Genomic DNA, 57,416 nt, shown 5'->3' on the forward strand with positions numbered 1-57,416 from the left:
AACACCCGATACTTGTTATGACTTATACGTTCAGGCCGTTTGTGGGCCAGGCGACTTAAGTAACTGGGTTGGTCCAAGAACAATAACAACACAAATTGCACCTCCGCAATGTGGTGGAATTTTTACTGACCCAGGTGGAGCTACAGCAAACTATGCCAATGGAACGGATTATACGATTACCATTTGCCCCACTATTACTGGGGAACAAGTAACGGTAACTTTTACTCAATTTAATACTGAAGCTAACTGGGATGGATTGTATGTTTTTGATGGGAACTCAATTACAGCTCAGCAATTAGCAAGCACCAATGGAGGAGGTAATGTGCCTGGAGGATTACCCGGCTCTTACTGGGGTAACTTAACAGGGGCTAATTTACCAGGTCCGTTTACCGCTTCAAGCGCCAATGGATGTTTAACGTTCCGTTTCCGAAGTGATGGTTCTGTAAATGCGCCAGGATGGATTGCGAATGTAACCTGTGCTCCTCCACCAACATGTCCAAAACCTTCTAATGTAATTGTAAGCAACGCTACCACTACAACAGCGCAAATTTCTTGGACTGAGATTGGAACAGCGACGCAATGGGAAGTATTGATTTTACCCGCGGGTTCACCGGTTCCTACCGCTGCATCTACAGGAATTGTTACAAGTTCCAACCCTTACAATGCTACAGGATTAAATCCTGCTACCCAATATGTAGTTTATGTTCGATCGTTATGTTCGCCTACAGATATAAGTTTGTGGTCTAATGTAAGAGCTTTCAATACGGTTATCGCTAATGATGAATGTATTAATGCAACCGTTACACCTGTAAATACTACCAATACATGTACTGTATTTTCAAGTGGAAGTTTGATTGGAGCTACTGCATCTGCACAGCCCAACACCTGTGGTGGTACTGATGACGATGATGTTTGGTTCAGCTTTACAGCGACTAGTACAACCCACACCATTAACTTAAATAACATTACTGGTGGAACTAATGATTTGTACCATGTATTGTATTCAGGTACTTGTGGAGCTTTGACTCAAATTTATTGTAGCGATCCTAATAACAGTACTGCTAATAACTTGACTCCAGGGCAAACCTATTATGTGCGTATTTACTCATGGACAGCGACACCTAATCAAACCTCTAGTTTCCAAGTATGTATAGGAACTCCAACCCCGCCGCCAAGCTGTATTACCAATACACCGGCAGGGAATACTTGTGCTGTGGCAACCCCAATTTGTAATTTAAATGGCTATTGTGGTAACACCTCTGCTACGTATACATCAGATTCATGGCCAGAATTAACTGCAGAATTCTGTGGTTCTTTAGAGAATAACTCTTTCTTATCGTTTGTAGCTTCAGAAACTACGATTTCATTTGATGTTTGGGTAACCAGTAGCGAAGACAACAGTGGTATTCAGATTATGGTATTCGGCGCCGCAAACTGTGGTTTCGGACCTGTTACCGAATATACTTGTTGGAGCCCTGGGGAGGTTCCTGCTGGATCAACAAATATTTCCGCAACAGGATTAACAGTTGGGCAAACCTACTATATTATGATTGATGGATTTGCTGGTGACGTTTGTGATTATGTCATCGCTTCAAATTCGGGGATTCAAGCTCCAGTTCAAATTACAACCTCAACCAATACCACAACACCAACCATCTGTTTGGGTCAAACCGCAACCTTGAATGCATCAGGTGGAAATGGCGTGTTTACATGGTCAACGCCTTCAGGAAGTTTAAGTTCAACTACGGGTTCTTCAGTCGTATTTACACCTCCTGGAATTGGAACATTTAATATTACAGCGACCTCAACAGCAGGAAACGTTAACTGTCCTCAATCGGCATCGAGTACGCAAACCATTACCGTTATTGATTACTTTGTGCCTAATTTCAACCCAATTGCCAATTTCTGCGCTGGAACAACGGCTCCAACATTGCCGACGACATCTACTAATAGTGTTACGGGAACTTGGTCACCCGCTACAGTTAGTAACCTAGAGGGAACAACAACCTATACCTTTACACCCGATGTAACGTTTTGTGCCAATCCAACAACACTGTCTATCACGGTAGATCCTTTAATCACACCAACGTTTGTGACTCCAGCGCCATTGTGTCTTGGTTCACCAGCTCCCGTATTACCAACTTCGTCAGGAAATGGAATCACTGGAACTTGGAATCCAGCTACAGTTAGTAACACAGCCACAGGGACCTACGTATTTACACCTGATCCTGGGCAGTGTGCCTCTAATGTGACATTGACTGTTACGGTTTTACCAAGTTGTGATTTTGGTAGTTATGCCAACGCGGTTTGGTTGACCAATTGCGAAACATCTAATTTCTTTAATACGCAGGGAACAGGAACCAATATTATTGGTCCAACACAAAACGTTTTCCCAAATAGCGATTTAGGAACGTATGTTCAAAACTCAGGATCATTAAAATTACGTGGGGCTGAAGTAAAAACCTTCAAGTCAGCTACAGCCAATGTTTGTAGTGCACGTTTATTCTATCGAATTTATCCTGTAACAGGTATTCCGGGAACCTTTACTTCAATCGATTTACCATTCTTAGATGATTGTACTATTGACAGTGACTCCAATGGTTCGGTGGATACTTTCCCAACAGGAGGTCCTTGTAACATTCGCGACCAAAAATGGCAACGCGTATTGAGTGATGCCCAATCACCAATAGACCTTACAACCCTCCCTCCAGGGGATTACAAAGTTGAAGTGTATTATGAATTAACAGGAGATGTTAACTCACCATCACAATGTGATGATATACAATTGATTAATAATGGAGGAGCAAACTTCATTGCTAACTATACCATTCAATCACAACCCGTATATACGAGTACCAATCCAACTACTTGTGGGGGAAGTGATGGAACCATTACTATTTCAGGTTTGGCGCCCAATACATCGTACAATGTTGGCTATACCTTTACGTTACCTAATCCACCAACATCCTACACTTCTAATAATTCAGGGGTAATTGTAATTACAGGTTTAACAGCAGGTACTTATTCTAGTTTCGTGGTAAGTGTGAATGGATGTATTTTACCAAATGCTACTCCAATTGTATTGGTTAATCCTACTCCACCTACTGTAAGTTTGAGCAACGTAACGGTTTGTGCTTCAAGCCCAGCAACAGTTACCGCTATTCCTTCAGGAAACAGCACATATTCGTATATTTGGACTGTTCCCACAGGAGCTACTGACCCAGGTAATGTGAGTACATTTAATGCGACAATCTCGGGCACATATACCGTTACAATTACAGATACGGTAACCAATTGTGTGGGCAATACGGCGACAGCACAAGTAACTATCAATCCCGTTCAGACACCTTTGTTTGATCCTATTGCACCTTTGTGTTTGAATGCAACCGCTCCAGTATTACCAACGTCATCCACAAATGGAATAACCGGCACATGGAATCCAGCAACGATTGATACCAGTGTTGCAGGTCAGGTGGTTTATGAATTTACACCCGATGCAGGTCTATGTTTAGCGACTGTTTCAATTACTGTTGTTGTAAATAGTACGCCAACTCCAGTAGTTTCGATTACACAACAAGCAACGTGTGCAACCCCTACGGGAACCATTACGGTAACTTCCCCAGTTTCTAGTACAGGAACCGTTGCCAACGATTTGTTTATTTCAGAAGTAACCGATTCCAATGCGGGTTCATTATCGTATGTTGAGTTGTATAATGCGACAGCGAATACTATTAATCTAGGTACTTATGCTATAGGTGTTGCCAATAATGGAATTCTCTTTTATGGATTTGGAGAACTTTTGAATGATGTGAATTTAGCACCAGGCGCAACCTATGTTATTGCTTTAGGAAACGATAACTTCTGTCCCTCTACACCAGGCGCTGACGGTTCTTTAGCAGCTCAAACATTCGGTTCAGGTTCGATTAACTTTAGTAATAATGAACACGATCATATCGGACTTTTCAAATTTTCGGATGACCCTGAACCTGTTTTAGTTTTAGTGGATAGCTGGGGTGTTTTAGGTTCAGATAATTGGGCACCAACCTCAATTACGGGACCTCAAGGAGCCTCTTTCCGACGACTTAATAATGTTACATTACCAAGTACAACATACAATAACGCCGATTGGACTGTTGTTAATTTTGAAGGGAGCGGTCTAGCTAATTGTGATAACAACGATTACAGTGGTATCGGCAACTTTGCCCCAGCTACTCCTATTCAATACGAATATGCTGTGGATAATGGCACTTACCAAACCAACCCAGTCTTTACGGGCCTAACTCCAGGACAGCATACGGTAATTGTTCGCGATGTGGTTACGGGATGTGTTTCACAAGTCGTGACAATCACTATCAATACTCCAGAGTTGTTACCAGCAGTTACGGGAATTAGCTATACAAGTCCGGTTTGTGCCAATGCAGTGTCTACATTAACACCCAACACCTCAATTGCTGGATTTACAGCAGGAGGGCAGTATACTGCTGATTCACCGAATTTGAGTATTGACGCTACAACAGGTATAATCAACGTTGCAGCTTCTCAACCGGGAACGTATAATGTAACGTATACAATTACTCAAAATACTACTAACTGTCAAGAGGCAGGAAGTACTTCGGTACAAATCATCATCAATGCTCAGCCTACAGTAACCGTTTCAAGTGCTACAATCTGTGAAGGTCAAACCGCTACAGTTACGGCAACTCCAGGTGATTCTTCAACATACTCATATGCATGGACTGTACCTGCAGGGGTAACCGATCCTGGAAATGTGGCTTCCTTTACTACAACAGTTGCTGGAACATACAGTGTGATAATTACGAATACAAGTACAACTTGTACAAGCAATAGCGCAAGTGGAACAGTAACGGTTAATCCGCTACCTACAGTTACAGTAAATTCAGCTACCGTTTGTCAAGGTCAATCGGCGACCATTACTGCAACACCTGGCGATGGAAATACCTACAGCTACGCTTGGACTGTGCCGTCGGGAGTAACCAACCCCGGAAACGCAAGTAGCTTTACGGCAATAGTGGCAGGAACTTACTCCGTTGTGATTACCAACACTGCGACAGGTTGTTCTAGTTCATCTGCAACGGGAACGTTCACGGTTAATGCGTTACCAACTGTAACTGTAACAGGTGAAACTATCTGTTCAGGCGCAACAGCGGATGTTACAGCCACACCAGGTGCTGCAGGTTCTTACACTTATGTATGGACGGTTCCAACAGGTGCTACCAACCCTGGTAATGTAGCAAATTTCTCAACCGCTGTGGCTGGAACATATAGTGTAATTATTACCGATACTACTACAGGTTGTGCCAGTACTTCTGCGAGTGGAACGGTTGTATTTGTTCCTTCATTTAACTTTACTATTGATGCAGGATGTAATGGAAATGAATATGTCTTGGAAGTTCAAGCGATAAATAATACATTTGACATCGGTGGAGCTAGTTTCGACTGGGTATGGATTAATGGCAGCACTTCAACTCCTGTAGGAGCCAATCAACTTACCTTTAACGTAACCGATTATTTGAATTCAACAACTCAAGTAGAGGAATTACCGCTAACATTTGGAGTCACTGTAACCAATGCCGAAGGCTGTACACAATTCAATACCGTTGTGTTAACCTCAATTTATTGTGACATTCAAAAAGGTATTTCACCCAATGGTGACGGTTTAAATGATTTCTTTGACTTGGAACAAAAGAATGTGAAGCAGTTGAGCATCTATAATCGTTATGGAACCCAAGTATATACTCGTGCTAACTACACAAATCAATGGTATGGTCAATCAGATAATAATAACGAATTACCTGACGGAACCTACTATTATGTGATTGAGTTCAATAACGGTCAGTCAACCAAAACAGGATGGATTTACATCAACAGAGAAGTGAAATAACAAACAAATAATAAATGAAAAATTTCAAAACGATGAAAAAACTATATTTCCTAACCGCTTTTGCACTGCTTGCCGTTCTCGATGCTAGTGCGCAGCAAGACCCACATTACACTCAATATATGTACAATATGAGTGTAATCAACCCTGCTTACGCTGGATCCAAAGAGAACATGTCTGGAGGTTTATTGTACCGCAAGCAGTGGGTTGAAATTGAAGATGCACCTACCACGGGAACCTTCTTTTTACACAGTCCTGTTGGAAAAAATGTGGGGTTAGGTATTTCTGCAATTACCGATAAAATTGGTCCAGTAGAAGAAAATAATATCTACACCGATTTCTCTTATACCTTAAACTTAGGAGGTGAAAGCCGCTTGGCATTTGGACTTAAAGCAGGAGCCACTTTTCACAAAGTCGGTTTATTTAGCGAGGTGTATAATAACGTACCAGACCCAAATGACCCAGCGTTTAGAGAAAATACCAACAGTACTTATTTGAATTTAGGGACGGGTCTTTTCTATTATACCAACAAGTTTTATGTCGCTTTATCAGTACCAAACATGCTAAAATCAAAACACCTTGACTTTAATGGGCGACAGTTTGGTACCGAAACACAACACTACTTCTTAACGGGGGGGTATGTATTTGATTTATCTCCATCTGTTAAATTCAAACCTTTTGCCTTGGTGAAAACGGCTTTCCAAGCTCCCGTATCGTTTGATGTTTCTACAAACTTCTTGTTTAATGATAAATTCGAAATCGGAGCAACTTACCGAAGAGAAGATTCATTTGGCGCAATGGTAAACTATGCTATTACACCCAACTTACGCATCGGGTACGCTTACGATCACATCGTTTCGGATCTAAAAGTGACGACACCTGCTTCGCACGAGGTCATCTTGTTGTTTGACTTGAACTTCCCGAAAAAAGTTTCTCAGTCTCCTCGTTATTTCTAATCTTAAACCTAACTTTCAAAATGAAAAAACTATATATAGCTTTAAGTTTTGCGGCCATCAGCAGTTCTATTTGTGCTCAAAATAAAGACACTAAGACTGCAGATAAACTTTTCAATCGTTATGAATATGTAAAAGCTGCTGAAGAATATCAAAAATTGGTAGATAATGGGAAAGCAGATGGGTATGTTTACAAGCAATTGGCCGATACCTATTTCAACATGTTTAATTCAGCTGAAGCCACTAAGTGGTATGCTAAAGCCGTTGAAACAGATCAGGATGCAGAAACCTATTTCCGCTACGCACAAATGTTGAAAGCCAATGGCAAATATGAAGAATCCAACAAGCAGATGAGCAATTTTGCAGCCAAAGCACCCAATGATCAACGTGCTAAAGCTTTTAAAGAAAATCCAAACTATGTTCCTCGTATTTTAAGCAAACGTGTAGAATATACTGTTGATAATACTACATTGAGTTCAGATAAATCGGAGTTCGGAGCTGTTTTATTTAACAATGAAGTTTATTTTACCAGCGCCCGAAACGGTGCCCGTAAAAATTACGGTTGGAACGATGAACCGTATCTTGATGTTTATAAATCCGTACGAAATGATAACGGAACTTTAGCCGAGCCAACATTAGTTACAGAAGTTAATTCAAAATTCCATGATGGTCCTGTAACAATCACAGCCGATGGAAATACAATGTACTTTTCTTCCGATAGTTTCCGTGAAAAATCATTCCAAAAGGACAAAACCAATAAACTGAAATTAGGTAGAAACAATTTATATGTTACCACAAAATCAGGCGATACATGGGGTAATATTAAATCGTTATCATTCAATACTAGTGAGTTCTCAACCAGCAACCCAAGTGTTTCACGAGATGGTAAAACATTGTATTTTTCTTCTGATATGCCGGGAAGTATTGGTGGTGTAGATATCTGGAAAGTTGCTGTTAATGCTGATGGAACCTATGGAAACCCTGAGAATTTAGGATCAAAAGTAAACACTGAGGGCAACGAAAGTTTCCCCTACATTTCCGATGATAATTCTACATTGTATTTCGCTTCAAGCGGACGTCAAGGATTGGGTGGTTATGATGTGTATATGATTGACCTTGCCAAAGGAGGTGAGGCTGTTAACATGGGTAAACCAATCAACACAGAAAAAGACGATTTTGCCTTTACTTTTAACAAAGACAAAAACATTGGATACCTATCGAGTAACCGTAATGGGAATGATGATATTTTCAGTGCAACCCCAATCTGTGGTGTTGATGTACTAGTATTGGTTTCTAATGCTAAAACTGGAGAAGTTCTTTCCAACGCCAAAGTTTCAATCTTGGACGATAAAAACAATGTCATTGCGACTGAAAATTCTAACGATAAAGGAGAAGTTTCCTATCGTGTAGAATGTAATAAAGCGTATACTATTCAAGCATCAAAAGACGGATTTGAAGGCAATGCATTTCCAGTTGCTAAAAGCAAAGGACCCAAGGTCGATGTAAAAGCACCGTTGAACCCAATCGAAGTGATTGTAACCGAAACCGAAGTGGTTTTGAATCCGATCTTCTTCGAGTTTGACAAGAGCAATATCACGCAACAAGGCGCATTCGAATTGGATAAACTTGTTCAAGTCATGAAAAACAACCCCAACATGGTTATTTTCGCGAAATCACATACCGACCGTCGCGGAGGCGATAAATACAACATGAACTTGTCTGAACGTCGTGCACAGGCTACCGTACAGTACATCATTTCTAAAGGTATTGACGCCGCTCGTATTTCAGGTAAAGGTATGGGTGAAACCGAACCCAAAGTGGCTTGTACTTCATGTACTGAAGCGGAACACGCACAAAACCGTCGTTCTGAATTCTTAATCGTTAAGAAATAATCCCCAACGATAAATATCAAAAAAGACAGCTCGAAAGGCTGTCTTTTTTGATTTTAACAACAATTAATTGGCGTTCCTATTAAGATTGCGTTTTAGTAAAAAATAGCGCTTAAAACGCTTTATTTTCGCGCAAGGGGAAAAGTTAAACCCACCTCCCTTCTTTTAAGGCGCCAACTGGAAACTTTAAACCTAACACGTGGCTTTAGCCGACTGATGTAGCGAAGCGAAATAAACCTACTTCACTACCACACCACGCTGCCACAAAATCGGCACTTCTTCGGTCGCCCGTTCATTGATCGTATTCTTGCGGAAAATAAACTTTTTATCATACAACGTATTCCCAATAAAATACGTCACCATAAACTCATTGTTCAAAGCCAGCACTCGCGGTTCAATCATTTCGATCTTCACCGCCGAAACCGAAGGAACTTTGACATACGCATGCCGCAACAACGACGTTTTTTTCATCTCCCCATCGAGGGTGCCAAAAGCCTTCGAAACTACCATAACACTCTCCAAATCATGGTCGGAATCGTTGATCAAAAAAACATACCATACCTTATCCATAAAGTCGTCATTCCACTCCTGAACGGCCGCCATAAATACATTTTCAACTTTCGGAATTACAATATCTGCCTTCATTTCAATCTCGCGTTTATCTCTAAGTGTTACCCACAAAAAAACCGCATTTCTCTCGAGCTGCGGCTTACTATTTTAAATACTCGTTTTGAATTGCTCCAAAAAGCGCACATCGTTTTCATAAAACATCCGAATATCGCCAATCTGATACAACAACATCGCAATGCGCTCTATCCCCATACCAAAAGCAAATCCATTGTATTCCTCCGAATTAATCCCGCAGTTCTTCAACACATTCGGGTCGACCATCCCACAACCCATAATTTCCAACCATCCGGTTCCTTTCGTAATACGGTAATCGGTCTCTGTTTTTAATCCCCAATAAATATCGACTTCAGCACTGGGCTCCGTAAAGGGGAAGTACGATGGGCGTAAACGTATTTTCGACTTGCCAAACATCTCTTTGGTGAAGTATAAAAGCGTTTGCTTCAAATCGGCAAACGATACATCTTTATCAATATACAAGCCCTCTACCTGGTGAAAAATACAATGCGAACGCGACGATACCGCTTCATTGCGAAACACACGCCCCGGTGAAATAGTCCGAATAGGAGGCTTGTGACTTTCCATGTACCGCACCTGCACCGACGACGTATGCGTACGCAACAATACATCGGGATTCGTTTGTATAAAAAACGTATCTTGCATGTCCCGCGCCGGATGGTATTCGGGCAAATTCAACGCCGTAAAATTATGCCAATCGTCTTCGATTTCAGGACCTTCCGAAACATTAAATCCAATCGTCGAAAAAATATCAATAATCTGATTTTTTACCAACGAAATCGGATGACGCGCACCCACCGCAAAAGGCATTCCCGGACGTGTTAAATCGCCATATTTCCCCTCACTGTCCGCACCGCTTTCCAACGATTCCTGCAAACTACGTACCTTTTCTTCGGCCACCGCTTTCAACGTATTGATCACCTGCCCAAACTCTTTTTTCTGATCGTTCGGAATGTTTTTGAACTCGTTAAAAAGCGCTTTCAACAACCCTTTACTCCCCAAATACTTAATTCGGAACGCTTCCAACGCCTCTTTATTCTTGTCGTTGAACGCTTTAGCTTCTTCAATATGTTGTTTAATTGTATCAATCATGGTCCTGTAATTCTGCTGCAAAAATAGGATTTTCCGCCCAATTGGGGACACGAATCCGCTTTTCGTTTTTAATTTTTTGGAGCAACAACCCCCTATTTTTTCACAACCTCCCTCCGGTGTTCCGCTTTAGTCCCTCGTTCCTCGGGCGCTGCCGCTTCACCCCGGGCTAGCAATAAAGGAGCACATTTCAAAACGCGATTTTTAATGTCGCCTCTACGTAATCAATCCGTTTTCCAAAAAATAACCCACAATCGCTTCTTTCATTAACAGCGTTTGCTCCCCAGCTTTCAACGCAGGTAAGGCATCTTTGGCTTTGAAATGCGGCCAACCGTCACGGTCAACGTAATCAAATTCGTAGTAGCCATAAGGCACCAACAAGCGACAAATGGCAATATGCATCAAATTGACTTTGTCGTCTTTTTGAAATTTTTGGTGTACTTTACCCAATTCTTGAATTCCAATAAGGTAAATGATGCCATCCAAATCCAAAGGCTCTCCATCGGTAAAACGATCAGATAACAATTGAATGACGGCCTCCCAACGGCGTTTTAAGGGTTCGTCTCTAGACAAGGTAGAATAGGTATAAAGAATAGTAATTTTTTAATCGTGCAAAAATACAACATTACCAGCGATTAGGGGTTCAATTCGCGAATCATTGTGCGTTGTACCCATCCCGAGCTCGCATCCGAAAGCCGAACATTCGCCCATTGCGCTGTTTTGGAAAGTACCCAAACCTTGGCTCCCTCGCGTAATTTTACTTTCTGTTCACTGCCCATCCGGGGTTCGCTCCAAACCGCTGTACGGTCTTGAAAAACAATAGCACTGCGGTCGGAATACACTTCATTTTTTTGAAAAAAACCGGCAAAAAGACTTCCCAAAAGCAACAATAGCGAGAGCGACATGCCCGTAAAATAACGTCGTTTTTGAACAGGCGAACGTGAAACATAATAGCCTGCAAAACAACCAAAAACCACCAACGCCCATCCAATGGCTACCATTCCCCATTGATCATACGACAGTACCGTAGTGGCTTGGTGTAGCATTTTTTCAAAACCTACTTGCGGTAGTTGTGGCAGCGTGTCTTTACAGCGTTCTTCTGCATAGCCCAAATTGATTTCAATCGCTTTATCGGTAGGATCCAACAATCGCGCTTTTTCTAAATGATAGATCGCTGGAGCAATTTGCTTGCGTTGGTAATAACTGTTACCTAAATTAAAATGTAAGGCCGCACCTGTTTTTCCGGCCGCCAATTCTTTTTCATAATACGAAATCGCCTCAGCATACTTTCCTTTGCTGTAAGCCGCATTGCCCGCGTCAAATTCAGCTTGCGCTCGACCCACAAGGCAACTCAAAAGCAGCCCCAAAAAAGCAAGGTTTAACTTCATGACAATTGTTTTTCAAGTTCGGTAATCAATCGTATCGCGGTGTCGTAATCGTTTTGTATTGCCGTAGCCGATGAAGGTGCAAAGCGCGCCATTTCACAACTTTCTAAGAGTTGAATAAATTCAGTTACCGTAGGAGACGCAGCATTTCGTTGTAACAACAATTCCCGTATGGTTTCTTTTTGCATTTCAGTGGTTTCCAATAATAATTTGACCTTTAAAAAGTTGTGCAACGCCCGTTCCAACGCATCATAAAATGGTCCTTTCGATTGTAAGTAGGTCCCCGCCTCCGAAAGATAACGTTTTACCAACACCTTTTTCATTCGTATCAATTTACCTACGGTATCCGCTTCTGCGGCGGCTTTTCGTCGGCGTACCAAAACCAACAAAGGAATCGCCATAAAAGGCATGAGTAACAAACAGTAAAACAGCGGTGAACCCAAGAAATCTGGACGAACTTCTGATACGAGTTGGCCCATTTTTGGCGTATTCACAAAGGCATCGCGAACGCTTTTTTGGCGCGCGTTACTAGCATAGCCGCCTGCGGGTAATCCAGGACCGTCGGTTACCTTTATAGTCAGTGGGGGACTCGTGAGCGTGCGGTATTGTTTACTGCGCAAATCGAAATAGCTAAATCGGAGGTCTTTTAACACATACGTTCCTTTCGCTTGAGGCACTACTGTGTAGCGGTCAGCAATCGAACCCGTCATTCCTGAAAGCGGTGTTGTCACGTTCTCCAAATGCTCGGGGTCGTAAACTTCCAAATTTTCGGATAATTCTAGACGCGGAATTTGAAATAGCTTCAGGTTTCCTTGACCTGAAACTTTCAAGGTCAGATCGAGTGATTCACCAAATTTTAAAGTCGTTTTGGAGGGAACAACGGTAAAGCTAAAGTCACCCACGGCCCCGCTAAACTTCTCAGGCTTGTTGGTTTCAGGCAACGCTTTTACGGTAATCGTCTTTCCCGAGGAGGTCAATCGACGGCTGTCATCCATCGTGATGATTTCACCAAAAATCGTTATACGTCCCGTGGGAACCCGGCAATCAACCTCCAAAATGTACGGGTCGATTTCGAGACTCCCCGATTTCTGCGGATACAAAACGGCTTTTTTGAGTACCACCGAAAGACAGCGCTTCCCTTTGTAAACCGTTTGTTCAGGTTCAAAATTATCTGTCTCTATTTCTTGACTCCAAAAATCATTAAAGCGCGGTTTTTGGATATCTCGGGCATCATTAATATCGGTGTTATAGCTAAAGTACAACTTTTGTACTACCGTGATGGGTTCGTTGACATAAGGGTTGCTATTCGACACTTCGGTCACCAAATACATCGAAGAGCTTCGAGCCACAGGTGCCGTATTGGGGTCGTTGGAAGGGTCAACGGCAGGTGTTACCGTAACTTTGACCGAATTACTGCGGTAAATGCGGTTGTTGAACTCGATAGCCGCGGGCTTGATCGTGAATGTCCCTTTCTTTTCTGCAATTAAAAAATAGGTGTAGGTTTTATGAAACATGCCTTTTCCGTTCACCCATATTTCACGAATGTTTTGTGAGGGTCCAGAAAAAACCGAAAAGCCACTTTCTTCAAAGTCGGGCGCTTCAAAGTTATCGCCATCAACATTCATCGTAAACTCCACCCGAAACCGTTCGTTAACGGCCACAGTGGCCTTACTCACGTCGGCTTCAAATTTAACTTGGGCCGATACCGTGAGGGAAATCCATAATACTACTAAGGTTACAATTCGTTTCATCGTTCAATGACAAAAGATTACCAATCTTTCTCGGGTTTTCCGGGAGCCGTTTGGGCACTTTTCTCTTTGCGCTTTAATTGGACTTTTTTCTCTTCATTATTGACTGCGTCCAATAAGTTGTCAATACGTTGTTTGTTATTCCCCGAAGGACGCGGTTGCGGATCGGGTTCTTGATTTTGCCCGCTTTTGTTTTCGGGTTTATCTTCTTGACTTTTATTTTTTTGATTTCCTTGGGAATCGTCGGGACGTTGGTTTTTTTCTTTCTGTTTGCTCTTGTCGTCCTTCTTTTTGCCACCATCTTCCGGCGGTGGATTCTCTTTGTTCATTTTTTTTGCCAACGCATAGTTATAGCGCGTTTCTTCATCCCGCGGATTGTTGCGTAAGGCGTCTTTATAAGCGCGTTCGGCCAAATCGTATTTTTTCTCCAGCATCAAAGCATTGCCCAAATTATGGAATGCTTTGTGTTTTTCAGCTTTAGTTTTAGCTTTCTCAGCGGCTTGTAAAAACTTGAATTTTGCTTCACCGCCTTGGTTTTGTTTATAAATCGAAGTGCCTAAATTATACGAAGCTGCTGCTTTATTGGGTTGTTTCGCTACCGATTCACGGTAAATTGCTTCTGCATCGGCGTACTTTTTTTCCGAAAAAGCAGCATTTCCTTTGGGCAATTGCGTATCGGCCTCCTGTCCCCACGAGACAAAGGTCACCCATACCAAAAGCCCACACCAAAAGCCGTTATTTCGTTTCATTTTTTTCATTAAATAAATTTAATTTACGCAACCAGGCTGTTCGACGCTCCCGAATCAAAAGATCCAAAAATAAGGCAACAAACGCAAATCCCAAAAACCATTGAAATTGCGATTGATAATCGGCAAGTAATGATTCTCCAAATTCGGTTTTCTCTGAATTGTCGAGTTGTTTTTTCACAAAATCAACCGCTGTTTTGGTGGTATTCCCATCAACGTAGCCTCCGTTTCCTATTTGGGCGACCTCTTCCAATATTTTTGAATTTCGTTGGGTACGTACCACTTCATTATTGGAATCGCGAAGGTATTGCACACTTCCATTTTCCATTAATTTAATCGGTCCCCCTTGTTCGGTGCCAATACCTACGGTTACGATGCGCATTTTTACATCTTTGGCGATTTCGGCTGCTGCGACTGCATTATTGCTGTGGTCTTCCCCATCAGAGAGGATAACCAGAATTTTACTGGTTTTGTCTTTTTCGTTAAAATACCGCGTCGCTGCGAGTTGAATGGCCAAGTCTATAGAGGTTCCCTGTGCCGAAATCATCTCGGGACTCATACTTTGCAGAAACATTTTGGCCACCCCATAATCAGAAGTCATTGGCAGTACAGGAAACGCACTTCCCGAGTAGGCAATGAGTCCAATACGGTCACCCGACAAGCGATTGATAAGTTGAGAAACAATTTGTTTACTTTTTTCCAAACGGTTGGGCGCGACATCATTGGCGAGCATACTTTTGGAAACGTCAATCGCAAAGACCAAATCGACACCACGCGTTTTCACTTTTTCGGTCGTCGTTCCAATCTTCGGATTGACCAAAGCAATGATGACCAATACGATGCCAAACAAGCTCAATCCAAACTTCAAAGCGGGCTTGAAAGTGGAGCGGTCAGGACTCAAATAACTGATTTTGTCGGATAGGCCAAATTCTTGTTGTTTTCGCCGTCTCCAATACCGATTGTATACCCAAAGTCCCAGAAACGCTGGAACGAGCACCAAAGCATAGAAATATAGTTTCTTTTCTAATTCGTACATAAGCTATATAAACGAGCGATAAAGCGTTTGACGCAAACCTACTTCCAACACTAAGAGCACTAAAGCAAGGAGTGCGAAGGGGCGAAATTGTTCCTCATAATCATAATACCGTAATTCTTCAATTTCGCTAGTTTCCATCTGATTGATTTCATCATAAATGGCTTCCAAACGGCTATTACTGGTGGCTCGGAAATACTTTCCACCTGTTTTTTTGGCGATGGACTTCATCAGTTTTTCATCAATTTCCACCTTCATATTTCGATAGACCAAAGTTCCATCAGGGGTATAGCCCACCGGGAAGGGCGCCATGCCGTTGGACCCCAATCCGATGGTATACACTTTGATTCCGTATTCTTTAGCCAAATCGGCCGCAGTTTCGGGTTCGATAAACCCCGCATTATTGATACCGTCGGTCAAGAGAATGATCACCCGACTCTTGGCTTTGCTTTCCTTCAATCGGTTGACCGCAGTAGCGAGTCCCATACCAATTCCGGTTCCATCATCAACGGTTGGGTCGTAATTCAGATCTTGCAACATCTGTTTTACAATGGATTTGTCGGTGGTTACGGGCACTTTTGTATAGGCTTCCCCAGCATAGACCACAATGCCAATGCGATCGTTGGGACGATCATCGACAAAACGGTCAGCTACTTTTTTCAAGGCCTCCATACGATTGGGTTCCAAGTCTTTGGCCAACATACTACTCGATAAATCCACCGCCATAACGATGTCAATACCTCGTGTCGTTTTGGTTTGGTTACTCACATCAACGGTTCTAGGACGTGCCAATCCAATAATAATCAAGGCTAAAGCGACCAATCGAAACACTATCAGGTAGGGTTTGAGTAAGACTTTCCAATTGACCAATCCTTCCAAACCTGAAACAGCGGGTAAGGTCAACGTTACCGATTGTTGTTTTCGCAAACGGTAAAGCCATACTCCTGCGATCGGCAATAACGCCAAGAGCAACAAAAACTCAGGATGTAAAAAGCTCACTTTATCCATTGAAATTAAATAATTGTAATTTTATGGAACCTTGAATGCGTTCTAAAATTTTCTTCCCAAACGGATCGTCTTCTCGGTAACTTACGGCCACTTGTTGCAATCCACCATTTTGGTTAAACAGCAAAATTTCATAATACCGTCGATGTTGTTCGCCATCTTGATCTTCCACCGTCATGGTACCATAGGCGCGAATGCCTTTGACCCCTTCTGCAATTTCAAACGTTCCGTCATTTTTATACAAAATATTGCGCGCTCCTTGATTTTCCCAACTTTTGGTGATTCCTTCCAACACTTTGTCGTAGTCAATTTGCGTCGTTTCTTTGTCGTAATACGGATTTTTCTCTTGTTTGTAATAATTCGTTCCAACCAATACAAACAAGGGTTCCTGTAACGAGCCTTGCGAGAAGGTGCGCATTTCCTTGACGACGGCATAGGTGTTTTTCGCCCATTTTTCCGAGTCTATGCGGGTAAGTACTTTAGGGGTTTCGAGTTCCACATTGGGGTCACCGTAGGCACTTGTAATCCATTCGCCTTCATACATTTCTTTCGTGGGATTGCCCAAAATGGCATCTTTTATAATATCAATCCCAAAATAAGCGATCGACCCACCTATGAGAATCCCAACGGTTGCAACACTAGCAATAGCGATACGAAGTTGTTTTTGTTTACGGGCTTTCGCTTCTTGTTTTTGACGTGCCAATTCGCGTTGTTGGGCATTCCAAGCTTCTAGTTCATCGGTTACTTCTTCAATTTCGGGAATTGCTTTATTGATGGTAATTATCGTAGTTGCAATGCGATTTTTATCCGATTCAATCGCTTGAATGTCGGGACGAACTTTGGCAAATTTCACCAAATCTGCTTGGCGCAACACCTGTTCAAGCGTAGCAATAGTCTCGGTCGAAAGACGCAAATTCTTATTTTGACTCACGTGTTCCAAGATGGTAATAAGCTCAGAAGTTGTGCGTTCCATAGCAGGAATTTCGATTTCTTCCTCGAGATAGGTTCGAACGATTTCGGTAAGTTCTGAGTAAAAATGCTTCACTTCCCCTTTTGAAACCCATTGCGCAGCATCCAAGGCCATGAGTTTCTGAGTAGCTTTTTCGATGGGTTTTACAAGAGGTTCGGGGGTAGCTGTTGGCGTTGTTATTTTTCGATTTTTTAGAATTCGATACAGGATAAAAACGACCACAAGCACGCCTACTATTCCCAAAACAATCCACCACCCTAGCCCATTGTTGGGCGAAGGTGCTGCCTCTATGGTTTTGATGTCGTACATTTTTTGTTTCAACGTGTCCACCAGAACAGGCACTACCTCGATGGTAATCGGTTGGGTGTAAACGTCTTTTTTTGCAATTTTCACCGCTAGTTTGGGAAGGATATATTGCCCAGAGTCAAATTGGGTTAGCCCATATTTTTTGACAAATTCCCAGCGGTCGGATTTTTTAACGGTATCAATAGGGTAGGATTCCAAAACTTCCAAGGGGCCAAATTGTTGTCCTTTCGGAAATTGTACCCGTGTATTGGGAGCTACTTGCGTTCGTAGCGTAAGCAGAAATTCCGATCCAATTTTTTTGCGCACCGAGTCCATGGAAGCTTCCACGCGTTGCGCACAAACCGGTTCCAACAACCCTAGGGTCAAAAGGCATCCAACAATCCACTTTTTCATTACGCTCGGGCTTTAAAATAACTTAATAATCGGGTTACATAGCTTTCATCCACACGGGATTGAACGGTACCCGCGCCACAACGGGAAAACAACTCTTTAAAGCGCGCCACTTTTTCGCGATACAAAGCGGCATAACGTTGCCGAACAATCGCTGTTCCGGTATCGATGATTGCGATTTGCCCTGTTTCGGCATCGAGGGTTTCTACAATACCTAGATTGGGAAGTTCGGCCTCCCGCGGATCATAAATTCGAAAACCCGTTACATCGTGCTTTTTACTGGCAATTTTCAACGGTTTTTCATAATCATCGGGGCACAAGAAGTCAGAAATCACAAAGACAATCGCTTTTTTCTTTTGGGTAGCCGACAAAAATTGCAAGGCTTGTCCCAAATGTGTGCGTTTGCTTTGCGGTTTAAATTCGATAAGTTCGCGTATAATCCGTAAAACGTGTGATTTACCTTTTTTGGGTGGGATATACAATTCGATTTGATCGGTAAACAAAATCAACCCAATTTTATCGTTGTTTTGTGTAGCAGAAAAGGCCAACGTTGCGGCAATTTCAGTGATGATTTCACGTTTTAAATACTGTTGACTTCCAAAGTTTTCCGAACCCGAAACATCCACCATAAGCATCATCGTCAATTCCCGTTCCTCTTCAAAAACTTTGACATAGGGTTCGTTGTATCGTGCGGTTACATTCCAATCAATAGCCCGAACATCATCGCCAAATTGATATTGACGCACTTCTGAAAAGGTCATACCGCGCCCTTTAAACGACGTGTGGTATTCTCCCGAGAACACATGGTCGCTCAGACGACGGGTTTTGATTTCGATTTTTCTAACCTTTTTTAAAATTTCTTTGGTATCCATGGATTTGGAGTCGTAAGTCAATGAAGTCGTAAGTCAATCGTTAATAATTATTAAACTGCAAACTGTCACTGCAAACTGTCAACTGATTTAGGGCACTTCGATTTGATTGACAATTTTGTTGATGATGTCGACCGAAGTGATGTTTTCGGCTTCGGCTTCATAGGTTACGCCCACGCGGTGACGAAGGACATCATGCACAACCGAGCGCACATCTTCAGGGATGACATACCCCCGACGTTTGATAAACGCATAACATTTGGCTGCTGTAGCCAAATTAATACTTCCCCGAGGGGAGGCTCCAAAGCTAATGAGAGGTTTAAGACTTTCTAAGCCGTATTTTTCAGGATATCGGGTGGCAAAGATGAGGTCTAAGATATATTTTTCAATTTTTTCATCCATATACACTTCCCGAACGGCTTCTTGAGCGCGCAGAATTTGTTCCACCGAAACTACGGGACGAACGGTTTCATACGATCCTTTTAAATTTTGACGGATAACCAATCGTTCTTCATCGATTTTGGGGTAGTCAATAACCGTTTTTAACATAAAACGGTCCACTTGCGCTTCGGGGAGTGGGTACGTACCTTCTTGTTCAATAGGGTTTTGCGTGGCCAAGACCAAGAAAGGTTTGTCTAGTGGGAACGTGGTTTCGCCAATAGTCACTTGTTTTTCCTGCATGGCTTCAAGCAAGGCCGATTGGACTTTGGCTGGCGCACGGTTAATCTCGTCGGCGAGGACGAAATTGGCAAATATGGGTCCTTTTTTGATCGAAAATTCGTTCTGCTTGATGTTGTAAATCATGGTGCCTACCACATCTGCTGGGAGCAAATCGGGGGTGAATTGAATTCGGCTAAACGATCCTTGAACAGCTTTTGATAAGGTGTTGATGGCGAGGGTTTTAGCCAAACCAGGCACCCCTTCTAATAAGATATGCCCTTGTCCCAACAGACCAATCAATAAGCGCTCGACCATCGTCTTTTGACCTACAATTACTTTGTTCATTTCCATGGTCAGCAAGTCGATGAAGGCACTTTCCCGCTCAATTTTTTCATTAATTGCCCGGATATCCAAAGCCGTTGAATTTTCTTCCATAAATGCTATTTTTTTGCGAATATAACCTTTAAATTTTAACAATTCAAAATTGGAGATTTAATCCCCAAACCGATGTTAATGATGCGTTAAATGTTCCTTATTTTCCATAGTATTAAGCTAGAATTATGATTTCATTTTACTATTTTTAAACTTTTAAGAAGCTATGAAAAAAACAGTGCTTTCTCCTGTGATTGCAGGAACGATGAATTGGGGGGTGTGGGATAAAAAACTCAACACGGCAGAAATGGCGCATTTAATTCGCGTCTGTGTTGACAATCAAATCACCACCTTTGACCATGCAGACATTTATGGAGGTTATACCACCGAGGCTGAATTTGGCCAAGCGTTTACGCAAAGTGGTTTATCACGCGATCGCATGCAACTGATTTCCAAATGTGGGATACAACATACCCAAGGGCGACCCAATACGCTCAAACATTATGATTATTCAAAGGACTATATACTTTGGAGTGTCGATAATTCGCTTAAAAACCTGCAGACCGATTACTTAGATGTGTTATTGTTGCATCGCCCTAGTCCTTTGATGCAGCCCGATGAAATTGCCGAAGCGGTCGAAATCCTTCGTGCTCAGGGTAAAATTCGCGATTTTGGGGTTTCCAATTTTACACCCTCCCAAACTGAGTTAATTCGCCAACGGACCGAAGTACATTACAATCAAATTCAATTTTCGGCGACCCATTTCCAGCCTATGTTGGACGGAAGTTTAGATTATATGCAATTGCATCAAATCACGCCCATGTCATGGAATCCTTTGGGAACGGTTTTTCGGGAGGACATTGAGCAGACCCGTCGGTTGAAAAAACTTTTGGTCCAAAAGGTGGAACACTATGGCGTAGGATCGGACACCCTACTTTTGGCTTGGGTACTGAAGCATCCGGCAGGGGTTATTCCAGTGGCTGGTACAGTTAATATTGCACGGATTCAACAACTGATGAAAGCGGTGGAGTTACCGTTGACCGATTTGGATTGGTTTGCTATCTGGACGGAAAGTATGGGGAATCGGGTGCCGTAGTCAGTATTCAGTATTCAGTAATCAGTAGTTTGGGTTAATGATTAACAAACGTCTTTTGGTACGGAATTTACTCGCTCACAATGATGAGAGCAGTTTCTATGACAAAAAGCGGCAACTGAATTTGCATACCAAAGAAGGGAAAGCTAAGTTTTTGAAGCACATTTGCGCCTTATCCAATTCCAATCCTTCCAACAATTCGTATATCGTGGTTGGGGTTGAAGATGAGTCCAATGAAATTGTAGGCGATGATTTTTTTGACGACAGTCATATTCAAAATTTAGTCAACGCTTTTTTAGAAAATCCACCTAAAATTCAATACGAAAACGTTCCTTTTCCCAATTTACCCAAAGATCGCGTAGTCGGTTTGGTAACCATCCGGCCCAAATCTAAACCTTCCTTTTTTAAAAAAGGAATCCACACTATTCCTGCCCAAGCCGCATTTGTTCGCATTGGCAGTAATTCGGTCCCCACAGAAGATAAAATTCCGTATACGAAGTTAAACGTAGAGACCGTGTTGCGTATTGAAAATAATTCGCGCAACAGCATAGCGCATACCTTAGACAGCGTCATTGATTTTGTCAACAACCGTCATCGGGATATGCCTTCTCAGTATCGGGTGTTTCGCGAACTTTTTGTGATTTGTTGGTCGGGTGTGCCCAAAAAAATCCGCAACACGCACTTTCTATCACGGGTAGATATCGAGTTGGTCAACGAGCAAATTAAACTCTTTTATTCGGCGCAAGATGTAGTGACCATCACCTATGACGAAAGCTCATTTACCATTACCGAATATGTGCCGTTGGGGTTGAATGACCAAACGAGTTATTATCCTTTGGAGGCTCAAAAGTTGACATTTTTTGACAATGGATATTATAAAATTGAAACCACCATGCTTTTTGAACCACCGCAATACAACCGTAAAATGTTGTACCACATTTACAATGCGGGATTGGCACTGTTGGATAAAATGCAAAAAGGATTGGCGCTTTCTGAAAGAGAACACCATGATTTGGAACAGCTACCGTACACGCTGATGTTGTGTTATCTCAACGGATTTGAGGAGGCCAAGCCTAAACTGATTGAAGCGAAACCCTTGTTTAAGCAAACCCATCGGTCTGAGGTGTATACTAACTTCAAGGAAGCGATGCGGGTGTTGCGGAAAGTGAAATATAACAAAGATTCATGAGAAGAACATTAGTTATCGGAGACATACACGGCGGTTTGCGCGCCCTTCATCAAGTAATGGAACGCGCATCAGTGGACGCCCGTGACACCTTGATTTTTTTGGGCGATTATGTCGACGGTTGGAGTCAGTCGCCCGAAGTATTGGATTATTTGATCGAACTTCAACACCGTCATCACTGTATTTTTATTCGGGGCAACCATGATGAATTGGTGTTGAATTGGCTCGAACAACGAAATGAAAACATCGATGAACGTCAATGGTACAAAAACGGCGGTGAGGCTACTGTTTTAGCTTATCAAAAGGTGAGTGAAGCGCAAAAAAAAGACCATATTACTTTCCTGAAAGCCCTAAAAAATTACCATTTAGACGACCACAATCGATTGTTTGTTCATGCGGGATTCACCAATATGAACGGGATTACCTACGAATACTACCCTCGAATGCTCTATTGGGACCGTACGTTATGGGAAACAGCCTTGGCTTTGCCCGATGCGCTACCTACCGATAGCCTATTTTATCCAAGGCGATTCACACTCTACACCGAAATATATATAGGCCATACCCCCGTCACCAAAATAGGACAAACGGTTCCTGTGCACAAAGCAGGCGTTTGGAATGTCGATACGGGAGCGGCCTTCACAGGGCCACTAACTCTCCTTGATGTCGATAGCAAAGTATTTTGGCAAAGCGAACCCCTGCCGCAGTTGTATCCTAACGAAAAAGGAAGAAATTAATTCGATTTTCCGCGTGGGAGTCAGGAATTTCTATCTTTGTTCCATCAAAACGCTCAATTATGAAACGACTAATTATGATCGTAGCCTTAGGTGCTACACTAGGATTACAAGCACAAGCATTTAAAGGAAAAGGCGATGTGAAAGGGCAGGTTGGCGCTACCTTTCAAGACGGCGGTAATGGTATCGCAGTGACCGCCGATTTCGGGATAGGAGAAAACATCTCGTTGGGAATCATGACCAATTATATTTTGAATGTGGAACACGATTTGAGTTTTAAGCCCCGTTTTGAAGACCGAGCCGATTTGCGCTTACGTTTTAATGCCAATATTGGAAACGTATTCAAAATAGATGAAAAACTAGATATTTATCCCGGCTTAAGTTTGGGCTTGCGTAACTTCGGGGGACATCTGGGCTTGCGTTACTTTTTTACTAACGGTTTCGGATTGTATACCGAGTTTAGCGCTCCTTTTTCACGATATGATTCCGATGTGGTAGGGTACGAATACTATAACAATCAGTTCTTGTTCAATATCGGCGCATCCTTTAATTTATAAATCCGCCGAAGCGAATGACTCCAATTGAAAAAAATTACACGACCGCAGTGGCGGAGTTTGTGAAATAAGTGGTACCATCTAAGCGTTAAAGGTCTATACTGTTGCACCAAGGGCTACAGAAAGTCTGGAAAATAGTCTTTTATTGACCTAAAAATTAATCGACCAAATCAATCATCCTGAGACCACCAACCCCAACGATTGGCGCGGTTTAAGCGACAGTATGTGGAACGAACATCTGCCCATACAAGTGCTATCCTGGCGCATCTTGGCCCGTTTGAAAATCAACGATTTACTCGAGATGATGTATCTGGATAAAGACGGTTTGGAATGGGCAAAAGCTACCGGAGAAGGAGAAGAAGATGAAGGCAAAATCATTCACAAAGATTGTAATGGGAATATCTTAAATGATGGAGATTCCGTGTTGTTAATCAAAGATTTGGATGTAAAAGGTGCTAATTTTACGGCCAAACGTGGCGCTGCGGTTCACAACATCAAGTTGGTTTGGGACAACGCCGATCAAATCGAAGGTCGGGTCGAAGGGCAATATATCGTCATTCTGACGCAGTATGTGAAGAAAACGAAAAAATTTTATTAGTTACAACAAAAAAAAGCGCTCTATAAAAACTAGGACGCTTTTCTTTTCTCTTCTTCTTTTCTCTTTTCTCTAAAAAGAAATTATAAATCAAACTTAATTCCTTGTGCCAAGGGCAAACTTGTAGAATAGTTGATGGTATTCGTTTGACGACGCATATACACTTTCCATGCATCTGATCCTGATTCGCGGCCACCTCCGGTTTCTTTTTCACCTCCAAAAGCACCCCCAATCTCTGCTCCTGAGGTACCGATATTTACATTGGCAATACCACAATCTGAACCAGCAGCCGACAAGAAGGCTTCGGCTTCGCGCAAATTATTGGTCATAATCGCTGAAGACAAACCTTGGGCCACACCGTTCTGAATTTCAATCGCTTCATTCACATCCCCACTGTATTTCAACAAATACAATACGGGAGCAAAGGTTTCGTGTTGCACAATGGCAAAATCGTTTTTAGCTTCAGCAATAGCGGGTTTCACATAACAACCGCTTTCATAACCAGGTCCCGTAAGTACGCCGCCTTCCACCAAAATTTTACCCCCTTCAGCCACTACTTGTGCCAAGGCTTTGTTGTATTGTTCTACCGCATGGGTGTCGATAAGCGGCCCCACGTGATTGTTTTGATCCAACGGATTTCCAATACGCAACTGCCCGTAAGCGGCCACAATAGCGTCTTTTACTTTATCATAAATACTTTCGTGAATAATCAAACGACGGGTTGAGGTACATCGCTGTCCCGCGGTTCCTACAGCTCCAAAAACCGCCCCGATAACCGTCATTTTTATATCGGCATCGGGCGTGACAATAATGGCATTGTTTCCACCCAATTCCAATAAAGAACGACCCAAACGTGCCGCTACTTCTTGGGCTACAATTTTACCCATACGGGTCGAACCGGTAGCGGAGACCAACGGAACACGAGTATCGCGATTTAACAATTGACCAATTTTGTAATCGCCATTGATTAAACAAGAGATTCCTTCGGGCAAGTTGTTTTCACGCAAAACTTCGGCGATGATGTTTTGACAGGCGACGCCGCACAACGGTGTTTTTTCAGACGGTTTCCACACACAAACGTCACCACAAATCCAAGCCAAAGCCGTATTCCACGACCAAACGGCAACAGGGAAGTTGAAGGCCGAAATGATTCCGACCACGCCCAGCGGATGGTATTGTTCATACATGCGGTGGGAAGGACGTTCCGAGTGCATCGTTAATCCGTGCAATTGACGCGATAAACCGACGGCAAAGTCACAGATATCAATCATCTCTTGTACTTCACCCAAACCTTCTTGGTAGGATTTTCCCATTTCATAAGAAACCAATTTCCCAAGCGGTTCTTTATATTGACGTAATTTTTCTCCAAATTGACGCACGATTTCGCCGCGCTTTGGGGCTGGCATCAAACGAAAGGTTTTAAAGGCTTCGGTAGCCGCTTGCATTACTTTTTCGTAATCGGCTTCGGTGGAAGCTTTTACTTTAGCAATTAATTGGCCGTCTACAGGGGAGTAACTTTCGATTAATTCACCTCCCGAAAACCAATGGCTTCCTGTAGAAGTTCCTTCGTTTACCGCTTTAATTCCTAAGAGTTCCAAGGCTTCGGTCATACCGAATTGTTGTGCAATAGTTGCCATATATTCTAGTTTGTTTGTTGGGTCAAAAATAACGGATTCTCGCGTAAAAAAAAGCTATTTTATAAAATTCGGATGGACAGGCATTACTGTACCACATTGGGTACATTTTCGCAAGGTTTCGGAGGTGTAAAAGACTTTAAAATGCGGTAAAAAATCGGTTTCAATGTCGGTCAATTCAAAATAAACTTCGTGGAGTTTATGATTGCATTGGCCACAAAACCATAGCAATCCATCTTTATAGCCTTGGTTTTCGCGCTTTCGTTCAATCACCAAACCAATAGAACCTTCCGTTCGGGCCGGGGAATGCGGTGTGCGCGCAGGAAGTAAAAACATGTCGCCAGGGCCCAAAGCGATAGCCTTTTTTTCACCGTCTTCTTGAATGTAAACCGTAATATGTCCTTCCAATTGGTAAAAAAGTTCTTCCGTTTCGTTGTAATGAAAATCATTGCGGGCATTGGGACCACCAACAATCATGACGATGTAGTCTCCTGAATCGACATAGAGGTTTTTATTGGCCACTGGAGGTTGCAAAAGGTGTTTGTTGTTTGCAATCCATTGCGGAAGATTAAAGGGTTTTGCCGCTGCCATAGGGATAGAAATTAAGATACAAAATTAGGACACGAAAGGTACAAAATTAAAAAGTCAGCAGCTGCTGACTTTTGCTATTATTTTACTTCCCGAACGAGGTAAACATACACCGGAAAGTGGTCGCTGTAGCCAATTTCGGTGAGCGTATGCCTCAAGGGATAGCCTTTATATTGGCCAAAATTTTGAATCATATAGGGTTTGTTGTAAATCCCAGCTTTCCAGTATTGGAATTTCTTATAGTCTTTATCAATAAAACCTTCTGAAACCATGATTTGATCAAAAATATCACCGGCATCACGGTGGAATAAGGTCGCATGTCCTTTGTAAAACATTTCTTCAAAAGGATTGTAAATTCCTTTTTCCTTTACCTCCTCTTTTTTGCGTTTGGCGCCAATACCTTCTTTTACACTTTTATTGTAGGTACCGTCATTCAAGTCGCCCATGGTAATGATTTTTGCTTTGGGGTTAATGGCAAACAACGAATCCATAATCTTACGGTTCAACAAACCAGCGGCTTCACGAAACGGCGCACTCTTTTTTTCACCACCCGAACGAGAAGGCCAGTGGTTGACAAGGATACTCACTTCTTCACCATCCAACAACCCAGTTACCAACAATTGATCACGGGTATAGACACGATCGGAGGATTTGTCGGCTTCCACTTTATCGTCGGATTCCTCTTTTTCCTTGTCTTTGTCTTTATCGCCTTTTCCTTCCATACTTCGATAAATATAAAGTGGAATACTGATGTAACTGGTGGGTTTGAAATGTTTTTTCTGATACAGCAATGCAACATCGATACCGCGTTTGTCGGGCGAATCAAAATGGATGATGCCGTAATCTTTATTGACCAACAAGGGTTGTTTTACCAAATCTTCCAAAACCCCACGGTTTTCAATTTCACAACCTCCAATAAGCACAGGGCTATTGGTTTGTTGCTCTCCTGTTCCAATTTCAGAAAGCACTTTGGAAAGATTATGTAATTTCTGACGGTATTTTTTATGGGTCCAATTTTGAGCTCCGTTTGGCAACCATTCCTCATCATTATTCTCTTGGTTAATGGTGTCAAACAAGTTTTCGAAATTGTAAAAGGCTACGGTGTGGAGTTCGAATTTCCCTTGAGAAAATAGAGCGTTTGTTGCTAATATGGCAAAAACAAACACGATATTTTTAATTTTCTTCATTTTGGTCAATTTAAATTAAAGTTAAGCTTGTGCAAACTTCACGCCAAAAGTAAATATTATAATGAAAAAATGTACCTTTGCTGGCTGTTAAGTTTATCTTAACTTTTTTTATATCAAAATTAACATTGCTTTATTTATGAAAAAACTTGTTTATGTTACTTTACTGCTCCTTCAGTGCTGGGCTGCCGTAGCGCAATCTGGAGGCGGAGTGAAAGGTAAAGTAGTGGAAACGAAGACGAACAAGGCCTTGCAAAACGTCATCGTTTCTATTCAGAACACCAACTTTACCCAAGTGACCAACCGCGAGGGGGAGTTTGTATTCAACGATTTAAAATCTGGAGCTGTCCTTTTGAAAGTGAGTAGCACTGGATTTAAAGACCAACTTCTAAGTGTAGAAGTCGCAAAGGGACAAATCTCTGATTTAGGATTGATTATCTTGGAAGAGGATGTGACCTTGGAGCAGCAAATCAACTTGATTACAATTCTTGAAAACGATTTAAATGATGACAACAGCGGTTCTGAAAATACAGCGGGATTGTTGCAAGCTTCTCGGGATACTTATCAACAAGCCGCCGCGTTCAACTGGGGACAAGCTCGTTTCCGTATCCGTGGTTTAGACAATGAATATGCTACCACTATGATTAATGGTGTGGTGATGAATAAATTGTTGGACAACCGTCCGCAATGGGGGAACTGGGGGGGACTTAACGATGCTACGCGTAACCAGGAATTTACCATGGGTTCAGCACCTTCTGATTATACCTTCGGTGGAATTTTAGGAACGCAAGAAATCAATACCCGCGCATCAATCTACCGTAAAGGCACCCGTTTGTCGTATGCTGGAACCAATACCAATTACAACTGGCGTGCCATGGCTACCCATGCTTCAGGAATGAATGCCGATGGATGGGCGTTTGTAATCTCGGCCTCGCGTCGTTGGGCACAAGAAGCGTATTTTGAAGGAACCGATTATTCTGCAAATTCGCTTTTTGCTAGCATTGAAAAACGAATCAACGATAACCATAGTTTGAACTTAACCACCATTTATGCACAAAACCGTCGGGGTCGTAACTCTTCCAATACCGACGAAATCAACAGTATTGCAGGAGTGAACTACAACTCTTTCTGGGGTTGGCAAGATGGGGAAAAACGCAATTCTCGTGACCGTGAGGTGGACGAACCCATTTTAATGCTTACACACTATTGGAAATTAAGTGACAAAACACGTTTGACCTCCAATGTAATGTACCAGTTCGGTAAAATCGGAAACTCGCGTTTGGACTTCGTGAATGCAGCGAATCCTGATCCAACCTATTACCAAAACTTACCCAGTTATTTTACCTCTTTGTATGAAAATGATCCTTCTGTGGTACCCGCTTCTGCTTACCAACCTGGAGGTTTAGGAGGTGTATTTACGCCCAACTTGGTGGGAGCTATGGACGCGCCGTTTTTAACCCAACGTCAAATCGATTGGAATGCCATGTACCGCGCCAATACAACGCCTATCTTGGATGCCAATGGAAATGAAATAGGTCGTCAAGCCGCTGAAAGTAAATACGTTTTGTATGAAGACCGTACGGATGATAACTTATTTGTCGCCAATACCATCTTAAGTTCACAGCTTGCCGATAACATTGTGATGAATGGGGGAGCAAGCTACAGTCGTTTGAAATCAGCCAACTTCCAAATGTTGACCGACTTATTAGGGGGTTCTCATTTTGTAGATATCGATCCATTTCAGTCTGGAACAGCACAACAACCCGACTTAAATAATCCGAATCGTCGTGTAGGTGAAGGGGATAAATATGGGTACAACTACAACTTGTTTGCCGACCATATCGACGCCTTTACACAATTTAAGTTTACCTACAGAAAAGTGGATTTTTATTTGGGGCAGTCCTTTAGCCGCAAAACATACCAACGTGAAGGGTTATACCGAAATGGAATTTACGCCAACTCTTCTTTCGGGAAAAGTGAAAAAGTTGATTTTGACAATTTTGGATTCAAAGGAGGGTTAACCTACAAAGTTACAGGTAAACACTTCCTGACCATGAACAGTCTTTTCATGACCAAAGCGCCATCGATGCGTAATGTGTTTTTCAATGCCCGTTTGAGCAATACTCCGATTCGCAATTTAGAAAGCGAGCGCGTGTCTAACTTGGATTTGAGTTATGCGATCAAAACGCCAACCTTCAAAGCGCGTATCACAGCATACTACGCCAACATTCAAAATGCTACCGAAACCTCTTTCTTCTTTGCTGAGGGAGCTTTTGAAGATAACGATGGCGATGGAGGCGATGCTTTCGTAGCTGAGATTGTTACGGGATTGGATAAATTGAATTTTGGAGCGGAGTTAGGTTTGGAATACCAAATCACGTCCACCATTAAAGCTACTGCGGCGGCTTCCTATGGACAGTTTACGTACAACAGCAATCCAAATGTAGTGTTGAACGATGACACCCGAGCGGCCCGTGGATTGTCGACTTTAGTGAATTTAGGAGAATCTAAATTGAAAAACTACCGTCAACCGGGTATCCCTAATCAAGCGTATGCCGTCGGTTTAGAATACCGCGATCCTAAGTTCTGGTGGGTAGGAGCCAATGTGAACTACTTGGCCGATACGTATTTGGATGTTTCTTCTGTATTACGCACCAATAGTTTCTTGCGTAATCCATTAGATGACAATGGATTCCAATTCCCCGAAGCCACTCAAGAACGTGTAGATCAATTGTTGAAACAAGAAAAATTCGATCCCTACACACTTGTTAACTTAACCGGAGGAAAATCGTGGAGAATTTCTGGTAAAAACCCAATCACCTTGGGATTATTTGCCACGTTAAATAATATCTTTGATGTACGCTATAAAACAGGCGGATTTGAGCAAGCACGTAATGCCAATTTCCGTGAGTTAAACCAAGATGTATCCAGTGGAACTCCTGCTTTTGCACCACGTTATTTCTACGGTTTCGGACGTACCTATTTCTTCAACTTTTACATTAATTTCTAAAAAAATAAAAGCACAATATGAAAACAACTTTTTTTAAACCCGTTCTTGCGCTAACGCTTTTAGCAAGTACTTTTGTCGGTTGTGTGAACGACGATGATTACGATACTCCTCAAGTAAATTGTATCGAAACGACCTTGGTAAAAACCAAAGAAGTTTCTCAAATTACTGCGGGATCTACCGTAGCACAGTACACCCAAAACGATGTGATTGAAGCCTATGTAGTTTCTTCCGATAAAGGGGGTAACTTCTTCAAATCGATTTCTTTTCAAACGATTCCAACTTTAGCCAATCCTATTCCTTCTGCGTTCAGTGTGCCTGTAGATGTGACGTCAACGTTTATTACGTTTGAACCCGGACGTAAAGTATTGATCAAAATGAAAGATTTATACACCGACGTAAGTAATGGAGGCCGTCGTTTTGGAGGCTTGTTTGTGAATACATCTGGAACGGCGTCTGTTGGTCGTTTGGCGCCAGCGCTGTACCGTTCGGTTTTGAACAAAGCCTGTACCATTGTTCCTGAAGATCAATTGAAGCGTACCTTGACGATTCCTCAATTGTTGAATGATGCCAACATCAATACTTTGGTTGAATTGGATAATGTTCAGTTTTCCAACCAAGCGATTACGACTACATATTATGATGCTAATAATGACTTAGGTGGTGCGACAAATCACTTGTTGGTAGACGCCGATGGAAATACAGTAATTTTCCGTACCAGTAGTTTTGCCAACTTTGCTTCACGTCCTGTAGCTTCTGGCCGTGGAAAAGTGCGTGGTATTTTGACAAAATTTGGTTCTGACTACCAGTTTGTTGCCCGCACTGAAGAAGATATTCAATTGACAGGACCTCGTTTGGTGCCTTTGTTCTCTGAAAATTTCGAAGGAATTGCCAACACAGGAAACAATCAATTCATTGCTTTACCCGGATGGAGTAACGTGTCAATGAATGGTGGAAATGAACGTTGGGAAGCTCGTATCTTCAGTGGAAATAAATATGCGCAGTTTTCTCCTTTTGGATTAACGCCAGCTGAAAACAACGTAGATACGCGTTTAATTACACCGGGTATCAATTTGACAGGTACCACCGGAGCTTTCTTGCGTTTTGGGTCTAAAATTGGTTTTGCCAATGGTGAAGCGGTAACCGTTTGGATTTCGACCAACTATAATGGTTCAGGATTGGCTGCAGATGTAAATGCTGCTACTTGGACACAATTGCCGGCTACTTTTGCACCACAGACGAGCAGTTTCCCAACCAACTTTACCAGTTCAGGAAATGTGGATTTATCAGCGTATACCGGAACAGTATACATTTCGTTCCGTTATGTAGGCGGTACCAATAATATTAACTCTACGTACCAAATTGACAACATTGAAGTTATTGCACAATAAGATGAAGAAGTTCGTATTCCTTTTAATGGCACTCCCCTTGCTTTTTACCGCTTGTGGAGAAGACGAAGAGACGTTTGTGCAACAAAATTACCTCGTGGGCAAATGGGAAATTACTCAAACGGGTACTATGAATGCACAAGGCGCCATCAACTACACCAATTATGTAAATGATGCCAATTGTGATAAAGACAATTACATCTTTAATGCCGATCTTACGTATCAACAAAACGATTTTGTGAATTCAGGAACGTGTACCAACCAATCGATTTCGGGAACGTACAACCGTTTGTCGACTAATCTAACGTTGCGTTATACTACAAATGTTGGCGGAACACCACAAGTGGTAAACCAATCGCTAACCATAGTGTCGTTAACGTATACCGAAATTGTGGTGGCTTACACCACCACTAACTCCAATCAATTGGTGTACTTAAAAATGACTAAAGTATAATCTATTCGATACCGAAATGTCCAAAAAGAGAGCCTCAATTTTGAGGCTCTCTTTTTTAATCCAATTGTTCAGTTAATTTCTTAAATGTGCTTTTGGCATCTTTTCCTTCATACAAAACGGCATAGACCGCATCAATAATGGGCGTTTTTTCTTTATACTCTTGATTGAGTTTGTAGGCACTTTTTACGGCGTAATAGCCTTCAGCGACCATACTCATTTCCATCATGGCCGATTTGACCGTATACCCTTTTCCAATCATGTTTCCAAACATGCGGTTGCGGGAAAAAACGGAATATCCCGTCACCAACAAATCGCCCAAATAGGCCGAATTATTGATATTGCGTTTCATGCGGTGCACTTTTTTGATGAACTTTTTCATTTCACGAATGGCATTACTCATTATTACCGATTGGAAATTATCGCCATAGCCCAAACCATGCGCAATCCCGGCCGCAATGGCGTAAATGTTTTTCAACATAGCCGCATATTCCGTACCAATGATGTCATCGGAGGTTTTGGTCTTGATGTAATTTCCCGCCAATAGTTTGGCCATAACACGTGCCTTTTTAGTATCCCCACAGGCAATGGTCAAATACGATAAACGCTCAAGCGCAACTTCTTCGGCATGACAAGGCCCCGTGATTACTCCAATATTGTGGTAAGGAATCGCATACGTAGTATGAAAATGTTCGCCAACAATCAAAAATGTTTCGGGCACAATTCCTTTGATAGCAGAAAAGATAATCTTATCGTCTAGGCTCACGGTCAACTTTTCCAATTCACGGCTTAAAAAGGCCGAAGGAATGGCAAAAATCACATAATCGGCATAGGCAACAGCTTCATTGATGTCTTGTGTCAACCGTAATTTGGTAATATCAAATTCCACCGAACTCAAATAGTTCGGATTGTGTTTATACGCTTTCAAATGATCAATGGCCGAACCGTTGCGCATGTACCAGGCAATTTCGTCCAAGTTAACGCATAGCATTTTGGCGATAGCTGTGGCCCAACTGCCGCCACCTATCACCGCAACTTTAGGTTGTTTTTGCATGTGTGTGGGTTTGATTTTTCAAAAATAGGTTTTTTATTTTGGCTACCCAAGATTCCACCGAAACGGGACCTTAAAAACTTTAACGTTTATTTTAACACAGCAAACTACAATTTCGAGTTTTTACCCTCGTTATCCTTTCAAAGGTTAGTTTAGTGAATTTTTGTTTTGGGTTGAAAAAAAGGCGTTCGGTTTTAAACGGAACGCCTTTTGTGTTGTAAGTAGTTGGATTAATAACTGAGCGTTACAATTTCGCGCACTTTTTCAAGGGTTACATTTTGTCGTTCTCCAAGGCCCAACCAACCGCGTTCTTCAAAGCGTTGCACGATGAAATCTGCTGTGCCTTCTATGTTGTCAGCATTTTCTGAAATACGGGTTTTCATGTCCATCGTATGGAAAAAGTTTACGGTTTTGTCAATCGCAGCTTTGGCAATTTCGTCAGGAGTTCCTGTTAAATTCCAAACGCGTTGCCCGTATTGGGCCAATTTTTCTTTTTTCGTTTCAAACATCACTCGGTAGAGGTTCGGACCGATAATCGCTAACGTACGGGCATGATCAATCTCATACAAAGCGGTCAATTCGTGTCCAATCATGTGGGTCGCCCAATCGGAAGGAACTCCTTTTTGAATCAAACCGTTCAAAGCCATCGTCGCCGACCACACAAAATTGGACGCCAATTTATAATCGGTAGGGTTTTCGACTACCGAGGGGCCAATTTCAATCAAGGTTTGCAAAATACTTTCTGCAATACGGTCTTGCAACTGTGCGTCATGAGGATAAGTTAAATACTGTTCCATTACATGGGTAAACGCGTCGACCACTCCGTTTTGCAATTGCCGTTTGGGTAACGAGGCAATAACCGTAGGGTCTACAATCGAGAATTTCGGAAACAGAGCACTGCCGCCTAAGGTCAATTTTTCTTGGGTTGCATCGATGGTAACTACGGCCCCTGAATTCATTTCCGAACCCGTCGCAGGTAAGGTCAATACCGTTCCAAATGGCACACAAACCAAAGCGTCTTTAAACAAAATGCGTTGCTTTAAAATTTCAATCGCATCGCCGGGATAGTTGACCGCGGCCGAAATAAATTTCACGCCATCAATCACACTTCCTCCACCAATCGCCAAAACAAAGCCAATGTTTTCAGCACGAATCAATTCCACCGCCTTCATCAAGGTTTCATACCGCGGATTGGGTTCGATACCCCCAAATTCGATACAATCATACCCTGCCAAAGCGGTTTTTACTTGGTCATAGACGCCATTTTTAAAGATACTTCCTCCGCCATACGCCAACAAGATTTTGGTGTTTTTGGGCGTTACTTCGGCCAATTTTGCGATTTGTCCACGGCCAAAAATATAATTGACAGGATTGTATAGTTCAAAATTATTCATCATTCAAAAAATTAAACCCCAAAGGTAATTCATTCCCCTTATAACGGGTGGTAAGGGAATGTTAAGGTTCAAACTACGGTATTAAACTTATTTTCTTTTTAATTTATTTAGAAAAAGAAAGTTTGGGTGATCGTTACTTTTTTGCAACCCACCGATGGAGTAGAAATAAACCAAAACCAACTACAAAAAAAAGGGAGATATATTCAGGAACTTTTTTATCCATTAATTTGGCTCCTAATTGAATTGTAGCTCCAATAAAAAGGAAAATTAACCCCAAAAAGCGCAATTGAGAGCGAAGAAGGGTGAAGAGGGTTTTTTCTTCACGATTTACGTCGGAATTGTTATGAGTTGTCTTCATATCTAAAACTATTATTTTATCGATACAACAAATTCGCATCTACATATGCCCATACCGCATCGGGGAGTAGCGGACGAACATTTTTCTGTTGCGCAATGCCCTCGCGTATCGCCGTTGAGGAAATTTCTACTACGGGTGCGTTAATCTTGTGCACGTGCGGATGCTGCAGCAATTCGTGTAAAGCTTCACCCGCGGCTATACGCGGATAGACATAAATCGCGTGGTGTTGTAAAATGTACTCGTAATTCTTCCATTTGTGTAGCGAATTCAGATTATCTTCCCCCATGATTAAGGCAAATTCATGTTGAGGAAACTTCTCCAACAAATGTATCAATGTATTCACGGTATAATTGGGCTGTGGTAATTTAAATTCAATATCCGAAGGCTTGATTTTCGGATAGGCTTCTGTTGCCAAATGCACCAAATGTAGGCGCTGGTAATCGTCCAATAACGTGCGTTTCTCCTTATGCGGATTGTGCGGCGTTACCACCATCCAAACCTGATCCAAATCGGAATACTCTGCCAAATGATTTGCAATAATCATATGCCCCACATGAATGGGGTTGAAGGTGCCAAAGTAAAGACCTATTTTCATAGAGTGACTAGTGATTAGTAACTAGTGACTAGTTCCGATATTTCAGGAGTGTCTAGTTACGAGTATTTTTATGTTGTAAAGTAAGAACTTTTTTTAATGTAATGTTTTCGAAAATGCATTTATCATTTTACCCTCTTCTTGGGTTAGATGAAGAATAACACGCATTAATTGATCATCAGTGATATAGTGAAAACGTTCGGCTAGTAGTAACTGAGTTTCTAATTCGTAAAGTGAACCTCTTGCTATTGCGAGAAAATATATAAATGATCGATTTGAATTTCTTCCAAATCCCTCTGCAATGGTTGAAGGAATTGACAGAGCACAGCGTATAATTTGGTTAGTTAAAATGTCTTTTTCTTCTTTTGGGAATGATTTTACAAGTCGAAAAACAGCTTCTGTGATATCTATTCCTTTTCTCCAAATATGGAGATCTTTGTGGCTTTAAATTGAACTCATTATGGCTTAAATTTAAAAGTCAAATATATAAATTTCAGCTATAATCATCAACAAGATTACTGTTTACTGATTGCTGTTTACTGTTTTCTTTACACTGAAATCATGAATTATCTTTCTTTCTAATATTTTTATAAAATTTAAAACCGAGCATAATCAGAATGGAGAAACCAATAATCCCCATCACACCATAAATCCAGTCGATAGCGTTTTTTAAAATCACCAAAAAGACTACCGCAAATAAGATTATCGTCGCGCCTTCGTTCCATAATCGCATGAAGTTGGAGGAATAGCGGGTGTCGTCGTTTTGCAACTGCTTGTAAATTTGATGGCACTTCAAATGATACGCAAAAAGAAGTGCTACAAATCCTAATTTCACTTGCATCCATGGCATGAACAACCACTCCGGATTCAAATGAAGTAAGGTCAGGGCAAATAATGTCGCCAACACCGCACTCGGCCATGTGATGATATACCACAAGCGATAGGTCATGATTTTGTATTGCGCCCCCAGGATATCTTTTTCGGGGGAAGGTTTGGATTGCGCTTCAATTTGATACACAAACAACCGAACAATGTAAAAGAGTCCGGCAAACCAAGTGATCACAAAAATCAAGTGCAAGGCTTTTATGTTGTTATAGAGATCCATGGATAGGTTTCAGGTTTCAAGTTTCAGGTTTCAAGTTTCAGGTTATTTAACTTGTAACTTAAAATAAGATTTAGTTTTTCCAATCGTTAATCCAATTGGCCACCACTTGGCACCATTCGTCTTCGTCGTTTAAACAGGGTACGGCAAAAAATTCTCTCCCACCGTTTTCAATAAATTCTTCGTTGGCACGCATGGCAATTTCTTCCAAAGTTTCCAAACAATCCGATACAAATGCGGGTGTAACTACCGCTAATTTTTTGATCCCTTTCTTCGGCATTTTGTTGATTTCAACATCGGTGTAGGGCGTTAACCATTTGTCACCAGCCAAACGCGATTGGAAGGTTTGACTGTATTTTCCTTCAGGGATTCCCAATAATTCTACGACTTGACGCGTGGTTTCATAACATTGGTGACGGTAGCAAAACTCATGGGCTGGAGAAGCCGTGACACAACATTTGTTGTCTATTGTACAATGCGATTTGGTAACATCCGTTTTGCGAATATGGCGTTTTGGAATGCCGTGGTACGAAAACAACAAATGATCGTATTCAAAGCCTTCCAAATGTTTTTTGATCGAATGAGCCAATGCTTGGATGAAATCGGGTTTATTGTAAAAGGCGGGCACTTTGGTGATTTTCATTTCCTGGAAATGCTTTTGTTGCAATTCATCGGCCAATGCCCAAATTGTAGTTGTAGATGCCATAGCATATTGTGGGTACAAGGCCAATAACATCACGTCCGTTACGCCTTTGTCTTTTAATTCTTGTAACCCTTTTTGAATCGTCATGGTGCCATAACGCATGGCCAAAGCCACAGGAACATCCACAAGTTTTTCCACCTTATGGTGCATTTTTTTCGAAATCACAATCAAAGGCGACCCTTTCTCAGTCCAAATTTGACTATAGGCTTCGGCCGATTTTTTGGGACGCGTTTGCAAAATTATTCCGCGCACCAATAATGCTCTTAATAAATAAGGCACGTCAATAACGTATTTATCCATTAAAAATTCGTCCAAATACGGCTTAACATCTTTTGGGGTCGGACTTTCAGGCGAACCAAGATTGACTAATAATACTCCTTTCATGTGTAGCAATTTATTTTTTTAAACGATTGAAATTAATTTTTTTGATAGTGTTAAAAAGGGTTGACAGATGCAAAACCAATTCGATTATGTATTGACTTGCAAACTCATCAGGTATTTTTTGGGTGTGGTACCAAATTTTTTCTTGAATGCTGCAATAAAATGACTGCCGGTGCTATATCCCACTTTGAGCCCGACTTCATTGACATTATACGAGCCGCTATCCAAGAGTTTTCGTGCATAATCCATTTTGTAATCAAACAAAAAGCCGTACACCGTGTCGCCATAGATCTGTTTGAATCCCATTTTTAATTTTTTCAAGTTCAAACCCACTAGATCAGCCAACTCTTGTAATCCGGGCGGCTCGGCCATGTTAGCAATTACGAGTTCTTTGGCCTTGCGGATTTTCAATACATTTTCTTCATCAATCAAAAACGGACATTGTTCGGCATTCGGGTCTTCCGAGCGGTTAAAGTACAAACTTAGTAACTCATAACTCTTGCCTTTGTAATAGAGATTTTTGATGGAAGGATTGAGGTTGTAATGAAATAGTTGACTCAACACGATGGCCATTGACGGACTAATGTTGTGTTCCTTATAATATTTCTTATCGATGTTTTCTTCACTCAAAAACGGAATATTTTCGGTGTCGGAAGAAAACAATTTGTGTAGCTTTTTGATCGAAATCAAAATCGAAATCAACCACGTATTAGGCAAAACTTCCAATTGAATCGGCAATTCCTTTTGGGGATTATAAAAAAGTAATGACTTTTCCTCCTTTAACTCCAACGCATAATTCCCATCGTTAAAGACGAATTTGGCTTTTCCTTTTAACCCAAAATGAAACTGAATCAGTCCTTGCGATACCCCGCGTTTTACAGGATAATTCTCTGTTCCATCATTTTGAAAACGAATCAACAAAAAGTCTTCTTCAATTTTTATTTCTTCAAAAGAACCCATAGCGATATTTTTTTGTATATAATACCCAACGGAAGACGATTTTATTATTTAGAATGAATCTATATAATATCGTTGTTAAGCCCCGTGATTGGTACAAATTTAAAATAAATAACGGAAAAAGTTCGAATCGCGTTAGAAATTACATCAAGCGACACAAAAAGTCCTTGGAGCGTTATTTTTTAAAATTAGTAACCCCGTAACTTTGTTCAACTTTTAGGAAAAAGCCCCTACATGGAAAACGGAATTAAGATTAAACATTCCTCCTTTTATGCAATTGGATTGAGTTACAAGAAAGCTGATGCCGAAACGCGTGGTCGTTTTAGTTTGGATGCCTTGGCTCAAGCGAAGCTGTTACAACAAGCGCAAGAAGAAAATATTGAGTCGTTAATTGTGACCTCTACGTGCAACCGAACTGAGATTTATGGTTTTGCCCAACATCCTTTTCAATTGATTAAATTGTTGTGTGAGAACAGCCGCGGAACGGTCGAAGAATTTCAAAAAGTGGCCTACGTATATAAAGGTGCTGATGCCATAAACCACATGTTCCGAGTTGGAACTGGTCTGGATAGTCAGATTTTAGGGGATTTCGAAATCATTAGTCAGTTGAAAACTGCTTTTGCGCAAAGCAAAGAAGAACAATTGGTCAATGCTTTTTTGGAGCGTTTGGTCAATTCGGTGATTCAAGCAAGTAAAAAAATAAAAACAGAAACCGAAATTTCTACCGGAGCCACGTCGGTTTCTTTTGCAGCGGTGCAATACATCTTCAAAAATGTAGAGGCTATTTCAAATAAAAACATCCTACTTTTTGGAACGGGTAAAATTGGTCGCAACACCTGTGAGAATTTGGTCAAACATACTAAACACAGTCATATCACCTTAATCAATCGTACCAAAGACAAAGCCGAACGTTTGGCAAGAAAACTAAATGTCATCGTTAAAGATTATGCCGATTTACAATTGGAAATTCAAAATGCCGATGTATTAGTGGTGGCAACAGGAGCCCAAAACCCAACAGTAGACAAAGCGATTTTGAATTTGAAAAAGCCGTTGACGATTTTGGATTTATCCATTCCCAAAAATGTACATGAAAATGTGATGGAAATTCCGGGTGTTACCTTGGCGCACATGGATCAATTATCGCAAATCACGGACGATACTTTAGAAAACCGTAAGCAACATATTCCAGCAGCCGAAGCGATTATTGAAGAAATTAAAGAAGAATTTATCGCGTGGACCAAGCAACGTAAATTTGCCCCAACCATTCATGCCTTGAAAGCGAAATTGAATTCCATCAAGGAAGGTGAATTGAACGTGCAACGCAAAAAAATGTCCAATTTCGACGAAGAACAAGCGGAAATCATTACCGCCCGCATCATACAAAAAATTACCAACCATTTTGCCAATCACCTTAAAGATGAAAACACGCCCGTCGATGAAAGTATCGAATGGATAGAAAAAGTTTTCCAATTGGCATCCTCTGAAAAATAAGATGAGTAAAACAATACGCATCGGAACCCGCGACAGCGAACTCGCCCTTTGGCAAGCCAAAACGGTAGAAAAACAGCTGAACAACTTGGGGTGCCGCACCGAAATTATTGCTGTAAAGTCTCAAGGCGACTTAGTACTGGACAAACCCTTGTACGAACTTGGGATCACCGGAATTTTTACCAAAACCTTGGACATTGCTATGATCAAAGGCGAAGTGAATATCGCCGTGCATTCCATGAAAGATGTCCCAACCGCTTTACCGCAAGGCATTGTTCAAGCGGCCGTTTTACCTCGTGCCAATGTGTTGGACATCTTGGTGCATAAAGGTTCGACTGAGTTCCTTGAAACTACAGCGACTATTGCAACGGGAAGTTTACGCCGTCAAGCGCAATGGCTCAACCGTTATCCCCAGCATACCGTGGTGGATTTACGCGGAAATGTCAACACCCGAATGCAAAAATTAAACGATAACGATTGGAGTGGTGCCGTATTTGCCGCTGCCGGTTTGGAGCGCTTAGGATTTATTCAAAAAAATGAAGTCAAAAGCCCCTCTTTTGGAGGGGTTGGGAAGGCTTTGGATTGGATGATACCCGCACCCGCACAAGGCGCTATGGTGGTAGTCGCCATGGAAAATGATCATCATGCCCTCGAAGCCTTAGCGCAACTCAATGATATTGAAACCGAAGTGTGTACTGCCATCGAACGTCAATTTTTACGCACGCTTGAAGGAGGTTGTACCGCCCCAATCGGTGCTATAGCAAAATATGATGAAGCCCAAGATGAAATCCAATTTCACGGTGTTTTATTATCCATCGATGGAAAAGAAAAATTGGAAATTCAACGCAATTTCCCAATCAATGAATGGAAAAAATTAGGGTTTCATTGTGCCAAAGAAATCCTTGACAACGGCGGTGCTGCCTTAATGGAACGCATCAAAACCCAGTTGAAAAAGTAAATTAAGTTCCAACGTTCTTAGAAAAAATGACTACCCTACTGTCCACAAAATCCCTGACTGAATCCCAACGCCAACTGCTGGCGGAAGCAGGTCTGTCGGTTGTGGAACAGGAGTTTATTCGTGTACAGTTGTTACCCATGCCCACATTCGAATGGCAACACAATCTGTTGTTTACGAGTCAGCAAGCGGTGAAAAGTGTCGTGGTTCAAAAAGCAATTTCTTACCCCGAAAACCATACCGTTTTTTGTGTGGGCGAAAAAACAAAAACAGCCCTTGAAGCAGTAGGATTTATCGTGAAAGCCTCTTTTGAATCGGCAACAACTTTGGCCAATCATCTTATTGATTCAGAAGTGAATCACTTCGATTTCTTTTGTGGGAACCGTCGATTGGATACATTGCCCACACGTTTAATCCAAAAGGGGAAAAACTTGCGTGAAATCGTGGTGTATTCCACCGAAAATCAAGCCCTAAAAATAGAAACACCTATCGATGGCGTACTCTTTTTTAGTCCGTCGGGTGTGGAGAGTTACTTGGAGAAAAATACACTCGAAACACTACCTTGTTTTTGCATTGGCTCCACAACAGCTGCCGCATTACAAGGAATCACTCAAAATATTCACATTGCGCCAACTCCCACCGTGGAGGCCACGCTACAACTCAGTATAGACTATTTTAAACGCTGAATTACTATTCGGCTAAACGATAAATTATGATTAAAAACGACCTTTTTTTACGTGCTTTAAATAACGAAAAAGTAGAACGTCCGCCCGTGTGGATGATGCGTCAAGCCGGACGCTATTTGCCTGAATTCCGTGCACTTCGCGATAAATATGATTTTTTCACCCGTTGCGAAACACCCGAATTAGCCGCCGAAATCACCGTACAACCGATTCGTATTGTACAGCCCGATGCCGCTATTTTGTTTTCGGATATTTTGGTTGTGCCACGCGCTATGGGTATTCACGTCGAACTCAAAGACAATTTGGGCCCGATTATTCCCAATCCTATCCGCACGATGGAGCAAGTGGATCAAGTTTTTGTGCCGAATATTCAGGAAACTTTAGGCTATGTGATGGATGCCGTGAAATTGACCAAAGAAATGTTGAATGATGAGGTGCCTTTAATCGGTTTCGCCGGTTCGCCTTGGACGATTTTCTGTTATGCTGTAGAAGGTAAAGGGTCGAAAAGTTTTGATACCGCCAAAGGATTTTGTTTCTCCAATCCCGTAGCGGCACATACCTTATTACAGAAAATCACCGACACGACCATTTTATACTTAAAAGAAAAAGTAAATGCAGGTGTGAATGCGGTACAAATTTTTGACTCTTGGGGTGGCATGTTGTCTCCAGCCGATTATCAAGAGTTTTCATGGAAATACATCAACCAAATCGTCGATGCTTTAGCCGAAGAAACCAAAGTCATCGTGTTCGGAAAAGGCTGTTGGTTTGCCCTAAGCGAGATGGCCCAATCCAAAGCTTCGGCGTTAGGAGTAGATTGGACGTGCTCGGCGCGAAATGCCCGTTATTTAACCGGTGGGAACATTACCTTACAAGGAAATTTCGATCCCAGTCGCTTGTTGTCACCCATTCCAACCATCAAAAAAATGGTCCACGAAATGATTGACGCGTTTGGCAAAGACAATTACATCGTGAATCTTGGCCACGGCATTCTACCCAATATTCCGGTCGATCATGCCAAAGCCTTTATTGAAGCGGTGAAAGAATATAATCAGTAATCAGAGGGCAGTGTTCAGTGAACAGGTCGCATGTTCATAAATCAGTAAATCGTGAGCAATATTCAGAATTAGTGCTCTGCGACTGAAAACTGCGACTGAAAACTAAAATTTTATGAAGGAAAAATTTTTATCCTATATCCATAATCTTCAAGATCAGATTTGTTCGGGTCTCGAAGTCATTGACGGTTCTACCAAATTTCGAGAAGATCTTTGGGACCGACCCGAAGGTGGCGGCGGTCGAACACGCGTAATCGAGAATGGTCAGATTTTTGAAAAAGGCGGCGTGAATATTTCGGCGGTTCATGGCAAATTGCCCGACTCAATGCAGCAAATGTTCAAGGTAGGTGAAGCTGATTTCTTTGCTTGTGGCTTGAGTTTGGTTATTCACCCCAAGAATCCTATGGTGCCAACCGTACATGCCAATTGGCGCTATTTTGAAATGTACGATGCCCAAGGCGAGATCATGCAGAGTTGGTTCGGCGGCGGACAAGATTTAACACCCTATTATTTGTTTGATGAAGATGCGGTTCATTTTCATCAAACGTGTAAAATCGCCTGTGATGCGCACGATCCTTCGTTTTATCCCAAATATAAAAAACAATGTGATGCCTATTTTTGGAACGCCCATCGCAAAGAAGCCCGTGGCGTCGGTGGCTTGTTTTTTGATTATTTAAAAGCGGACGAACAGCATTCCATGAACGATTGGTACCGCTTTGTCACCGAAGTCGGGAACAGTTTCTTGCAAGCTTTTGTTCCCATTATTGAACGAAGAAAAGACATGCCGTATACGGAGGCACAACGGACTTGGCAGGAAATTCGCCGCGGCCGTTATGTCGAATTCAATTTGGTACACGATAAAGGCACATTGTTCGGACTCAAAACCAACGGACGGATTGAATCCATATTAATGAGTTTACCTCCGTATGTTCAGTGGGTGTATGATCATCATCCAGAGTCGGGAAGCGAAGAAGCGCGATTGTTGGAAGTTTTGGCGCAACCTGTGGAGTGGGTTTGAAGTGACTAGTGACTAGTTATTAGTGACTGGTGATTAGAGACTAGTGACTAGTAATTATTTATGTTAAAAAGAATTTATAGACGATGAAAATAAAAGGGTTAGTTACTTTTTGCTAATTGCTGAAAGCTTATTGCTAACTGCTAAATACTAAAAAATTATGTTTCCATTACAAAGAGGAAGAAGATTACGCGTTAACGAGAGCATTCGTTCTTTAGTTCGCGAAACGACATTGAGTCCGGCCGACTTTATGTTCCCCATGTTTATTGTCGAAGGAGAAAACTACCGTTCGGAGATTCCATCCATGCCGGGTATTTTTCGCCGTTCGTTAGATTTAACGGTAGAAGAAGTCAAAGAATTATTCGCTTTGGGTATTCGTGCGGTTAATATCTATGTAAAAGTTGATGAAAGTTTGAAAGACAACACCGGTAAAGAAGCTTGGAACCCCGAAGGATTGATGCAACGCGCCATTCGTGCCATAAAAGCCGCTTGTCCCGAGATGATTGTCATGCCCGATGTGGCTTTGGATCCGTATTCGATCTATGGTCACGATGGAATTATCAAAAACGGAGATATTGCCAACGACGAAACCAACGAAGTTTTGGTGAAAATGGCTGTTTCACATGCCGAAGCGGGCGCCGATTTTGTGGCCCCCAGCGATATGATGGACGGTCGGGTGCTGCGCCTTCGTCAAGGGTTGGATACTGCTGGTTTTCACCATGTAGGCATTATGAGTTATTCCGCCAAATACGCATCAGCGTTTTACGGACCTTTCCGAGATGCCTTGGATAGCGCACCAAAAGAAGCCGATGTGGTGGTTCCCAAAGACAAAAAAACCTACCAAATGGATTATGCCAATCGCATTGAAGCGGTCAAAGAAGCCCTTTGGGATGTAGAAGAAGGCGCGGATTTGGTGATGGTCAAACCTGGAATTGCTTATTTGGATATCGTGCGCGAAGTCAAAAATGCGGTGAATGTTCCTGTAACTGTTTTCCATGTTTCTGGGGAATATGCCATGATTAAAGCCGCTGCCGAACGCGGCTGGTTGGATCACGACAAGATTATGATGGAGCAATTAATGTGTATCAAAAGAGCAGGAGCGAGTTTGATTTCGACCTATTTTGCCAAAGAAGCAGCGCTATTGTTGAATCGGCAATAGTCAATCCATTATTCGTGAAATTACAAAAATGAAAAAAGCCTTCCAGTGTAAAAAAATAACCATGAAAAAAATACATGTGTTTTACATGCTAACGCTAGCCTGTAGTGTTATTTCTTGCGGCGGTGACCCAAAGAAAGCCGACAATAATAGCCATGAGGTCAATCCAGAAACGACCGTTGAAGAAACCAAAACAAAGGCTGATTTTCCCCTTGCGGAACAAGGCAAAGCGTTGTTTGAAGGAGAAGGAACTTGTGTAGCCTGTCATAAGCTAGATACCAAAGTGGTAGGTCCCAGTATTCAGGAAATTGTAGCCATTTATAAAGCTAAAAATGCCAGCATTGCTACTTTTTTGAACGAAGCGTCCGAACCTATAGTCGACCCTTTGCAATACAGCATTATGAAAGCGAATTTTGCTATAACCAAAAACATGAAACCCGAGCAACGGCTGGCGTTGGAGCAATACATGATGAGTTTGGCACCCTAAAATGAGACAACAAACGTAACAAAAGCGAGAATTCCTTCTTCGTTTTTCCGTATTTTGTGGCCATGAGCACAATAGAAACCGTTACCATACCTACTCCATTAGGATTTGCCAAAATTTCAGGAAATTCCGAAGGTATTCAATCCGTTTGTATCATGGAAGAAGGTGAAGCGACAGCTGAAATTCCCACAACACTTTTGGAGGTAGTGCAACAACTTTCGGAGTATTTTGATGGGAATCGAACCGATTTTCAATTAAAACTGAATCCGAAAGGAACCGAATTTCAGCGAAGTGTTTGGAATGCCTTACTTCAAATTCCCTATGGCAAAACCATCTCCTACCAACAATTAACTTTGCAGTTGGGCGATCCCAAAGCAATTCGTGCCGTAGCAGCTGCCAACGGGAAAAATTCACTATGGATCATCATTCCATGTCATCGCGTGATTGGTTCCAATGGCGCTTTAACGGGATATGCAGGAGGATTATGGCGAAAGAAATGGTTGCTGACACATGAGCAAGGGAAATCTCAACAAAGTTTGTTTTAAAAATGCAAAAAATAATGTACCTTCGGTTAAAATTTATAAGCCATGTTAGATAAAATTAAATTAGAACACGTGCTGTTTCTCGACATTGAAACGGTTCCTCAAGAAGAATTTTTTACCCAAATGGATCCCGAAATGCAAGCGCTTTGGGAGCAAAAAACGCAGTACCAGCGCAGGGACGAATTTTCCCCTGAAGAATTTTATGATCGGGCAGGTATTTGGGCCGAATTTGGAAAAATCGTGTGTATTTCTGTCGGGTATTTTCAAATCAAAGGCGACATTCGGAATTTCCGGGTGACTTCATTTTTTGGAGAAGAAAAAGAATTACTGCAAGCCTTTAATAATCTGCTGAACAACCATTTTAGTGGACCGCAGTATGTATTATGTGGTCATAATAGCAAAGAATTTGACATTCCTTTTATTGCCCGACGAATGATTATTAATGGGGTTTCGCTTTCCAGTAAATTGAATTTATTTGGAAAAAAACCATGGGAAATTCCCCATTTAGACACGATGGAATTATGGAAGTTTGGCGATTATAAGCACTATACTTCGTTAAAGTTATTGTCCAAAATTTTAGGCATTCCCACCTCCAAAGACGATATCGATGGGAGTCAGGTGGGCGAAGTGTTCTATAAAGAAAAAGACATCGATCGCATCGTTACCTATTGTGAAAAAGATGTAGTTGCGGTGGCACAAGTCTTACTTCGTTTCCGAAATGAGGATTTACTCATTCCAGAAGAAATTTTACATGTATAAAAAAAGGATGTCTAATTTTGGACATCCTTTCTATGATAGATTTTTTTCAAATTATCGTTTGATTACAACACGCTGTGAAGTAGTTCCTAAGCTATTTTCGATACGTACTAGGTAAACGCCTTCAGCTAAATGTTGCACATTCAAGCGCGCCAATTCATCATGGGTTTCTTTTTGCCCAACTTCGCGTCCTTGTAAATCGTAGAGGCGAACTTGCGTGCGTTCCACACTGTTTGGAATCAAAACGTTGACAAGCTCGTTGGTCGGGTTAGGGAATACGCGAACTTGTGTTAAACTAACTTCAGGTGTTGATAATGCGGGTGAAACACGACAAAGGTCGATACTGAAATTGTTTACTGTTCCCCCATCACCATTCCATGGGTCATTAATGTTTAATACCCATTCACCGTCGGCGGGTAAGGAGTTAAGAGCGCTCAAACTGTCCAACGGAGCCACCAAACCAGTTAGCGATGGATTTCCACTACAAACGGGGTCATTTCCATCGTCATCATAGGTACAATCCATATTGTCATTATCGCCACAAGCCTCACGCATCAATACAATACTTGGACTACCAATAGAAGCAGGACCTTGTAAGGTAAGCGTCATGTCTTGAATATACGTATGGGTAATATTCACGTTGACATTAATGTCGCCAATGGTGTAGCCTCCTGTAATTGTCAAAGGTACGCTAGCACTTGAATTAGCCACCGAATCTATAAAGGCGTTAGAGTAATCAGTTGCTTCAAAGGATTGATCACAACTAATAACACCCGTATCAAAACTGAATACAGCTGCAGTTGCCGCTACACCAGTACCACATCGGTTGGAAGGGATAATACGCCAAAAATAACGCGTTGATTGCTGCAAACCTGTAACCGTAAATCGGTTTAATGTGGTTGTTTCATTCACAGCTAATGTGCTAAAACTGCTGTCGGTAGAAGCTTGTACAGTATATGTTTCAGCATTGCTGTTGGCATTCCAACGCAATACGGCTGAAGTCGATAATCCCGTTTGTCCATTGGAAGGGCTATTTAAGGTTAAGGGTTGTAAACTCGCATTAAAAATACGCAAGGTTTTAAAACGTGTTTCAGTCTCTGTTCCATTGTTTCCTGTGATTCCTACAAAGTATTCACCCGGGGTTACATTGGCTAGACCCGTTACGGTCATTGTAACCGTTCCTGAAGTATTTCGGCTTGGAGGATTAAAAGAAGCCGATGCTCCTGCTGGTAATCCTGTAGCTGAAAATGAAGTTGTTCCTCCACCAGACTGGGTGTAATTAAAGGTGTACGTCGCATTTTGATTAGCACACAGCAATTGGTCACCACTAGTTGAATTGAGCGCAAAAGTTGAACTTAATCCTGTGACGATTAAAGAATACTTTTGACTTCCCGTTACTAAAGTTCCCTTGTGCGAAATGGTAATGGTATATTGTCCTGCTGCAGGTGTATCAATGCGAACCAATTCCACATTATCCACATCATTGTCACCAGTTCTTACCGCAGGATTATTAGGATTTGGCGTTAATTTCCATGGAAAGAAAGTCGTTACGTTTCGCGTGATGCGAATATCCAAGTCGTTAACCAAAGCCTTAATGAATTCATTGGGCGTCGTACTTGTATTCATGTTCCCAGGCAAATCGGTCCATGTAATCGAAGCTACCAAAGGCGTTGTTCCACTCGCATTTACAGTCATCGAAAATGTTTGCCCTTGATTTAGATTTTCTTCCGAAACCCAAGAGGTTAACCCATTGGCATTTAAGGTTTCTACCGCACGTTTAGCATTGAGTAATCCCCAACCGAAAACAGCATCTGGACCCACATTACCAGCATCATCTGCCGTATGACAAGCCAACCCTTTCAGGGTAGACGCACGCATAAAGGTGTTGTATAAATTTTTATAGTGTTGTTGTAAAAGTAAAAGAGTCCCTGCCACATTTGGGGAAGCCATTGAAGTTCCCGATAAAGTCCAAACGGCACCATTACTCGAATTACTTGTAGAGGTTAAACCCGACCCATTTCCTGTAATATCCGGTTTAATTCGGAAATCATCTGTAGGCCCTTGACTACTCGAGCTGTTAATCGTGATGATACCCGCAGCTCCTGTAGTAGCATTAACTGTAACATCCTCGCAATTCGCTACGACTAAATTATTTTTACAGGTTTTGTTCGTGGTTAATTTGTCGAAACCAAAAAACAAAGGATCAGAATTTGCAGTCGAAGTTCCTTCATTTCCAGCAGAGGCTACTTGAAGGTAGTAGGGAGCATTGTAGGCCACTTCATCCCATGCAAAAGAATCGGTAATGTATGCACCAACAATCCAACCGGGAATTGCGTTCCCTCCAGATGAAATAGGGACACCATAAGAATGATTGGAAACTAACATACCCAATTGAATCTCAGAGATTGCTTCACTAATGTCATCGGTCCAGTTGAATGTTCTTGCTGTTGCTGCAGGAGCCATTCCTTTCACACTTGCTGGATTGGCCGAAGCGACCATGGTTCCCGTAACGTGGGTAGCATGAAGAATCGTACCCCCTGAGGGGTCGTCAACTACAGTTACACGGTTCCCAAAAGCATTGTGGGTCGTGCGAACACCGCCACCATCCCAAACTCGGGCGACCATAGTTTCGCCATTTAAATTCAATCCCATTGCCCCCCCAGTGTGTAAGAAATTCGCACGCGTTGCACGAGCTGCTGCCACATTGTCGGTGCTGAAATACATAGGGTACCCATCTGGTGTAAGCTTCATTAATTCGGAAAAAGATCCGTTGGGGCCTTCAATCGTTAAAGGCCAACCGTTAATTTTTGCTACAGTAATCGCTTTTTCTTTTTCAGAAGCTTGAAGACGTCGGTAAAATTCTTGTCGCTCTTTTAATTTATCCATGTTGTAGGTAGCCGTAATTGCGGTTACATCTGGGAGCGTTTGACTATACACATTAAGTCCACCCATTAGGATAACAAGAGCTATGAAGGTTTTTTTCATAGCTTTAAGTTTTTCAGTTTGTTGGCTAATTTTGGCAAATTTAGCTAACCTGTTAATGTTTTAACATTAAACAAATTATATTTTTTGATTAAATACGATTTTTTTAGCAAAAAGGAATCCATTGTACAGATATTTTTTTACATCAAAGATTTATCCGTATTTTGAAAAAAATTACAACACATGGTACTTAGTAGATTTTGGTTGACCATTTTTATAGCTTCAATAGCCTTTACCGTTTTTGCTCTTTTTTCAGGAGATACCTATACTATTGATTCTATTTTAAATGGTAAAAAAGACGATCCGATTTTGATTTCCGAACGCTACTTGAATGACACGCCTTCGTTCATTCGCGATAGCATCGAAAAAGCACCCGAAAAAACCATTGTAATCGATCGAGATACTTTGAATCCAGATACAACCTATGTGTACAAAAGTAAAACGGTTAAATTCTATTCGGGAGTACAAAAATCAGATGGATTGCTACCCACGTGCAAAAACACCTTGATTGATATTATCCTGCCGTTGATCGCATATTTGGCTTTTTTCTGCGGACTTATGGAATTGCTCATAGTTTCAGGTGCTTCTGAGAAGATAGCGAAATGGCTCTCTCCCGTTTTTGCCAAAGTTTTCCCTTCTGTCCCCAAAAATCACGAGTCGATTTCGTACATGACATTGAATTTTGCCGCCAATTTCCTCGGACTCGATTCGGCTGCCACGCCCTTTGGGTTAAAAGCCATGCAATCCTTGCAAGAAATCAATCCCGAAAAAGACAAGGCCAGTGACGCCCAAATCATGTTCATGTGTTTGCATGCGGCCGGGCTTACCTTAATTCCGACGTCCATAATTGGGTATCGTGCCGCCCAAAATGCAACCAATCCCGCCGATGTGATGTTACCGTGTATTATTACCTCTTTTATCGGTACTATTGCGGCGCTCATTATTGTGGGGATTCGCCAACGCATTAACTTTTTAAGTGCGACTTTATTAGTCGCCATTATGTCTGTGGTTGCAGCTATTGTCGGACTTTTATTCTATATCAACGGTTTGGATTTGATTGGAAAAAGTTTCTTTACCGCCAATTTGTCCGGACTCATGCTCGTTGCTATTATTGGAGCCACGCTTATATTTTCCTTTATTCATGAAAAAAAATTCACTGAAAAAGAAACCACTATTTTTGATGCATTTGTCGAGGGTTCTCGAAATGGAATCCAAACTGGCGTAAAAATTTTCCCTTATGTACTCGCGATGCTAGTGGCTATCTCGTTCTTCCGAAATAGCGGTTTGTTTGAAATCATTAGCCGTTGGATTGCCATCGGATTTTCACAAATCGGGATTGCCAAAGACATTACCGATTCGCTTCCCGTGGCCATGCTGCGTCCATTCAGTTCGGGCGGTTCCCGCGGGTTTATGATTGATGCGATGCAAAACTTTGGTCCCGATTCGTTCACAGGTCGCTTGGTATGTATTTTCCAATGCAGCGCCGAAACTACCTTTTACGTGATTGCGGTGTACTTTGGTTCGGTCAATATTAAAAACACCCGCTACACCTTGGCAACCATGTTATTGGTAGATTTGATTTGTGTGGTTACCGCGATTATGGTGGCGAGTTGGTTTTTCGTACGATAATTCTAGTTCCAAAGCGGTATAAGTCAAATTTAAAACCATGTTAAATTGAACATAATCCCGGGATTCAATAGGAAGCTTCCTTGCATTTTCGTACTTTTACCTTTCTAAAACACCAACACAAAATGGACTTTTTATACCAAGATCCGTATCCGATTTTAAAAGACGATACCACTTATAAAAAACTGACTTCCGATTATGTGAATGTCGAAAAATTGGGCGACCGTGAAATTCTTTCCATCGACCCCAAAGGCTTAGAATTATTGGCAGAAGAAGCGATGAAAGACGTTTCGTTCATGTTGCGCTCGTCGCATTTGCAAAAATTACGCAACATCATCGACGATCCTGAAGCCACCGACAACGACCGTTTTGTAGCCTATAATTTATTGCAAAATGCCGTAGTAGCGGTAAGCGGCGAATTGCCTTCGTGTCAAGATACGGGAACTGCGATTGTCATGGCCAAAAAAGGGGAAAATGTCTACACCGGTGCCGATGACGCCGAGTGGCTTTCCCGTGGTATTTTCAATACCTACCAAAACCGCAACTTGCGCTATTCGCAAATTGTACCGATAACCATGTTTGAGGAGAAAAACTCTGGTTCCAACTTGCCCGCGCAAATCGATATTTATGCGAAAAAAGGAAGTTCGTATGAGTTTTTATTTTTAGCAAAAGGCGGTGGTTCGGCCAACAAAACCTTTTTATACCAAAAGACCAAATCGTTATTGAATGAAAAGTCGCTAGAAGAGTTTATCCGTGAAAAAATCATGGATCTGGGAACTTCCGCTTGTCCACCATACCACTTGGCCATTGTCATTGGCGGAACTTCGGCAGAAGCGAATTTAGCCGCCGTGAAAAAAGCCTCTGCCGGTTATTACGATAATTTACTGACTTCGGGGAACATGGCGGGTCAAGCCTTCCGTGATTTGGAGTGGGAAGCTCGTGTACAACACATTTGCCAAGAGAGTGCTATCGGTGCTCAATTTGGTGGAAAATACTTGACGCATGATGTGCGTGTGATTCGGTTGCCGCGCCATGCAGCTTCTTGTCCTGTTGGGATGGGCGTTTCGTGTTCGGCCGACCGAAACATTAAAGGAAAAATCACCAAAGACGGTATTTATCTCGAACAATTAGAAACCAATCCAGCACACTATTTACCCGCTACGGCACCCCATTTGGAAGAACCGGTGGTGGTGAATTTGAACCGACCCATGAAAGAAATTTTAGCCGAGTTGTCGCAATACCCGATCAAAACCCGATTGAAACTAAATGGAACCTTAATTGTGGCGCGCGACATTGCGCATGCTAAAATCAAAGAATTATTGGATGCAGGTCAACCGATGCCCGATTACTTTAAGAATCATCCTGTGTATTATGCGGGTCCAGCGAAAACGCCACAAGGCATGCCTTCAGGAAGCTTCGGTCCGACAACCGCAGGACGTATGGATGTGTATGTGGAAGAATTTCAAAAACACGGCGGTAGCATGATTATGTTGGCCAAAGGTAACCGCGGCAAAGAAGTGATGAACGCCTGCAACACCTATGGTGGCTTCTATTTGGGCTCCATCGGAGGTCCGGCAGCGATTCTTGCCAAAGAAAATATCCTTTCCGTTGAGGTAGTTGATTTCGAAGAATTGGGCATGGAAGCCGTGCGCAAAATCGAGGTCAAAGACTTCCCAGCGTTCATTATCACCGATGATAAAGGAAACGATTTCTTTGCGGCATTAAGCCATTGATTTTAGAAAAAAGAAGAAAGAAACCTGTAGATCGTGAGATGTACAGGTTTTTTTATGGTCATGAAGGCTGTAATTAGTGTAATGGTTTTATAACAAGTATTCCCAAAAATTGTCGCGATGCACTACATATGTGTTTTTGGGATGATATTTTTCAGTAAAAGACTTTGTGAATTTTACTTTTTTAAGAGGATTGAATTTTATTTCATAGGCTGAAATCTCATTTTCAATAATTTCAATAAAATCAATCTCTGCTTGCTGTGCGTTTCTCCAGTAGTGTGTTTTTCCATAAAATCCATTGTATTTTAACTGCTTCATTTTTTCACTAATAAAGAAGTTTTCAAACAAAGATCCTACGTCTTGCCTGCTTTGCAATGGATTAAATTGGCCTATGATGGCATTACGTATTCCATTATCATAAAAATAAATTTTTGGTTTTGCAGTGATTTCATTCCGTTGGTTTGTTGAAAAAGGATGCAATCTAAAGATGACATATACTTTTTCTAACAAATCAATATAATTCACAACAGTCATGCGATCTACGCCCAAGATTTTTGCCAATTCGTTATAGGAAACCTCACTACCCAGTTGTAATGCCAAAGCATTTAATAATTTTAAAAGTAAATCAGGTTTTTTGATGTTGACCAATTCCAAGATGTCTTGATACAAATAACTGCTCGAAAGTTGCAGTAATATCTTTTGTTTATTGGTCTCTGTAACTACTTCAGGATACATTCCGTAGATTAAAAATTCTTCTAATCGAGCATAAGCATTGGCAAATGTATAGTGATTTCTAACTTCATTCCACGATAAGGGAAACAATTGATGTTCCCATTTTCTTCCCGTAAGGGGTTCATTTATTTGATTTCCCAAATCAAGTGAAGAAGATCCTGTAAGTATAAATTGCTTGTTTAATTTCGCATCCACCAGCATTTTTATGGCCAAACCAATATTCTCAATTCGTTGCGCTTCATCAATGACAATGGTATCATAATCGGTTACCCATTGGCGTAAAAATTGGAAATTAGCTTGCGCAAATTGCAACCGTGTTTGTGGGTCGTCACCATTCAAAAAAAGTGTTTTTTTCCCAGTAACAATTTTTTCAATCAGCGTCGTTTTTCCAACTTGTCTAGGGCCAACAACAACAATCACTTTTTTATAATTGTAATCGGCTACTATATTTTGAGTTAGCGTTCTTGTTATCATACTACAAATGTAGTAAATTATGTTTTAAACCCTAAAAAATTATAAAATATTATTATTTAAACCCTAAAATAACATAAATTATACACGAAAATTTCCCCGCATTCAGTATTACCGATGATAAAGGGAACGATTTCTTTAGTTCTTTAAGTACTTAATAAAAAAACCAGCAAAATTTGCTGGTTTTTTTATCTATTAATAAAGGATTGTATCCTAATATTTGATAATTGAATATGATTTATGATTGTTATTTACCTTTACAAGGTAGTTGCCTGTAGGTAAATTGTATATGTTAAAAAATCCTTCAGTATTATTTATTAATTTTTCAAGCACTAGTTGACCTAGCATATTATAAATTTTTATTTCTGAAATAATTTCCGAAGATTTGTAATTAAGTATTCCATTTGTTGGGTTGGGATAAAGTAAAAAATTGTCTAATTCAAATGAACTGTTGTTCAATGCTTGCGTTACCGTGATTGCAATTCTCGAACTTTCACAACCATTAATTGTTTGACTCACATGATATGTAGTTCCTGATACCAAGACTGTATTTAAGGGCAAAGTTGTCCCGCCAGTTGAGCTACTATACCACTGCAAGTTTGTTCCATTTACAATTAATTTTGCTAAAGTTTCACCTGCATTAAAGTTTTGATTTGAGTTAGCAATAGGTGCAGCAGCAATAGGATTTAATATAACGCTTGTGCTAGTTACCGAACAACTTCCATTAGAAATAACGCAAGTGTAAATACCCGGCTGTGAAGCTGTATAGCTATTTGAATTGGCGCCAGTTATATTTAAATTATCTTTTTTCCATTGATAGGAATTTGAAGAACCAAAAGGAACCGATATTATTTGAGTTCCACAATAATTAACTGTACCACTAGGTTGTGGAGTAAATGTTGTAGATAATACCGTAGGATTTGATATTTTAGAACAAGTGGTTGTTGCATCTGTAACTCTAACTGTATATGAGCCAACAGCAGTTGGTAAATGGGTTGCGTTTGTTGCATTTGAAATAGCATTCCCATTCAAAAACCATTGATAACTTAAACCTGTCCCAGCATTAGCTTGTAATGAAAAGTTGCTTGAGGCACAAACTAAAATTTGCCCTGAAGGAGTTATTGTTGAAGTAGGTTGGGGTTTGAAAATTATATTAATTGAATCGGTATAAGTGCTGTTTTCTAATGTTGCTGTAACAGAAACACTACCTGCTTGAGTTGGTGTAAATGTTACGGTATTTCCTTGGCTGCCATCAAACCATGTAGGGGTATAACCGTTGGGGCCATTATAGGTTAATGTAACACTTGACCCTTGACATATTTCAATAGAATCTCCCTCTTGTATGAGTTGTGCATTTGGATTGGCTCCATAAGGGAATACTGTTTTCTTAAATAGTGGTCCCCATCTCCCATCAGAGTCTTTTGCCCGAATATTAAATAAAATTGGACCTGTGGCTACATCCCAAGTTGCCTGACTTCTAAAAACTGTTTCTATCGCCTCGTCTAATGCACCATCAAAGGTAATAATTGTAGTTCCTGAACCTTCTCCTGGATCAAAATTACCGAAGAAATATTCGAACTTGGTTAAATTTACTTGACGAAACGAACCGGTAGCTCCGGGTAATATAAAAACTACTTTTTTAAAAGTAGACCCCCATTGATTATTAGCATCTTTAACTCTAATATTAAAGAGAACTGGACCAACAGTAGTTTGATTATTCGAATAATTAGCTATTACACTTTCAACCGCTTCATTAAACGTTCCATCTTCTGCTGTGAGTGCTGTGCCATTACCATTACCTGGGTCAATAGTACCCCAAAAATATTCTGCTGCGGTAATATCTCTATTTTGAGCCAAGCCCAACTGACAAAAAACTACTAGTAATACAAGTATCTTTTTCATCTGCATTAGTTTTTATGGTATCCTTTAGCCTTGATATTTACATTTTGCCCTGGAAACAAATCAGTAGGCATCTCCAAATCAAAAATATATGCCTTGCTATTATTTGGATTTGCGGCATTATAATTTAATTGTGAATAAGGACCACCATTTATTCCTCTGTCGTTGATTGTTAAATCAATATCATAATAATCATGGTTTGGGTTACCACCGTCTATATCATTTGTTGGACCTATTATTCTCGTAACCGTTAAAGGGCTTCCTGATGTTGGCATATTACAATTAAAATCAATTCCATTATATGACCATTCAAAAAAACCAGAAATATTAATATTTGGATAGTTATTTGAACCGTTTGATGTCCACCCGTAACATCCAGAACTGTTGGGTCTAGTTGGATTGTCATTTCCGTTGATGGAATACCAACCAAATGGGCCATTACAACACCAAGGCCATGCTGGCATCCAATCATTGTAATTAAATATACCCGTTGGGTGTAATTAAATTGTTTGATTCTTGATATTATTTATTGGTCTATCAAAGATAAATTTATTGATTTATTGAACTAGAGTTAGTGCTGTTATTTTAGCTAAAATTCGAGTTTTAAATCCTTCAAAATTTTTAACATAATTTCTTCTAATTAAAAATTGGGCGCATAGCTGGAAAAACAAAGTTTCTATCCTTTTTCTGGATTTTCTGAATATGTATGGTTGTGGTTTATAATTTACTTGATTCATTCTTTTTGGGGTTTGCAATCTAATTATTTACCGATTGGAATAAATCCAATTGAATGCTTTCTGATAAACAACCTCAGTCTCCAAGCAGCACACAATCAGACATTTGCTGTTTTATGTTTTTCAAAAAATGCACATCATGAACTTCGGCTTTAATAATATCTAATAGATGGAAAATACCATTTACAGAACAGACTCCA

General features: G+C 41.3%; 47 protein-coding genes and 1 pseudogene. 22 read left to right on the top strand and 26 right to left on the bottom strand.

The features are described 5' to 3' along the window. From ABWO12_RS03860 to ABWO12_RS03870, 3 genes are all read left to right on the top strand, one after another. Nucleotides 1-5,902: T9SS type B sorting domain-containing protein (locus ABWO12_RS03860; RefSeq protein ID WP_353087389.1), on the top strand; the 5,902-nt coding region annotated here is incomplete at its 5' end. Between the two features lie 32 nt (nt 5,903-5,934). Further along, a complete protein-coding gene (locus tag ABWO12_RS03865; RefSeq protein ID WP_073362047.1) occupies nt 5,935-6,855 on the top strand; it encodes a PorP/SprF family type IX secretion system membrane protein in 921 nt (306 codons plus the stop codon). 20 nt (nt 6,856-6,875) lie between these two features. Then, nucleotides 6,876-8,744 (top strand): OmpA family protein, encoded by a 1,869-nt coding sequence (locus ABWO12_RS03870; protein WP_353087391.1) that lies wholly within the window; start codon nt 6,876-6,878, stop codon nt 8,742-8,744. Nucleotides 8,745-8,978: 234 nt separating this feature from the next. On the opposite strand, the gene ABWO12_RS03875 is transcribed toward ABWO12_RS03870, so the two are convergent. From ABWO12_RS03875 to ABWO12_RS03925, 11 genes are all read right to left on the bottom strand, one after another. After that, the gene (locus ABWO12_RS03875; RefSeq protein ID WP_353087393.1) at nt 8,979-9,386 is read right to left on the bottom strand and encodes a hypothetical protein; all 408 of its coding nucleotides are present in this window, start codon (nt 9,384-9,386) and stop codon (nt 8,979-8,981) included. Nucleotides 9,387-9,458: 72 nt separating this feature from the next. Further along, nucleotides 9,459-10,478: a phenylalanine--tRNA ligase subunit alpha gene (gene pheS, locus ABWO12_RS03880; protein ID WP_353087395.1), complete on the bottom strand. Its 1,020-nt coding sequence runs from the start codon at nt 10,476-10,478 to the stop codon at nt 9,459-9,461. A 213-nt stretch (nt 10,479-10,691) separates the two neighbouring features. After that, the gene (locus ABWO12_RS03885; RefSeq protein ID WP_353087397.1) at nt 10,692-11,048 is read right to left on the bottom strand and encodes a hypothetical protein; all 357 of its coding nucleotides are present in this window, start codon (nt 11,046-11,048) and stop codon (nt 10,692-10,694) included. Between the two features lie 62 nt (nt 11,049-11,110). Next, complete coding sequence (locus tag ABWO12_RS03890) at nt 11,111-11,863, bottom strand: tetratricopeptide repeat protein (RefSeq protein ID WP_353087398.1); 753 nt, start codon at nt 11,861-11,863, stop codon at nt 11,111-11,113. Then, a complete protein-coding gene (locus ABWO12_RS03895; RefSeq protein WP_353087399.1) occupies nt 11,860-13,611 on the bottom strand; it encodes a BatD family protein in 1,752 nt (583 codons plus the stop codon). The genes ABWO12_RS03890 and ABWO12_RS03895 overlap by 4 nt, the downstream gene beginning before the upstream one ends. Before the next feature lie 17 nt (nt 13,612-13,628). Next, nucleotides 13,629-14,357: a tetratricopeptide repeat protein gene (locus ABWO12_RS03900; RefSeq protein ID WP_353087401.1), complete on the bottom strand. Its 729-nt coding sequence runs from the start codon at nt 14,355-14,357 to the stop codon at nt 13,629-13,631. Then, the gene (locus tag ABWO12_RS03905; RefSeq protein WP_353087402.1) at nt 14,344-15,390 is read right to left on the bottom strand and encodes a VWA domain-containing protein; all 1,047 of its coding nucleotides are present in this window, start codon (nt 15,388-15,390) and stop codon (nt 14,344-14,346) included. Before ABWO12_RS03905 ends, ABWO12_RS03900 begins: the two co-directional genes overlap by 14 nt. A gap of 3 nt (nt 15,391-15,393) precedes the next feature. Next, complete coding sequence (locus ABWO12_RS03910; RefSeq protein ID WP_353087404.1) at nt 15,394-16,395, bottom strand: vWA domain-containing protein; 1,002 nt, start codon at nt 16,393-16,395, stop codon at nt 15,394-15,396. Continuing rightward, nucleotides 16,388-18,061 (bottom strand): hypothetical protein, encoded by a 1,674-nt coding sequence (locus ABWO12_RS03915; RefSeq protein WP_353087406.1) that lies wholly within the window; start codon nt 18,059-18,061, stop codon nt 16,388-16,390. Before ABWO12_RS03915 ends, ABWO12_RS03910 begins: the two co-directional genes overlap by 8 nt. Further along, nucleotides 18,061-18,930 (bottom strand): DUF58 domain-containing protein, encoded by an 870-nt coding sequence (locus ABWO12_RS03920; RefSeq protein WP_353087408.1) that lies wholly within the window; start codon nt 18,928-18,930, stop codon nt 18,061-18,063. Before ABWO12_RS03920 ends, ABWO12_RS03915 begins: the two co-directional genes overlap by 1 nt. An 87-nt stretch (nt 18,931-19,017) precedes the next feature. Continuing rightward, entirely contained in the window at nt 19,018-20,022 is a 1,005-nt protein-coding gene (locus ABWO12_RS03925) for an AAA family ATPase (protein ID WP_353087409.1), read from the bottom strand. A gap of 163 nt (nt 20,023-20,185) precedes the next feature. Between ABWO12_RS03925 and ABWO12_RS03930 the strand changes: the two genes are divergently transcribed. From ABWO12_RS03930 to ABWO12_RS03950, 5 genes are all read left to right on the top strand, one after another. Further along, complete coding sequence (locus ABWO12_RS03930; RefSeq protein ID WP_353087411.1) at nt 20,186-21,055, top strand: aldo/keto reductase; 870 nt, start codon at nt 20,186-20,188, stop codon at nt 21,053-21,055. 37 nt (nt 21,056-21,092) lie between these two features. Then, nucleotides 21,093-22,241 (top strand): ATP-binding protein, encoded by a 1,149-nt coding sequence (locus tag ABWO12_RS03935; protein ID WP_353087413.1) that lies wholly within the window; start codon nt 21,093-21,095, stop codon nt 22,239-22,241. Then, nucleotides 22,238-22,975, top strand: coding sequence for a metallophosphoesterase family protein (locus tag ABWO12_RS03940; RefSeq protein WP_353087415.1), 738 nt, complete (start codon nt 22,238-22,240; stop codon nt 22,973-22,975). The genes ABWO12_RS03935 and ABWO12_RS03940 overlap by 4 nt, the downstream gene beginning before the upstream one ends. A gap of 59 nt (nt 22,976-23,034) precedes the next feature. Next, nucleotides 23,035-23,529, top strand: coding sequence for a DUF6646 family protein (locus ABWO12_RS03945; RefSeq protein WP_353087416.1), 495 nt, complete (start codon nt 23,035-23,037; stop codon nt 23,527-23,529). 220 nt (nt 23,530-23,749) lie between these two features. Continuing rightward, nucleotides 23,750-24,124, top strand: coding sequence for an alkylphosphonate utilization protein (locus ABWO12_RS03950; RefSeq protein ID WP_353087418.1), 375 nt, complete (start codon nt 23,750-23,752; stop codon nt 24,122-24,124). Between the two features lie 80 nt (nt 24,125-24,204). On the opposite strand, the gene amaB is transcribed toward ABWO12_RS03950, so the two are convergent. From amaB to ABWO12_RS03965, 3 genes are all read right to left on the bottom strand, one after another. Beyond that, nucleotides 24,205-25,758, bottom strand: coding sequence for an L-piperidine-6-carboxylate dehydrogenase (gene amaB / locus ABWO12_RS03955; protein WP_353087420.1), 1,554 nt, complete (start codon nt 25,756-25,758; stop codon nt 24,205-24,207). A 54-nt stretch (nt 25,759-25,812) separates the two neighbouring features. Beyond that, nucleotides 25,813-26,346: a 3-hydroxyanthranilate 3,4-dioxygenase gene (locus tag ABWO12_RS03960; protein WP_353087422.1), complete on the bottom strand. Its 534-nt coding sequence runs from the start codon at nt 26,344-26,346 to the stop codon at nt 25,813-25,815. 77 nt (nt 26,347-26,423) lie between these two features. After that, nucleotides 26,424-27,530: an endonuclease/exonuclease/phosphatase family protein gene (locus tag ABWO12_RS03965; protein ID WP_353087423.1), complete on the bottom strand. Its 1,107-nt coding sequence runs from the start codon at nt 27,528-27,530 to the stop codon at nt 26,424-26,426. A gap of 136 nt (nt 27,531-27,666) precedes the next feature. On the opposite strand from ABWO12_RS03965, the gene ABWO12_RS03970 reads away from it, so the two are divergent. From ABWO12_RS03970 to ABWO12_RS03980, 3 genes are read left to right on the top strand one after another with little or no spacing between them, the layout of a single operon-like run. Beyond that, nucleotides 27,667-30,537: a carboxypeptidase-like regulatory domain-containing protein gene (locus tag ABWO12_RS03970; RefSeq protein WP_353087424.1), complete on the top strand. Its 2,871-nt coding sequence runs from the start codon at nt 27,667-27,669 to the stop codon at nt 30,535-30,537. Nucleotides 30,538-30,554: 17 nt separating this feature from the next. Further along, entirely contained in the window at nt 30,555-31,925 is a 1,371-nt protein-coding gene (locus ABWO12_RS03975) for a DUF5689 domain-containing protein (RefSeq protein WP_353087426.1), read from the top strand. 1 nt (nt 31,926) lies between these two features. After that, nucleotides 31,927-32,376: a lipocalin family protein gene (locus ABWO12_RS03980; protein ID WP_353087428.1), complete on the top strand. Its 450-nt coding sequence runs from the start codon at nt 31,927-31,929 to the stop codon at nt 32,374-32,376. 55 nt (nt 32,377-32,431) lie between these two features. Here ABWO12_RS03980 and ABWO12_RS03985 read toward each other — a convergent pair whose 3' ends face one another. The 7 genes from ABWO12_RS03985 to ABWO12_RS04015 all read right to left on the bottom strand — a co-directional run bounded on the left by ABWO12_RS03985 (nt 32,432) and on the right by ABWO12_RS04015 (nt 38,914). Next, on the bottom strand, nt 32,432-33,427 hold the full coding sequence (locus tag ABWO12_RS03985) for an NAD(P)H-dependent glycerol-3-phosphate dehydrogenase (protein WP_353087429.1): 996 nt from the start codon (nt 33,425-33,427) through the stop codon (nt 32,432-32,434). Nucleotides 33,428-33,654: 227 nt separating this feature from the next. Further along, the gene (locus ABWO12_RS03990; protein ID WP_353087459.1) at nt 33,655-34,818 is read right to left on the bottom strand and encodes an iron-containing alcohol dehydrogenase; all 1,164 of its coding nucleotides are present in this window, start codon (nt 34,816-34,818) and stop codon (nt 33,655-33,657) included. A gap of 374 nt (nt 34,819-35,192) precedes the next feature. Next, nucleotides 35,193-35,771 (bottom strand): nicotinate (nicotinamide) nucleotide adenylyltransferase, encoded by a 579-nt coding sequence (gene nadD, locus ABWO12_RS03995; protein WP_353087431.1) that lies wholly within the window; start codon nt 35,769-35,771, stop codon nt 35,193-35,195. Between the two features lie 93 nt (nt 35,772-35,864). Continuing rightward, nucleotides 35,865-36,194 (bottom strand): four helix bundle protein, encoded by a 330-nt coding sequence (locus ABWO12_RS04000; protein WP_353087461.1) that lies wholly within the window; start codon nt 36,192-36,194, stop codon nt 35,865-35,867. Between the two features lie 133 nt (nt 36,195-36,327). Further along, entirely contained in the window at nt 36,328-36,873 is a 546-nt protein-coding gene (locus ABWO12_RS04005; protein ID WP_353087433.1) for a CopD family protein, read from the bottom strand. 70 nt (nt 36,874-36,943) lie between these two features. Beyond that, the gene (gene hemH / locus ABWO12_RS04010; RefSeq protein WP_353087435.1) at nt 36,944-37,957 is read right to left on the bottom strand and encodes a ferrochelatase; all 1,014 of its coding nucleotides are present in this window, start codon (nt 37,955-37,957) and stop codon (nt 36,944-36,946) included. A gap of 84 nt (nt 37,958-38,041) precedes the next feature. Continuing rightward, nucleotides 38,042-38,914, bottom strand: coding sequence for a helix-turn-helix domain-containing protein (locus ABWO12_RS04015; protein ID WP_353087436.1), 873 nt, complete (start codon nt 38,912-38,914; stop codon nt 38,042-38,044). Between the two features lie 231 nt (nt 38,915-39,145). Here ABWO12_RS04015 and hemA point away from each other — a divergent pair, with 231 nt between their 5' ends. From hemA to ABWO12_RS04060, 9 genes are all read left to right on the top strand, one after another. Continuing rightward, nucleotides 39,146-40,402: a glutamyl-tRNA reductase gene (gene hemA, locus ABWO12_RS04020; RefSeq protein ID WP_353087437.1), complete on the top strand. Its 1,257-nt coding sequence runs from the start codon at nt 39,146-39,148 to the stop codon at nt 40,400-40,402. Between the two features lies 1 nt (nt 40,403). Next, nucleotides 40,404-41,357, top strand: a complete 954-nt coding sequence (gene hemC, locus ABWO12_RS04025) for a hydroxymethylbilane synthase (protein WP_353087438.1) — start codon at nt 40,404-40,406, stop codon at nt 41,355-41,357. A gap of 26 nt (nt 41,358-41,383) precedes the next feature. After that, entirely contained in the window at nt 41,384-42,040 is a 657-nt protein-coding gene (locus tag ABWO12_RS04030) for a uroporphyrinogen-III synthase (RefSeq protein ID WP_353087440.1), read from the top strand. Between the two features lie 26 nt (nt 42,041-42,066). Beyond that, nucleotides 42,067-43,092 carry a uroporphyrinogen decarboxylase gene (gene hemE, locus ABWO12_RS04035; RefSeq protein ID WP_353087442.1) on the top strand — a complete coding sequence of 342 codons (1,026 nt, stop codon included), beginning with the start codon at nt 42,067-42,069 and terminating at the stop codon, nt 43,090-43,092. Nucleotides 43,093-43,204: 112 nt separating this feature from the next. Next, a complete protein-coding gene (gene hemF / locus ABWO12_RS04040; protein WP_353087443.1) occupies nt 43,205-44,107 on the top strand; it encodes an oxygen-dependent coproporphyrinogen oxidase in 903 nt (300 codons plus the stop codon). 157 nt (nt 44,108-44,264) lie between these two features. Beyond that, nucleotides 44,265-45,263 (top strand): porphobilinogen synthase, encoded by a 999-nt coding sequence (gene hemB / locus ABWO12_RS04045; RefSeq protein WP_353087444.1) that lies wholly within the window; start codon nt 44,265-44,267, stop codon nt 45,261-45,263. Between the two features lie 61 nt (nt 45,264-45,324). Beyond that, complete coding sequence (locus ABWO12_RS04050; protein WP_353087446.1) at nt 45,325-45,747, top strand: c-type cytochrome; 423 nt, start codon at nt 45,325-45,327, stop codon at nt 45,745-45,747. A 71-nt stretch (nt 45,748-45,818) separates the two neighbouring features. Beyond that, complete coding sequence (locus ABWO12_RS04055) at nt 45,819-46,289, top strand: methylated-DNA--[protein]-cysteine S-methyltransferase (protein WP_353087462.1); 471 nt, start codon at nt 45,819-45,821, stop codon at nt 46,287-46,289. Nucleotides 46,290-46,331: 42 nt separating this feature from the next. After that, nucleotides 46,332-47,045, top strand: a complete 714-nt coding sequence (locus tag ABWO12_RS04060) for a 3'-5' exonuclease (protein ID WP_353087447.1) — start codon at nt 46,332-46,334, stop codon at nt 47,043-47,045. A gap of 51 nt (nt 47,046-47,096) precedes the next feature. Here ABWO12_RS04060 and ABWO12_RS04065 read toward each other — a convergent pair whose 3' ends face one another. Continuing rightward, on the bottom strand, nt 47,097-50,027 hold the full coding sequence (locus tag ABWO12_RS04065; RefSeq protein ID WP_353087449.1) for a S8 family serine peptidase: 2,931 nt from the start codon (nt 50,025-50,027) through the stop codon (nt 47,097-47,099). Nucleotides 50,028-50,207: 180 nt separating this feature from the next. Here ABWO12_RS04065 and ABWO12_RS04070 point away from each other — a divergent pair, with 180 nt between their 5' ends. Together ABWO12_RS04070 and ABWO12_RS04075 are read left to right on the top strand one after the other, a co-directional pair. Further along, complete coding sequence (locus tag ABWO12_RS04070; RefSeq protein ID WP_353087451.1) at nt 50,208-51,653, top strand: spore maturation protein; 1,446 nt, start codon at nt 50,208-50,210, stop codon at nt 51,651-51,653. 122 nt (nt 51,654-51,775) lie between these two features. Beyond that, nucleotides 51,776-53,383: a fumarate hydratase gene (locus ABWO12_RS04075; protein WP_353087452.1), complete on the top strand. Its 1,608-nt coding sequence runs from the start codon at nt 51,776-51,778 to the stop codon at nt 53,381-53,383. Nucleotides 53,384-53,470: 87 nt separating this feature from the next. On the opposite strand, the gene ABWO12_RS04080 is transcribed toward ABWO12_RS04075, so the two are convergent. The 4 genes and pseudogenes from ABWO12_RS04080 to ABWO12_RS04095 form a co-directional block, all read right to left on the bottom strand. Next, nucleotides 53,471-54,586, bottom strand: a complete 1,116-nt coding sequence (locus ABWO12_RS04080) for an ATP-binding protein (RefSeq protein ID WP_353087454.1) — start codon at nt 54,584-54,586, stop codon at nt 53,471-53,473. Nucleotides 54,587-54,796: 210 nt separating this feature from the next. Then, entirely contained in the window at nt 54,797-56,485 is a 1,689-nt protein-coding gene (locus ABWO12_RS04085) for a T9SS type A sorting domain-containing protein (protein ID WP_353087456.1), read from the bottom strand. Between the two features lie 5 nt (nt 56,486-56,490). Then, complete coding sequence (locus ABWO12_RS04090) at nt 56,491-56,946, bottom strand: hypothetical protein (RefSeq protein ID WP_353087457.1); 456 nt, start codon at nt 56,944-56,946, stop codon at nt 56,491-56,493. Nucleotides 56,947-57,039: 93 nt separating this feature from the next. Then, nucleotides 57,040-57,416 (bottom strand): annotated as a pseudogene (locus ABWO12_RS04095) (transposase); the annotation flags it as partial.

It is taken from the genome of Flavobacterium sp. (genome assembly GCF_040379285.1).
Classification (GTDB): domain Bacteria; phylum Bacteroidota; class Bacteroidia; order Flavobacteriales; family Flavobacteriaceae; genus Flavobacterium.

Bases quoted from the DNA above. Each gene is read 5' to 3' on its own strand.
- ABWO12_RS03865 (WP_073362047.1), top strand. From the start codon at position 5,935: ATGAAAAAACTATATTTCCTAACCGCTTTTGCACTGCTTGCCGTTCTC.
- ABWO12_RS03870 (WP_353087391.1), top strand. From the start codon at position 6,876: ATGAAAAAACTATATATAGCTTTAAGTTTTGCGGCCATCAGCAGTTCT.
- ABWO12_RS03875 (WP_353087393.1), bottom strand. From the start codon at position 9,386: ATGAAGGCAGATATTGTAATTCCGAAAGTTGAAAATGTATTTATGGCG.
- pheS (WP_353087395.1), bottom strand. From the start codon at position 10,478: ATGATTGATACAATTAAACAACATATTGAAGAAGCTAAAGCGTTCAAC.
- ABWO12_RS03890 (WP_353087398.1), bottom strand. From the start codon at position 11,863: ATGAAGTTAAACCTTGCTTTTTTGGGGCTGCTTTTGAGTTGCCTTGTG.
- ABWO12_RS03895 (WP_353087399.1), bottom strand. From the start codon at position 13,611: ATGAAACGAATTGTAACCTTAGTAGTATTATGGATTTCCCTCACGGTA.
- ABWO12_RS03900 (WP_353087401.1), bottom strand. From the start codon at position 14,357: ATGAAACGAAATAACGGCTTTTGGTGTGGGCTTTTGGTATGGGTGACC.
- ABWO12_RS03905 (WP_353087402.1), bottom strand. From the start codon at position 15,390: ATGTACGAATTAGAAAAGAAACTATATTTCTATGCTTTGGTGCTCGTT.
- ABWO12_RS03910 (WP_353087404.1), bottom strand. From the start codon at position 16,395: ATGGATAAAGTGAGCTTTTTACATCCTGAGTTTTTGTTGCTCTTGGCG.
- ABWO12_RS03915 (WP_353087406.1), bottom strand. From the start codon at position 18,061: ATGAAAAAGTGGATTGTTGGATGCCTTTTGACCCTAGGGTTGTTGGAA.
- ABWO12_RS03920 (WP_353087408.1), bottom strand. From the start codon at position 18,930: ATGGATACCAAAGAAATTTTAAAAAAGGTTAGAAAAATCGAAATCAAA.
- ABWO12_RS03925 (WP_353087409.1), bottom strand. From the start codon at position 20,022: ATGGAAGAAAATTCAACGGCTTTGGATATCCGGGCAATTAATGAAAAA.
- ABWO12_RS03930 (WP_353087411.1), top strand. From the start codon at position 20,186: ATGAAAAAAACAGTGCTTTCTCCTGTGATTGCAGGAACGATGAATTGG.
- ABWO12_RS03935 (WP_353087413.1), top strand. From the start codon at position 21,093: ATGATTAACAAACGTCTTTTGGTACGGAATTTACTCGCTCACAATGAT.
- ABWO12_RS03940 (WP_353087415.1), top strand. From the start codon at position 22,238: ATGAGAAGAACATTAGTTATCGGAGACATACACGGCGGTTTGCGCGCC.
- ABWO12_RS03945 (WP_353087416.1), top strand. From the start codon at position 23,035: ATGAAACGACTAATTATGATCGTAGCCTTAGGTGCTACACTAGGATTA.
- ABWO12_RS03950 (WP_353087418.1), top strand. From the start codon at position 23,750: ATGTGGAACGAACATCTGCCCATACAAGTGCTATCCTGGCGCATCTTG.
- amaB (WP_353087420.1), bottom strand. From the start codon at position 25,758: ATGGCAACTATTGCACAACAATTCGGTATGACCGAAGCCTTGGAACTC.
- ABWO12_RS03960 (WP_353087422.1), bottom strand. From the start codon at position 26,346: ATGGCAGCGGCAAAACCCTTTAATCTTCCGCAATGGATTGCAAACAAC.
- ABWO12_RS03965 (WP_353087423.1), bottom strand. From the start codon at position 27,530: ATGAAGAAAATTAAAAATATCGTGTTTGTTTTTGCCATATTAGCAACA.
- ABWO12_RS03970 (WP_353087424.1), top strand. From the start codon at position 27,667: ATGAAAAAACTTGTTTATGTTACTTTACTGCTCCTTCAGTGCTGGGCT.
- ABWO12_RS03975 (WP_353087426.1), top strand. From the start codon at position 30,555: ATGAAAACAACTTTTTTTAAACCCGTTCTTGCGCTAACGCTTTTAGCA.
- ABWO12_RS03980 (WP_353087428.1), top strand. From the start codon at position 31,927: ATGAAGAAGTTCGTATTCCTTTTAATGGCACTCCCCTTGCTTTTTACC.
- ABWO12_RS03985 (WP_353087429.1), bottom strand. From the start codon at position 33,427: ATGCAAAAACAACCTAAAGTTGCGGTGATAGGTGGCGGCAGTTGGGCC.
- ABWO12_RS03990 (WP_353087459.1), bottom strand. From the start codon at position 34,818: ATGAATAATTTTGAACTATACAATCCTGTCAATTATATTTTTGGCCGT.
- nadD (WP_353087431.1), bottom strand. From the start codon at position 35,771: ATGAAAATAGGTCTTTACTTTGGCACCTTCAACCCCATTCATGTGGGG.
- ABWO12_RS04005 (WP_353087433.1), bottom strand. From the start codon at position 36,873: ATGGATCTCTATAACAACATAAAAGCCTTGCACTTGATTTTTGTGATC.
- hemH (WP_353087435.1), bottom strand. From the start codon at position 37,957: ATGAAAGGAGTATTATTAGTCAATCTTGGTTCGCCTGAAAGTCCGACC.
- ABWO12_RS04015 (WP_353087436.1), bottom strand. From the start codon at position 38,914: ATGGGTTCTTTTGAAGAAATAAAAATTGAAGAAGACTTTTTGTTGATT.
- hemA (WP_353087437.1), top strand. From the start codon at position 39,146: ATGGAAAACGGAATTAAGATTAAACATTCCTCCTTTTATGCAATTGGA.
- hemC (WP_353087438.1), top strand. From the start codon at position 40,404: ATGAGTAAAACAATACGCATCGGAACCCGCGACAGCGAACTCGCCCTT.
- ABWO12_RS04030 (WP_353087440.1), top strand. From the start codon at position 41,384: ATGACTACCCTACTGTCCACAAAATCCCTGACTGAATCCCAACGCCAA.
- hemE (WP_353087442.1), top strand. From the start codon at position 42,067: ATGATTAAAAACGACCTTTTTTTACGTGCTTTAAATAACGAAAAAGTA.
- hemF (WP_353087443.1), top strand. From the start codon at position 43,205: ATGAAGGAAAAATTTTTATCCTATATCCATAATCTTCAAGATCAGATT.
- hemB (WP_353087444.1), top strand. From the start codon at position 44,265: ATGTTTCCATTACAAAGAGGAAGAAGATTACGCGTTAACGAGAGCATT.
- ABWO12_RS04050 (WP_353087446.1), top strand. From the start codon at position 45,325: ATGAAAAAAATACATGTGTTTTACATGCTAACGCTAGCCTGTAGTGTT.
- ABWO12_RS04060 (WP_353087447.1), top strand. From the start codon at position 46,332: ATGTTAGATAAAATTAAATTAGAACACGTGCTGTTTCTCGACATTGAA.
- ABWO12_RS04065 (WP_353087449.1), bottom strand. From the start codon at position 50,027: ATGAAAAAAACCTTCATAGCTCTTGTTATCCTAATGGGTGGACTTAAT.
- ABWO12_RS04070 (WP_353087451.1), top strand. From the start codon at position 50,208: ATGGTACTTAGTAGATTTTGGTTGACCATTTTTATAGCTTCAATAGCC.
- ABWO12_RS04075 (WP_353087452.1), top strand. From the start codon at position 51,776: ATGGACTTTTTATACCAAGATCCGTATCCGATTTTAAAAGACGATACC.
- ABWO12_RS04080 (WP_353087454.1), bottom strand. From the start codon at position 54,586: ATGATAACAAGAACGCTAACTCAAAATATAGTAGCCGATTACAATTAT.
- ABWO12_RS04085 (WP_353087456.1), bottom strand. From the start codon at position 56,485: ATGAAAAAGATACTTGTATTACTAGTAGTTTTTTGTCAGTTGGGCTTG.
- ABWO12_RS04090 (WP_353087457.1), bottom strand. From the start codon at position 56,946: ATGCCAGCATGGCCTTGGTGTTGTAATGGCCCATTTGGTTGGTATTCC.